This window comes from Kitasatospora sp. NPDC024654 (assembly GCF_055559155.1).
Genome location: NZ_JBVHLF010000023.1, coordinates 1 through 56,095 on the forward strand (window position 1 = coordinate 1; position 56,095 = coordinate 56,095).

A 56,095-nucleotide genomic window follows, 5' to 3' on the forward strand; every position below is an offset into this window, starting at 1 on the left:
TGCCGTTCGGGAGATGTGGTGGCGGGGTTTGGTTCCCGCTGCCGCATCTGGCGACCTGGCCATTGTTAGCGGGCCTCGGGGTGGGCTCCAAGGGGCGCTGAAACGATGGCCGGTCGTAGGTCGCGGGGTGCGGGGGTGGCGCGTGGGCACGCCGGTACCCGGGACAAAACGGGCGAAACCTCCACCGCGGAAAACTCGCCGGAACGCCGAAATGTGCCACCTGACCTGCAAGGATGGCAAAAGAGGGGGAAGGTGGCGGCCAGGGTGTCGCTCGCGCGGTACGAAGAGCTGACGCAGCGCCGGGGACGGTCCACTATCGGCGGTAGTGGGCCTGGAACGGCTGTGGGCACCGTCACTGGACACCCCGCCCCGATGTCCGTTTTCTGTGCGTTTGAGGTCGTTTGTGTGTGGTGTTGCGTGGGATCTTGAAGTGTCCCGCGGGTCAGCTCGGCGGCACGATCTCCGGCGCGCCCAGCCGGGCGGCGTCGGCGCTCGCGTCGTCGGGCTGGCTCTGGGCGGCCCACTCCGCCTCGACCCGCTTCACGTAGTGGCTCACCTCGCGCTCGGTCTGCTCCTCGTCCCAGCCGAGCGGGCCGGCCATCAGCCCGGCGACGGTGCGGGCGGCCTCCACCCCGCGGTCCCAGGACTCGATGGAGATCCGGGTGCGGCGGGCCAGCACGTCGTCCAGGTGCCGGGCGCCCTCGTGGGTGACCGCGTAGACGGCCTCGGCCCGCAGGTAGTCGTCCGCGCTGGGCAGCGGCTCGCCGAGCGTGGGGTCCCCGGCGATCAGGGCGAGCACCTCGTGCACCAGGGAGCCGTAGCGGCCCAGCAGGTGCTCCACCCGGGCCACGTGCAGGCCCGACTGCTCGGCCAGGCGGTGCCGGGCGTTCCACAGCGCCCGGTAGCCCTCGGCGCCGACCAGCGGCACGGTGTCGGTGGTGCAGCCGGGTACCTTCTCCGCCTCCAGGGCCTGCACCGCCTCGTCGACCGCGTCCTTGGCCATCACCCGGTAGGTGGTGTACTTGCCGCCGGCGACCACCACCAGCCCCGGCACGGTGTGCGCGACCAGGTGCTCGCGGGAGAGCTTGCTGGTCTCGGCGGCCTCGCCGGCCAGCAGCGGGCGCAGGCCCGCGTAGACGCCCTCGACGTCCTGCGCGGTGAGCGGGGTGACCAGCACCTTGTTGACGTGCTCCAGCAGGTACTCGACGTCCTTGGCGCTGACCGCCGGGTGGGCCTTGTCCAGGTTCCAGTCGGTGTCGGTGGTGCCGACGATCCAGTGCCGGCCCCAGGGGATCACGAAGAGCACGCTCTTCTCGGTGCGCAGGATCAGCCCGGTGCGGGAGTTGATCCGGTCGCGCGGCACCAGCAGGTGGACGCCCTTGGAGGCCCGCACGTGGAACTGGCCGCGGGCGTCCGCCATCGCCTGGGTGTCGTCCGTCCACACGCCGGTGGCGTTGATCACCTGCTTGGCGTGCACCTGCGTCTCGCGTCCGCTCTCCAGGTCCTTCACCAGCGCCCCCACCACCCGCCAGCCCTGCCGCAGGAAGCGGACCACCTGGGTGCGGTTGGCGACCAGGGCGCCGTAGCTGGCGGCGGTGCGCACCAGGGTCATGGTGTGCCGGGCGTCGTCCACCTGGGCGTCCCAGTACTGGACGGCGCCGATGAGGGCGTCGTCGCGCAGGCAGGGTGCCTCGCGCAGCGCCTGGCGCTTGAGCAGGTGGCGGTGGTGGGGCAGGCCGCGGGCGTTGCCGGAGGTGATGCCCATGGTGTCGTAGAGCAGCACGCCGGCCCCCACGTACGGGCGCTCCCACAGCCGGTGGGCGAGCGGGTAGAGGAACGGCACCGGGCGGACCAGGTGCGGGGCCAGGCGCTGGATCAGCAGGCCGCGTTCCTTGAGCGCCTCGGAGACCAGCCGGAAGTCGAGCATCTCCAGGTAGCGCAGGCCGCCGTGGATCAGCTTGCTGGAGCGGCTGGAGGTGCCCGAGGCCCAGTCCCGGGCCTCGACCAGGCCGACCGACAGGCCCCGGGTGACCGCGTCCAGCGCGGCGCCGGCGCCCACCACGCCGCCGCCGACCACCAGGACGTCCAGCTCCCCGGTGCCCATCCGCTCCAGCGCGTCCGTGCGGGCCTGGCTCGACAGCGGCATCGCCTTGACCACGATCAGCTCCTAGCTTCCCGGGGAGCGACTCCCCAACGATCACCGATGGTCGGGTCCTATGGGACGGGCACCCAGTCGAGCGTGCGGCCGATCGCCTTCCGCCAGCCCGCGACGCCGGCCGCCCGCCGCTCCTGGCTCCACCGCGGCTGCCAGCGCTTGGACTCCTGCCAGTGCGAGCGCAGCTCGTCGGTGTCGCGCCAGAAGCCGGTGGCCAGCCCCGCGGCGTAGGCGGCGCCCAGCGCGGTGGTCTCGGCGATGACCGGCCGGCTGACCGGCACGCCCAGGACGTCGGCCTGGATCTGCATGCACAGGTCGTTGGCGGTCACCCCGCCGTCCACCTTCAGCACGTCCAGGTGGACCCCGCAGTCGCGTTCCATCGCCTCCACCACGTCCCGGCTCTGGTAGCAGATCGCCTCCAGGGTGGCCCGGGCCAGGTGGCCGCCGGTGTGGTAGCGGGCCAGGCCGACGATGGCGCCGCGCGCGTCGGAGCGCCAGTGCGGGGCGAACAGGCCGGAGAAGGCCGGCACGAAGTAGATCCCGCCGCTGTCCTCCACGGTGCGGGCCAGGCGCTCGCTCTCGTCCGCGGAGGTGATGATCTTCAGCTGGTCGCGCAGCCACTGCACGGCCGAGCCGGTCACCGCGATCGAGCCCTCCAGCGCGTAGACGGCGGGTGCGCCCGCGAACTGGTAGGCGACCGTGGTCAGCAGGCCGTGCTGGGAGCGGACCGGTTCGGTGCCGGTGTTGAGGACCAGGAAGTTGCCGGTGCCGTAGGTGTTCTTGGCCTCGCCGGGGGCGAAGCAGACCTGCCCGACGGTCGCCGCCTGCTGGTCGCCCAGCACCCCGGTGATCGGGATCGCGGCCTGCAACGGGCGCGAGGAGCGGGCCGCGCCGAACGCCTCGGGGTGCGAGGAGGGGTTGATGACCGGCAGCATCCGGCGCGGGACGTCGAACAGGGCGAGCAGCTCGTCGTCCCAGTCCAGCGTCTCCAGGTTCATCAGCATGGTGCGGCTGGCGTTGGTCACGTCGGTGGCGTGCACGCCACCGGCCGGGCCGCCGGTCAGGTTCCACAGCACCCAGCAGTCGGTGTTGCCGAACAGCGCGTGGCCCTGCTCGGCCGCCTGCCGCACCCCCTCGACGTTCTCCAGGATCCACTGGATCTTGCCGCCGGAGAAGTAGGTGGCCGGCGGCAGCCCCGCCTTGCGGCGGATCACCTCGCCGTGGCCCTCACGCTCCAGCGCGGCGGCGATCGAGTCGGTGCGGGTGTCCTGCCAGACGATCGCGTTGTAGTAGGGCCGCCCGGTGCGCGGGTCCCACACCACGGTGGTCTCCCGCTGGTTGGTGATCCCGATCGCGGCCAGGTCGGCCGGGGTCAGGTCACCGGTGCGCAGCGCGGTCTGCATCACCGAGTTGGTGCGCTCCCAGATCTCCACCGGGTCGTGCTCCACCCAGCCCGGGCGCGGCAGGATCTGGGTGTGCTCCAGCTGGTGCCGGGCGACCTCGCTGCCCTCGTGGTCGAAGACCATGAAACGGGTGCTCGTGGTGCCCTGGTCCACCGCGCCGACGAATTCCGGCATCGCGCCGCCTCCTTCCGCGGATCACTCGGGGACCGGCACGATGGCCGCCTGCTGCTCCCCGCCCATCAGCAGGAAGCGGCCGACGAAGAACTTGTAGAGGAAGCCGCCGATCACGGCCCCCACCAGCGGGCCGACGATGGGCACCCAGAAGTAGTAGTTGCCGTACTGGTCCCGCCAGGCGTGGTGGTAGCCGGTGAGGTAGGACGCCAGCCGGGGGCCGAAGTCGCGGGCCGGGTTGATGGCGTACCCGGCGTCGGTGCCGAACGCCATGCCGATCGCGACCACGATCAACCCCACGATGAGCGGGCCGAGGTTGGCCCGCGGCGGATCGTTCAGCACGTCGGTGACCGCGAAGACCAGCAGCACCAGGATCGCGGTGCCGATCACCTGGTCGCGCAGCGCGCCCCACTCGCTGACCGGCAGCACGCCGTTGCCCGGCAGGGTGGAGAAGACGATCTGGCTCTTGAGGGTGTGGCCCGGGTCGAACCTGGCCAGCACCTCGGTGTAGTTCCACCGCACGATCAGCGCCGCGACGAAGGCGCCCGCGGTCTGGGCCAGCGAGTAGGGCAGCACCTTGCGCCACGGGAAGCCCTTGAAGGCCGCCAGCGCCAGGGTGACCGCCGGGTTGAGGTGCCCGCCGCTGAGCCGGGCCGCGAGGTAGACGCCGAAGGTCACCCCCAGACCCCAGGCCCAGGCGATGCTGTCGTGGGCGCCGAGCCCGCCGGCCAGCACCTGGGCCACCACGCCCGCGCCGATCAGCAGCAGCAGCAGGGTTCCGATGAACTCCCCGGACAGCTCGCCCACCAGCCCCCAGCCCTGGCCCTCTCCCGTCGTCTCAGCCTTCCCGGCTCTCTCCGCCACCGGCGACTCGCTCTCCAGGGTGCCCGGTAGGCCGGGGGGTCGGATGGGTCGCGTCCATCGTCCCCACACCCCGCCGCTTCCCGCCCGTCCCGCGCGGCTGTTCGAGGCATGACGGGTGAGCGCGGGGAAGCGGGGAAGGAGAACGACACCGGCCTGACCCATCGCCGCGCGCGCCGCGTACCCCCTGTTGAGCGCCGCCGGCCGTGAGGACGGGCCGAGGAGCCGGCCGGTCCGCGAGACCCGCGAGACCTGCGGGCGACCGTCGGGCGGCCCCACCCCCCGCGGCCGGCGGCCCGTGACCCCGCCGCACGCGACCCGCCCGCCCGCCCCTCACAAGCATCCGCACCGCCCCCCGGGCGCCGCCCGGGGGAGCCCGCACGCGCCAGGAGATCCGTTGAAAGCCATGACCGGCAAGCTCCTACCCGAGCGGCTGCGCGCCTCACCCGCGCCCGTGGCCGCCGCCCCGCCGCAGTCGTCGGTGTCCGCCGGCGACTGCGGCCTGCTCCTGCTCAGACTCACCGTCGGCCTGCTGATGGCCGGACACGGCGCCCAGAAACTCTTCGGGCTCTTCGGCGGCCTCGGACTCGCCGCCACCGGCAGGGCCTTCGCCGCGCTCGGCTACCACCCCGGCCCGCTCTACGCCGCCTTCGGCGGCGCCTCCGAAACCCTCGGCGGCCTGGGCCTGGCGCTCGGGCTGCTCACCCCGCTGGCCGCCGCCGCCCTGATCGGCGTGATGATCAACGCGATGGTCACCGTCACCGCCGCCCACGGACTGTGGGAGACCGGCGGCGGCGTCGAGTACAACGTGTGCATCGCCGTCGTCGCGCTCGCCGTCACCGCCACCGGCCCCGGCCGCCTCGCCCTGGACCGCCCCTTTCGCTGGGGAACCGGCGGCTGGCGCGCGGCCACCGTCGCCCTCCTGCTCGGCGGCCTCGGCGCCGCCGTCGTCCTGAGCATCTGAGCTTCCCCGGCGGCGGCTCACCCGCGCCGCCCGTCCTCCTCGCTGGGGTCGCGCAACGGGCCGACGAGGGCCTCGCGCACCGCGCGGCCCGCCACCGCCTCCTGCTCGGCGTGGTCGCGGCCCGCCTGCCGCAACGCCTCCAGGGCCGCCCGCGCCAGCGCGCCGCCGGCGACGGGGGCGGTGCGGTACAGCATGCGGGCGATCAGGTGCCCGGCGACCGGGACGGCGGTCACCCGCGCCCGCTCCAGCTGCGCCGCGAAGTAGGCGGGCATGATCGCGGCGCCGAGCTGCCCGGCCAGCAGGGCCTGGACGGTGAGCGGGTGCTCGGCGAGGTGCTCGAGGGAGGGGACGATGTGGTGCTCGGCGGCCAGGCGGGCGAAGGCGCGACCGCGCGCGGTGTGGGCGGGCGCGCTGATCCAGGGGCGGCCGGAGAGCTCGGCGGCACCGCGGGGCGTCTTCCACCCGTCCGGGACGACGAGACGGTACTCGTCCTCGATCAGCACCCGGGCCCGCACCGAGGGCGGCAGCGGCACCGCGGTGTCCCGGTCGTCCGAGATCACCAGGACGTCCAACTCGCCCAGCCGCAACCGGCGCAGGCCCTCCACCAGCCCGCTCTCGACGATCCTCGGGGCGATGCCCGGGTGCCGGCGGGTGAGCAGCTCCACCGCCCCGACCGCGATCCGGGCCAGCACCCAGGAGCTGGCACCGATCACCACCGGCCCCCGCAGCCGCCCACCAGCCGAACTCAACTGTTCTCTGGCGGCGGCGAGTTCACGGCTGATACGGTCGCCGGTCGAGGCCAGCAGCCGGCCGGGCGCGGTCAGTTGCAGCCGGCCGCCGGAGCGGTCCACCAGGGCCAGCCCCACCTCCCGCTCCAGGCGGGCCAGTTGCTGCGAGAGCGCGGAGCGGGTCTGCCCGAGCGCGCGCGCCGCCGGCGCCAAACCGCCGTGCCGCGCGATCGCGTGCAGCACGAGCAGCCGTCTGGGATCGAGTTCCACGGCGTTGTCCTCCCGGGACGCATCCTGCCACGCGGGCCGACAGCTCCACTGTCGAGGGGGGTTAAGCGTTGCTTGCGCAGCGGGCTGCCGCAGCCTCCCGCGACTGCCAGACTGCCGGCGTCCCCGGGTCCACGGCGTGCTCGTCCGGTCCCCGCCCCGCTCAAGAGGAGGCCGATCGTGGCCAGTTCCGCATCCGCGCGATCGACGAGGGCGGCGCTGGCCGCGTGCGTCGCCGGCGGCCTGCTCGCCCTGTCGGCCTGCGGCCCCACCGGTGGCGGCTCGAGCGGCGCCAAACAGGCCAACCCGGCCCCCGCGGCCACCAAGGGCGCGGGCACCGGCGCGGGCACCGGCCCCTCGTGGGTGCTGACCACGCCGGCGAGCGCCGCCGGCTACCAGCAGGGCCAGCCCGCGGCCGACCTGATCCAGCAGTACGACACGGACATGCAGCAGAGCACCAGGAAACTCGGCATCTCCGGCACCCCCGTCCACACCTACTACGACGACCAGGCGGATGGCGCCTGGATCTTCTACTCGGGCCTCAACGGCACCGGCTTCGACCCCGACAAGCTGCACGACGCCCTCGACCAGCTCCCCGCCACCCACGACGACGGCGCCGGCGACCGGATGACCACCAGCGCCCTGGACACCGACCCCGGCCCCCACGGCGGCCGCGCCATCTGCAACACCACCCTCGTCCAGGCCGGCCTGCTGACCACCGCGGCCACCACCTGCTCCTGGTTCACCACCACCACGGCGGCCGGCGTGACCCTGCTGCTGAAGGGCGACGGCACCAACACCAAACTCGGTTTCACCGCCACCGACGTCGCCCCGATCATGCGCGCCATCCGCGCCGACGTCGAGCAGCGGCACTGAGCCGAGGAGCCGACACCGAACAGCACGGCCCGGCGGCTCAGTCGGGCGCCACCCAGGTGCCCAGCGAGATCTCGGCGGTGATGCCGGGGCCGAAGCCGGCCAGCATGCCGCGATGCCCGTCCAACGCCGACTGCTCGTCGAAGAGCCGACCCAGGGCGTCGAGTACCACCGCGCTGGCGATGTTGCCGTACTCGGTGAGGGTGGCGCGGCTGAAGCGGAACGCCTCGGGCGGCACGTCCAGGAAACGGCACAGGTCGTCCAGGATGCGCGGCCCGCCCGCGTGGATGATGTAGAAGTCCAACTTGCCGGCGTTCCACTGGTGTTGCTCCGCGACCTCCTGCAGCGCCGGGCTGAGCGGTTCCATGGTCCCCGGCACCCGCTTGTCGAGCTGGAAGTGGAAGCCGGTGGGGCGGATCGCGTAGGAGATCCACTCCTCGGTGTTCGGTATGAGGTAGGAGCCGTTGCGTTCCAGGCGGATGCCGGTACCGCCCTCCCCGCGGACCACCGCCGCGGCGATCCCGTCCCCGAACAGGCCGTTGGACAGCAGCGATCCCACTCCGAGATCGGTCGGCTGGTAGCAGAGCGAACAGAACTCGCAGGCCACGATCAGCACGTTGGCCTCGGGATAGGCGGTGCAGAAGTCGTGGGCCCGGTTGACGGCCGCACCGCCCGCCGCGCAACCGAGTTGGGCGATCGGCATCTGCCGGGTCTGCGGCCGGAAGTCCATGCTGTTGATGAGCCAGGCGGTCAGCGAGGGCATCATGAAGCCGGTGCAGGAGACGTAGATGATCAAATCGATCTGCCGGGGCTCCAGTTGCGCGTGCTCTAACGCCTGCCGCACCACCGTGGGGACGCGGGCCTTGGACTCGGCCTCGTAGACGGTGCTGCGCGCGGCCAGTCCCGGATGCTCCAACACCACGTCGATGGGCTGGATCAGATGGCGCTTGCGCACGCCCGTGTGCTCGATCAGGCGCAGGGCCAGTTCCAGCTGCGGATGGTCCCCGTGCAGCCTACGAGCCAGTTCGAGGGTTTCCTCGTTGGTGATGACGTGATCGGGGACCGCGACCGCCGGTCTGCACAGGACCGCCATTGGGATCTCCTCCTAGTGGACGGTGGTCCACCGCGGGGCGCATGGCCGGATTCCCTCAAGGGGTGCGGACGGGCGGACCGTCGAGGATCGGATTCTCTCCGTGCGGGGCAGCTGCGATTCGATTCAATGTACGGCGAACGGGTCACGGGTGCACGTCGGCGTGCGCCCGGCCCGTCCGTGTGCGTGTCACCAGGTGACGGGCAGGGCGAGCGGGTAGCGCCAGATCGAGGTGGTGTTCCAGCGGATCTCCTCGGCGGCCTTGGCCAGGGTGAGCCCGGGGAAACGCGCCAGCAGGGTACCGAGGGCGATCTCGAGTTCGATGGCGGCCAGCGGCGCGCCCAGGCAGTGGTGGGCACCCCAGCCGAAGGTCATGTGGGAGGGGGTGGTGCGGTCCAGGTCCAGCTCGTCCGGTCGGTCGAACTTGCGGGCGTCCCGGTTGGCGGTCAGGTAGGAGACGTGCACGATGTCGCCGGCCCGGATGGTCACCCCGCTCAGCTCCACGTCCTCGGTGGCGACCCGGGGGATGCCGACCCCCTTGCGGAAGGGGATGAAACGCAGGAGCTCCTGGATGGCCTGCGGGAGCAGCCCGGGGTGCTCGCGCAGCCGGGCCAGCTCGGCGGGGTGGGTGAGCAGGGTGTAGGCGAGGTTCCCGATCTCGTACGTCGTGGTGTCCTGGCCCGTGATCAACAGGACCATCGCCATCACGGTCAGTTCCCGGGCGTCGAGGATCTCGTCGCCGTCCCGGGCGGTGGCCAGGGCGCTGATCAGGTCCTCGCCCGGGTGCTCACGGCGCCGGGCCGTCAGCGTGGCGAAGTAGGACCGCAGTTCGGCCTTGGCCCGCACGGCGGCGGGCTTGTTGTCGAGGCTGACGTCCATCATGGTCCGGGCGTGGCCGCGCAGCTGCGCGCGGTCGGCCTCGGGGATCTCCAGGACCTCGCAGATCGTGATCAGGGGCAGCGGGTGGGCCAGGTGTTCCATCAGGTCGGCGGGGGAGCCGTGCTCCACCATCTGGTCGAGCAGCTCGTCCACGACCAGCTGGGTGCGCGCCCGCATGCGCTCCAGGTGGTCGGCGGCGAAGCCCTTGGAGACCAGGCTGCGCAGCCGGCTGCTGGCCGGCGGGTCCATCACGTTGATCGCCTCGGCCTGCACGATCGGCTCCGGCGTCATCCGCGGGAAGTCCCGACCGATGACGGCGTGGCGGCTGAAACGCCGGTCGGTGGTGACCGTCCGCACGTCGTCGTAGCCGGTGACCAGCCAGGCGTCCCCCTCGCCGTAGGGCAGCCGGATCCGGGCGACGGGTTCGTTGGTCATCAGGTGCCGCAGCACCGGGTCGAACTCGAGGGCCTCGGCGAAGTCGAACGGGCAGTTGCGCGCGGCAGAGCCGGTGGACATGCGGATCTCCGGAGCTGGGGCCTGACGGGGGCGGTGACTGGACCAGACACCGGTACCCGAGCAGCCGCCCCGGCATGCCGCGGGGCACCCTGCCGGACCGGCAATTCATCCGTGCTGGTGAAGCGGGCCCCGCGGGACACGACGGGAGGGCCGGACCTCGCGGGGTGCGGGGGCCGGCCCTCCCGACGGACGGGTGTCGTGTGTTACCAGGGGTAGTGCCAGCCCTCGCCGGGCGCGGGCACCGGGGCCGGCGCCGGAGCGGGTGCGGGTGCCGGGGCCGGCGTGGGTGCGGGCGCCGGGGTGGGCGTGGTGGTGGCGCTGCCCGTGATCTTGTCGTAGCGCAGCGGCGTGTAGTAGCTGGTGGGCCAGCCGGCCAGCGAGCTGGCGTCCAGGCTGCCCTGGTACTCGCTGGTCAGCACGCTGGGGTTCTGCTCGGAGTAGTAGTCGAAGGTCCCGGCGGCCTGGTCGATCCAGTTGCCGAAGAGGATCACGTGGTCGGCGGTGTAGTCGAGCGCGTCCCCGGGCTGGAGCTGGGAGGTGGTGATCTGGCTGGAGACGCCGGGCAGGGTCTGGGTGACCAGGCTGGAGCTCAGATGCCAGGCCATGGAGACGAACCCGGAGCAGTCCTCGCGGTAACTCCCGTTGGCGTCCGTGTGGGTGGCGCCCTGGTTGTACGGCACGCCCTCGCTGACCCAGCTCTTGGCCCGCTGGATGACCTCGTCGGGGGAGATGCCGCCACTGACGGCGGAGACGGCGTGCGCCGGGACGGCGGCCAGCAGGGAGGTGGCGCCGGCGCCGAGCAGGCCGACGAGGCAACGACGGAGGGCAGGACCGTAGGAAGGCATGGATGTCTCCTGGGAGGGGCTGCTGGGGGAGCGGGAGGCAGGTGGCTAGGCGAGCTGGCGGGCGATCGAGGTGAGCAGGGCCCCGTCGGAGCGGGTGTCGTAGGCGGGGGCGTGGGTCGCGTCCCATTCGTCGAAGTGGACGACGGCCAGGGCACTGCCCTGCTGGACGGCGTAGAGGTGGTCGGTCTGCGGGCCGCCCGCGGACAGGCCCTCGACACCGGTCCACCGGCGCGACCAGGCGGTGCCCCCATCGGTGGTGGCGGTCGTGGTGACCTGGGCGTCCGCGCTGCCCAGGGACTTGGTCTGCAGGGCGCGGGAGGCGGCCTGGCAGCCGGCCATCTGCGTCAGCAGGCTCCGGTAGGCCGCCCCGGCGGCGGAACCGTCGGAGAAGGTGAACAGGTCCTGCTCGGCGGGCGTGCGGTGGACACTGACGTAGGCCTGCTGCTGCCAGTCGGCGGCGCCCTGGACGGACGCGCACTCGTTGAGCTGGATGGCGCTGGTCACGGCCTGGACGCGGGGGGCGGCGAGCGGCTGCCAGCCCTCGGCGGCGCCGTCGGGCAGCTGCGCCGCGGAGAGCTGTCCGGCCGCCCGTCCCGTCGCGGGCGCCGTCGTGGCCGCCGTCGCGTCGGTGCTCTTGGTGCCCGTGCCCGTGCCCGTGCCGGCGCAGCCGCTGACCGTGGCCAGGACCGTCACCACGCCGAGCGCGCCGAGGGCGGCCGCACGGACGGGCCGGGCAGAGGCTGCTGAGCGGGTGGAGCCGGGCATCGTGGTCTTCCTAGCGGCAGGAGCGACAGGGCGGCGGAGCAGGGTATGGGGGTGCCGGGGCAGAGGTCCTTCGGGCTGTTCGTGATGCGACGGACGGCACGCGCCCACACGGGCGATCAGGCGGTCCTGGTCTTTGGACCCGGCGGTCGTTCTCCGTGGAGGCGCCGCCGGGTGACGGGATTCTTGCCCGGTAGTTCGTGAACTGTCAATGAATCGCGCATGAGAGGTTTAAAGGAAGAAAGAGGTAGTTTGCCCGATTTGCCCTATTTGGTTTCGGGGTCCGCGCCGCCCACCCCGACCGCGCCCGGGCCAATCCCCGCGCACCACCCGGCGCCCCCCGAGACCCCGGCCGGCCCCGCCTCCTGACGACGGCTCACGTGCCGCCTCCCGGTCCCGGCAACCCCCGGATCGTCACGCTCCGCAATCGCCCCACCGCACACTGCGGCCGGTCGCCCCACCGTTCGTGAGCTGCGCCTCACCCGGCACCCCCGCCCCCGCGATGGCAGCGCGTATGCGTATGATCACGCAGACGGCGAAACGAGACGCGGCGGGGGCTGAACGACCATGGCGGACAAGCGAGTTTTCCTCGTCACCGGCGGCGGAACGGGCATCGGCGCCGCGACCGCCCACCTGCTGGCCCAGGCCGGCCACCAGGTGGTCGTCTCCGGCCGCCGCCCCGAACCGCTGCGCCGCATCGCACAGGAGACCGGCGCCCACGACCACCCCGCCGACATCGCCGACCCCGACGCCGTCCAGGCCCTGGTCCAGGCGACCGTGGCCGCCCACGGACGCCTGGACGGCCTGGTCCTCAACGCGGGCGTCGGACGCGGCGGGGGGGTCGGCGAACTGTCGGTCGAGGACTGGGAGCTGGTGATGCGCACCAACCTCACCGGCCCCTTCCTGCTGCTGCGCGCCGCGCTCCCGCACCTGCTGGAAGCCCGCGGCTCGGTGGTCGCGGTCGCCTCGGTCTCCGCGCTGCGCAACGGCGTGGGCAACGCCGCGTACGCGACGTCCAAGGCCGCCCTGCTCCAGCTCTGCCGCTCGTTGGCCGTCGACTACGGGTCCCGCGGACTGCGCGCCAACACCGTCTGCCCCAGCTGGGTGCGCACCGACATGGCCGACCGGCCGATGGCGCGCCTCGCCCAGGCGGCGGGCCTGGGCGAGGGCACGGGCGGCATCGAGGCCGCCTACCAGGAGGCCACCCGGCTGATCCCCACGCGTCGCCCCGGCGAGCCGCGCGAGGTCGCCGAGGCCATCACCTGGCTGCTCTCGCCCGCCGCCTCCTTCGTCAACGGCGCCGTCCTCACCGTCGACGGCGGCGTCAGCGCCCTCGACCCCGGCACCGTCGCCTTCGACTTCCACCTCGAACCCCGCTCCTCCCACCGGTAGGCTCAACCGCCATGCGGATCCTGGTACTTGGCGGCACCTCATTCGTCGGCCGCGCCATCGTCGAGGACGCCCTGCACGCCGGCGCCGAGGTCGCCCTGTTCGGCCGCGGCAGGACCGGCACCGACCTGTTCCCCGGCCTGCGCCGGCTCGTCGGCGATCGCGACACCGGCGACCACACCGCACTGCGCGACGGCAGCTGGGACGCCGTGGTGGACGTCAGCGGCTACCTGCCGCAGCAGGTCGGGCGGGCGATGGACGCGCTGGGGGAGCGGGTCGGCCGCTACCTGTTCATCTCCAGCCACGCCGTCTACCAACGCACGGGCGTGGCGCCGGGATCGGACGAGTCCACCCCGCGCCGCGCCCCCGTCCGGCACGTCCGACGCACCGCGGACCTCGACGACGACACCTACGGCCCGGCCAAGGTGGCCTGCGAGGACGACGTGCTGGCCCGCTACGGCTCGCGCGCCACGATCGTGCGCCCGGGAAAGGTGGCCGGCCCGCACGACCCCTCCGACATGTTCACCTACTGGGTGCGCCGGGCCGCGCGCGGCGGGCGGGTGGCACTGCCCGCCGACCCCGAGCAGCCGGTGCAGATCATCGACTCCCGTGACCTGGCCCGCCTGGTGGTGCAACTGCTCGTCGACGACCGGAGCGGCGCGTTCCACGCGGTGGGACCGGCCGAGCCGACCACGCTCGGGGACCTGATCGAGACCTGCGCGCGGGTGGCGGGCAGCCGGGTCGAGATCGTGCCGGTCTCGCCGCCACCCGGGCAACTGCCCCCGCTGTTCCCGCTGGTGCGCACCAACTGGCCTTCCCAGCAGCGCAGTTCGGCCCGCGCCCGGGCGGCGGGCCTGCCCGCCACCTCGCTGGAGGTGACGGCGGCCGACGTGCTGGCCTGGGACCGCGCCCGCGGTGAACCGCCCCTGACCAGGGGCTTCACCCCACAGCAGGAACAGGCCCTGCTCGCGCGGTGACACGCGGGTCGTCCACCACCCCCGCCGGGGGGATTCACCGCCCACGACGAGCGGGGCACCGAGGACGAGCGCCCGCCCACCGCGGGCACCGAGGCCGGGCCGCGCCGCTGACCTGGAGGACGGGGCCTCAGGCCGGCCCGGACACCCCCTCGCGCACCCGGATGACGAGCTTGCCGCGGACACGGCCCTCCCGCAGGTGGCGGACGGCTTCGGGGACGTCGGCCAGTGGGTAGGCGCGGTCGACGGCGGGGGTCACCGAGCCGGCCTCGATGAGCTCCGCGAGGAGCCGCAGGTCACCGTGGTGCTGCCGGGAGGCGAGCACACGCAGCCGCTGGCCGACGAACGGGGACAGCAGGAGCGCCCGCAGCTGCCGGTCGAGGCCGCCGATCCACCGGCCGCCGCCCTCGCCGCCGACGATGACCAGGGTCCCGCGCGGGGCGAGGACGCGGCGCAGCCGGGACAGCGGGCGGTTGCCGGCGATGTCGAGGATCAGGTCGTAGCGGCGCCGGCCGTCGGTGGGCTCCTCGCGGGTGTAGTCGAGGACGCGGTCCGCGCCGAGGGAGCGGACCAGGTCCACCTTGGCGGTGCCGCAGACGCCGGTGACGTGCGCGCCGTAGGCCTTGGCCAGCTGCACGGCGAAGCTGCCCACGCCGCCCGCCGCGCCGATGACCAGGACGCTCTGCCCGGCCCGCAGCCGCCCGCCGTCGCGCAGGGCCTGGAGCGCGGTCACCCCGGAGACCGGGACGGCGGCCGCCTGTTCGAAACCGAGGTTGCCCGGTTTCCGGGCCAGCCGGTCCTCCTGGGCGCACGCGTACTCGGCGAACGCCCCTTCGCAGCTGCCGTACACCTCCTCGCCCGGCCGGAAGCGGGTGGCCTGCGGGCCGACCGCCTCCACGACCCCCGCCACGTCCGCGCCCCGCACTCGGGCCCGGCGCCCGCGCAGGCCGTAGGGCGTGGCGCGGATCGGATACGGCAGACCCGCGGTGAGGTGCCAGACGCCCTGGTCGACGGCGGAGGCGTGGACCCGTACGAGCACCTCGCCACGGCCGGGCACCGGCTGCTCGACCTCCTCGAGGCGCAGCACCGAGGGCGGTCCGTAGCTGTCGTGGACGATGGCCTTCACGGGGTCTCTCCCTCGGGCTCGGGGTACTGGAACACGTCGTCGAGCGGAACGGCGAACACGCGGGCGATCTGGAAGGCCATCTCCAGCGAGGGCGAGTAACGGCCCTGCTCGATGGCGATGACGGTCTGACGGGTCACCCCGACCCGACGGGCGAGTTCGGCCTGGGTCATCTCGCCGTTGGCGAACCGCAGGGCGCGGATCGTGTTGGTGACCCTGGTCGGCCTCACCACGGGCAGAAGCCCAGCCGGTAGGCGACGATCTTCGCCGCGGAGCCGAGCAGCGCGGACAGGACGAACGCCAGGTAGATCGCGTTGGCGATCCAGAACTGACCGAGGCCGGCCATCGCCAGGACGAGCCCGGCCACGCCGCCGACCACCACGAACGACTGCCCGACGTACGTGCCGAACCGATGGATTTCCCGGTCGCGCTGGTCCTCGGCACCCGCGTCCTCGCCCGACAGCGCCGCCACCACGACGTGCAGCACGACCGCCGCGCCGACCGCCGCGCCGACCGTCCACACCAGCGCGGACGCGTAGGGCGCCCGGGCCAGCGGCACGCCCCCCGGCCGCCCCAGGACGACGGCCAGGTACACCGCGTACGACGTGACCGTGACCAGGACCATGATCCAGGCACGCTTCTCCGCGAAGGCCACTCCCACTCCCCATGTCAAGAAAACGTGACATCGGAAGTGTTGAGCAGACTCGACATCGTGTCAAGTTTTCTGTACTTCACCGGCCTTGCCGGCGGGAGCCGGGGGAGCGGTGAACCGGTCGAGCCCCACGGCGTCCCGACCGGCGGGGAAGGGGGAACGCGATCGTGCGCAGATGGGGAAGCGCGCGCCGCCGCACCGCGCCCGCCCTCGATGCCGGTGGCGCGCCGGCCGTCGCCGTCCGCGGGCCGGGCGCAGCTCATGGATGCATGCGTGCGCTCGTATGCACACAATGGTGAGGGGGACCGGCCGGCCCGAGCCCGAGAGGCGCGACGCACCGTGAGCGAGCAGACCCGCACCCACCACCGGCACGACCACGGCGACCACACCCGCGACCAGCACCGCCACCACGACCAGGGCCGGTGGGCGCGGCTGCGCCACCGGCTCGCGCACCTGGTCACCCCGCACGGCCACGAGGCCATGGACAAGGTCGACTCCGCGGTGGAGACCTCCCGTGAGGGCATGCGCACCCTGTGGCTGTCGCTGGGCGTCCTCGGGGCCACCACGGTGATCCAGGCGACGGTGGTCGCGCTGTCCGGTTCGGTCGCGCTGCTCGGCGACACCATCCACAACGCGGCCGACGCGCTGACCGCGGTGCCGCTGGGCATCGCGTTCGTCCTGGGCCGGCGGGCGGCCAACCGCCGTTACACCTACGGCTACGGCCGGGCCGAGGACCTGGCCGGCATCGCCATCGTGCTGACCATCGCCGCCTCCTGTGCGCTGGCCGCCCACCAGGCCGTCGACCGGCTGCTCGACCCGCGCGACATCACCCACCCGTGGGCGGTCGCGGTGGCCGCCGTCGCCGGGTTCGTCGGCAACGAGTGGGTGGCCCGCCGCCGCATCCGCACCGGCCGCCGGATCGGCTCCGCCGCCCTGGTGGCCGACGGCCTGCACGCCCGCACCGACGGCTTCACCTCCCTCGCCGTGCTGCTGGGCGCCGGCGGCGCGGCACTGGGCTGGCGGGCCGCCGACCCGATCGTGGGCCTGCTGATCACCGCCGCGATCCTGCGGGTGCTGGGGGGCGCCGCCCGCGAGGTCTACCGCCGGCTGATGGACTGCGTCGACCCGGTGCTGGTCGACAGGGCGGAGACCGCCCTGCGCGCCGTCGCGGGCGTCCGGCACATCGGCCGGGTACGGATGCGCTGGATCGGCCACGTGCTGCGCGCCGAGACCGACATCGTGGTCGACCCGCGGCTGACCGTCCTCCAGGCCCACGCCATCGCCGTCAACGCCGAGCACGCCCTCATCCACGCCGTGCCCCGCCTCACCGCCGCCACCGTCCACACCGACCCGCACGTCACCACCCCCGGCGGCCCCGACCCGCACGCCGTCCTCAGCCACCACGTCCACCGCTGAAGCCACCACGTCCACCGCTGACCGGGGAGCGCGGCAAAGGGGGGTGGTGGGGAAGAGCGGCCCGGGTGCGCGGGGATGCCCGCGGTCACGGACGGGCAGGACACGCGTGGCGTACTCCCTCGCCCATCCGGCCGGCGTTTCGACGGCTGAAGCCGGGGTCTCCTCGGAGGTGACCAGTTGACACCCGACGCCGACCGTATCCACCGGCTCCTGGCCGACGGCGCCCGCGACCACGTCTACCCCGGTGCCGTGTGGGCCGTCGGCGACGCCGCCGGCACCCGGGCAGGCGGCACCGTGGGCGTCCTCGACCCCACCGGGCCGCGGCTGCCGATGCCGACGGACGCCGTCTTCGACGTCGCCAGCCTCACCAAGATCGTGGCCGTCTGGTCGACCGTCGGCACCCTTTGGGAGACCGGCCGGCTCCCGCTCGACGAACCGCTCGGCGACTTCTGGCCCGAGGTGGCCGGCCACCCCCTGGGCCGGGTCACCGCACGGAACCTGCTCACCCACACCGCCGGCGTCCCACTGCGCGCCCAGCTGAAGGAGCTCTACGGCACCGACCCCGCCGCCATCCGGGCGGGTGTCCTGCGGGAGGCCCTGCACCGCCCGCCGGGTGAAGCCGTCGAGTACACCGACCGGGCCGCGCTCGTCCTCGGCTACCTCGCCGAACACCTCACCGGCCAACCACTCGACCGACTCGCCACCACGCGGATCTGGTCGCCGCTCGGCATGGACGCCACCCGCTTCGGTCCGCTGCCCGCCGACCTGGCCGCCCGCTGCGCGCCCACCGAACTCGACCAGGACACCGGCCGCCACCTCAAGGGCACCGTCCACGACGTCTCCGCCCGCCTGCTCGGCGGCGTCTGCGGCATCGCCGGCGTCTTCTCGACCGCCGACGACCTGGCCCGCTTCCTGCGCCACCTCCTCGCCCCCACCACCGCGGCCACCCGGGCCGCCTTCGGCCCCGCCTGGACCGAGGAGTCCCTGACCGTCCACACCGGCCAACTGGAGCCGGCCCGTGGCCTGTTCTGGCACCCGGCGCCCGGCACCGACCCCGCCGATGGCATCTGGGCGCACTACGGCTTCACCGGCACCGGCATGTGGGTCTCACCCGGGCAACGTCGTTGGGCGGTCCTGCTGACCAACAAGGTCTTCCACACCCGCGACCGCCAGCCCCTCACCGGCATCCGGAACGCCTTCCGGGGGCTGGCGTTCAGCGCGGCCACCTTGACCCGTGACCGGCCCGTGGGCCGGTGACGCGGATCGGCGGTTCAGGGTTCGGTGGTGATGGTGGCCGGGATGGGGCCGTCGGGGTGGACGGTGATGGCGAAGACGGCCCTGGCGGGGACGGTGGTTCGCAGGGCCGGTGTGAAGGCGGGCAGCAGGTGGTCGAGCAGGACGGTCATCTCCCGCAGGGCGAACTGCATGCCCAGGCAGGCGCGTGGGCCGATGCCGAAGGGGTAGTAGGCGCCGGGCTGGGTGGGGCGGTGGTCGGTGCCGAGGAAGCGCCGGGGGCGGAAGTGGTCGGGGTCGGGCCACAGCAGCGGGTCGCGGTGGGTCAGGTAGGGGCAGGTGAGGATGGAGCTGCCGGCCTCGACGCGGTGGCCGGCGAGGGTGTCGTCCTCGGTGGCGTAGCGGGGCATCAGCCAGGCCGCCGGGTAGAGCCGCAGGGTCTCGCTGATCAGTGCCCGCACGGCCTCGGCGCGCGCCGGTGAACCCGCCGGGCCGGCCGCCAGGGCCCAGGCGCGCTGCTCGGGGTGCTCGGCGAGCAGCAGGTACAGCCAGCTCAGGGTGGTCGCCGTGGTCTCGTAGCCGGCGACCAGCAGGGTGACCAGTTCGTCGCGGATCAGCCGCTCGGTGTACTCGGGGTGCTCGGCCGCGGCGGCCAGCAGGGTGCGCAGCAGGCCCGGGCCGTCCGGCCCCGGCGGGTTGTCACGGGCGTCGGCGACCGCACCCGCGGCGACCGCGTCGATCTCGGCCAGGCCGGCGGTCAGGTCGGGCTGCGGGCCGGCGTTCGCCGGGGGAAAGGGCGGCAGGGCGGCGAACACCGTGTCGGTGACCTGGAGTCGACGGTAGGTGTCCTCGTCCACCTGGTGCCCGGTCAGCGAGCGCCAGATGGTGTCGAGGGAGAAGAACCGCAGGTCCTCGCCGATGTCGCGGACCTGGCCGGTGCGCGCGGCGTGCGCCCAGCGCTCGGCGGTCCGCCGGGCCGCGTCCTGCATCTGCTGGTCGAAGCGGCGGATCCCCTGGCCGGTGAAGTGGGCCTGCAGAAAGCGGCGTTGCTTCTTCCAGGGCTCGCCGCTGGCGGACAGCACCCCGTCGCCGAGCAGGGCACGCAGCCGGTGCGAGCGCTTGACGTAGCGGTCCGCGTGCTGGGCGAGGACGTGCTGGATCGCGCCCGGGTCGGTGACCAGCACGGTCGGGGTGGGGCCGAGCCGCAGGGTACTGACCCCGCCGAGCGCCCGTGCCCGGGTGAGCAGGTCGATCAACTCGCCGCCCTCCTCGCGCCACCGCCGGATGGCGCAGGGGTCGAGCTCGGGCGGCGGGGGAGGGGTGGTGCGGGAGGTTGCCGTGGCCACGTGCGTACTCCTGGCGGAGGGTCAGTTCGCTGTCAACGGAGTGTATCGGGGCCGTGCCGCGGATCTTGCGGTGTGCTGTCCGCGGGGCCTCTATCACGTGAACGGCAGGGACGTGGGAAGTGTGCCGAGAATGGCTGAAAACGTTCTCAAGTCCCGTGGCTTCAAGGCTTGTTGTCATCAAGGGCGGCACTCATCCTGAAACCCCTTGGCATGGCCGGGGAAAGGCCGGGCTGAGGTCCCAACTCCCAGGAAAATCAGGAGAGTTAGATGAGAAAGACGCCCCTCCTCAGGCGTGCTCCGATCGTGCTGGCCGGCGGGCTGGCGATCGCGGCCGGGCTGTGCGCGACTCCCGCGTCGGCGGCCGACACGGCCGTCGACTTCTCGTGCCAGGCGACGCCGCCGATCGGCTCCGCGCAGACCTTCGACCTCAACGCCGGGGTCGACGCCACCGCGCCGGACTCGGTGGCGGCCGGCAGCCAGTTCTCCATCACGCTCGCCCCCGACGCGCTCACCGTCCCCACCACGGTGAGCGGGTACAGCATCCAGTCCATCAACGACATCCAACTCACCATCCCGATCCCCGCGAACGCCACCCTGCTCGGCGAGTCGGCCTCGGGCGGCTCCGGCATCGACCCCAGCGGCACGAGCGTCGCGGTCAACGGCAACGACGTCGTGATCACGGTGAACAGTTCGGTCGCCGGCGGCAGCACGTTCACGCTGCCCGCGCTCACCCTGAACCTGCAGGCCGGCGCGTCCGGCAGCACCGTGCAGACCACGCTCGGCGGCACCAGCTACACGGACCCCGGGCTGACCTTCACCGCGACCGTCCCCGTCGCGTTCTTCACCGTCAACGTCCCCACCACGTGCTACCCCGCCTCCAGCCAGACCCTCAGCACGACCACCGTCAGCTGACCGGGGCTTCGGCCCCCGGCGGCCCAGGGTGGTGGGCCGCCGAAGTGGTCGCGGTGACGGTGCGTTCGGCGACGGTGGTCAGCGCCCGAGGAAGCCGGTGAGTTCGGGGCCCAGGTAGGCGACCTTGGTCAGGTCGCCGACGTCGGTGATCGCCCCGACCGGAACGCTCTGATGGGCGGACGGGCCCGACGGGGCCGTGGAGATCGCCGGGAGCGAGGCGGCGGTGTTCGCCGCGACGGCCGCCGTGACGGCGGCCAGGGTGACCGCGCCGAGCAGGGCGCCGGTGACGGTGAGTCGGATGACGGTGCGCATCAGGTCTCCGCAGGTAGGAACGGTTGCCGGGCCGATTCAACTGCCGGCGCGAGCCGTGGTCACGTGGGCTCGCCGCAGCGGGCCGCGGGCCGCCCCCCGGCCGCCCCCCAGGCCGCACCCTAGGCCGCCCCCCCAGGCCGCGCCTCAGGGTGCCTCCGGCGCCGTCCCGCCGGGTTCTGGCGGCCAGACGCCCGGCGCGAGGACACCCGTCACGTACGCCCGCGCCACCAGGGCCGTGCGGTTCGCCGTTCCCCAGCGCCGCGACAGCCGCCCCAGGTGGTAGTTGACCCCGTCCACGGTCAGGCCCACCCCCGCCGCGATCCGCGCGGTCGTGGCGCCGCCCGCCGCCAGGGCCAGGATCCGCGCCTCCACCGCGCTCACCCGCACCCCGGCACCCTTCTGCGGTGCGGGCGCGGCGGGCTCCTCGTCCCGCACCCGCAGCAGCAGGAGCAGGTGGGGCAGGGCGTCCGGCGTGTCGCTGACCAGGTCGACGGTCATCTCCCCGTGCCGCTCCACGTCGCCGCCCGCGTGCCAGGACACCTCGATCGGATACCGCGACCTGCGGTGGTGCCGGACCGCGTCGGCGATCGGATCGAGCCGGGCGGCGGTCTTCGGGCGGAAGAGGTCCAGCGCCCTGCGACCGGCCAGCCGCCCGGGCAGAGTGCCCCACTCGGCGGCCATCGCCGGGTTGGCCAGCAGGATCGTCCCGTGGGCGTCGCACAGCGCGGTCGGTATCGGCAGCCGGTCGAACAGGAGCAGCGCCCAGTTGCGCCAGACCACCGCCTGATCACGATCCGGCGGGCCGCCGGCCACGCCGGAGGAGTCCATGCCACCAGAGTCCATGCCGTGCTCCCGTCCGCCTACACCCGCGCCATCGGCCCGCGCAAGATCGGCGCACCCGAGGTCACTACACAATCATGTAGGACCGGGCGCCCGTATGACCCGGTCGCCGCGCCAGGGTGGAGACAACCGCCCGCACCCGGGCGGCGGCACTGCCGAACCCGCCATCCGGAGGGCAACTCACCCATGACCGAGACCCTGCTCGTGCCGCGGCCCGACGCCGACCGTGTCACCCTCGCCGGCGACGTCCCCGTCATCGACCTCTCCACCGCCGGCCCGACCGCCACCCCCACCCTGCGCCACATGGAGCTGGCCCGCCGCCACGGCCCGGCCTTCGTGCAGCGCATGCACGGCCACGACACCCTCTTCGTCAGCAGCCTGGACCTGGTCACCGAGCTGGCCGACGAGCAGCGGTTCACCAAGGCGGTCGGCCCGGCGCTGGAGAACGTCCGGGAGTTCACCGGCGACGGCCTGTTCACCGCCTACAACGACGAACCCAACTGGGCCAGAGCCCACGACATCCTGATGCCGGCCTTCGCGCTCGGCTCGATGCGCACCTACCACCCCGTGATGCTGCGGGTCGCCCGCCGCCTGATCACCTCCTGGGACCACCGCGCCGCCACCGGCACCCCCGTCGAGGTGGCCGAGGACATGACCCGGATGACCCTGGACACCATCGGGCTGGCCGGCTTCGGCTTCGACTTCGGCTCCTTCGAACGCACCGAGCCGCACCCGTTCGTCAGCGCCATGGTCCGCTGCCTGGAGTGGGCGATGACCCGGCTGTCCCGCACCCCCGGCCTCGACCACACCGAACGCGACGAGGCGATGCGCGCGGACGCCGCCCACCTGGCCGCCGTGGTCGACGAGGTCATCGCCCGCCGCACCAGCGCCGGGGCCACCCGGACCGGGCAGCCGCAGGACCTGCTCGGCCTGATGCTCACCGCCAGGCACCCGGGCGACGGCAGCACCCTGGACCTGGAGAACATCCGCAACCAGGTGATCACCTTCCTGATCGCCGGCCACGAGACCACCTCCGGCACCCTCGCCTTCGCCCTGCACCACCTGACCGAGCACCCCACCGCCCTGCGCCTGCTCCAACGCGAGGTGGACCAGCTGTGGGGGGACGCCACCGACGTCGAACCCACCTTCGAGGACGTCGGCCAGCTGCGCTACACCCGCCAGGTCCTCAACGAGACCCTGCGCCTGTGGCCCACCGCCCCCGGCTTCGCCCGCCAGGCCCGCCAGGACACCCTGCTCGGCGGGCGCATCCCGCTACGCGCCGGCCAGAGCGTCGGCGTGCTGACCACGATGCTGCACCGCGACCCGGCCTGGGGCGACAACCCCGAGCTGTTCGACCCCGCCCGGTTCGCCCCCGAGGCGGAGGCGGCCCGCTCCCCGCACGCCTTCAAACCGTTCGGCACCGGCGAACGCGCCTGCATCGGCCGCCAGTTCGCGCTGCACGAGGCAACGATGCTGCTGGCCATGCTGGTCCAACGCTATCGGCTGATCGACCACGCCGACTACCGGTTGACGCTCAAGCAGTCGCTGACCATCAAGCCGGACGGCTTCACCCTCACCCTGCTCCCGCGCACCCCCCACGACCGCGCCGCGAACCGCGCCGCCCTGCCCGCCACCGCCGCGCCCACCCCGGCCACCGCCGGCACGACAGCCGCCGGCGCCGACGACGCCCGGCCCACCCGGGTCCACCAGGGCACCGCAGTCCTGCTGCTGCACGGCTCCAACTACGGCACCTGCCGCGCCTTCACCGCCGGGCTCGCCGACGCCACGGCCGACCTGGGCTGCGAGCCGGCCACCGCCCCGCTCAACGACCACCGCGCCGCCCTGCCCACCGACCGGCCCGTCGTCATCACCGCCGCCTCCTACAACGGCCGGCCCACCGACGACGCCGCCGCCTTCGTCCAGTGGCTCCAGGAAGCCGAGCCGGGTGCCGCCACCGGCGTGCGCTACGCCGTCCTCGGCGTCGGCGACCGCAACTGGTCCGCCACCTACCAGCGCGTCCCCACCCTGATCGACGAGCGCCTCGCCGCGCTCGGCGCCACCCGCCTGCTCCCGCGCGCCGAGGCGGACGCCTCCGGCGACCTGACCGGCGCCGTCAAGGACTTCACCGCCGCCCTGCGCACCGCCCTGCTGGCCCAGTACGGCGACCCCGCCAGCGCGGGAGCGCCCGCCGGGCAGGACGGCCCCGGCTACACCGTCACCGAGGTCACCGGCCAGCCGCTGGACGCCCTCGCCGCCCGGCACGGCATGACGGCCATGACCGTCACCCACACCGACACCCTCACCCGCCCCGACTATCCGCGCGTCAAGCGCCTGGTCCGTCTCGCCCTGCCCGAGGGCACCGGCTACCGCACCGGCGACCACCTCACCGTGCTCCCCGCCAACAGCCCCGCCCTGGTCGAGCGCGCCGCCCGCCTGCTGCGCGCCGACCTCGACACCGTCCTCAACATCGCCGCCACCCGCCCGCGCCCCGGCGCCCTCGCCGTCGACCGGCCCCTGACGATACGTCAACTCCTCACCCATCACGTCGAGTTGCAGGACCGTCCCACGGCCGGGCAGCTGCGCACGCTGGCCGCGCTCAACCCCTGCCCGCCCGAGCGAGCCGACCTGACCACCCTCGCCGAGCAAGCGCGCGAGGACGACCACCGCAGCCTGCTCGACGTCATCGAGGACCACCCCGCCCTGCGCGAGACCCTCACCTGGCCGGTCCTGCTGGACCTGCTGCCCGCGATCCGCCCCCGGCACTACTCCATCTCCTCCTCCCCGGCCACCGACCCCCACCACGTCGACCTCATGGTCTCCGTGCTCCAGGCCCCCGCCCGCTCCGGACGCGGCACCTTCCACGGCACCGGCTCCACCCACCTGAGCACCCTGAAGCCCGGCGACACCGTGCTCGCCCGGATCCAGCCCTGCCGCGAGGCCTTCCGCATCGACCACACCGCCGACACCCCCGTCATCATGATCGCCGCCGGCACCGGACTGGCCCCCTTCCGCGGCGCCATCGCGGACCGCCGCGCCCACCTCGCCACCGCGGCCACCCCGCTCGCCCCCGCGCTGTGCTACTTCGGCTGCGACGCCCCCGACGCCGACTTCCTGCACGCCCACGAACTGCACGCCGCCGAGCGGGCCGGCGCCGTCTCGCTGCGCCCGGCCTTCAGTCAGGCCCCCGAGGCCGGCCGACGCTTCGTCCAGGACCGCATCACCGCCGAGGCCGACACCGTCTGGCAGCTGCTGAACGCCGGCGCCCACGTCTACGTCTGCGGCGACGGCGCCCGGATGGCCCCGGGGGTGCGCGAGGCCTTCCAGGGCCTGTACCGCGAGCGCACCCCGGGCACCGACCACGCGGACGCCCAGGACTGGCTGCGGACCCTGATCGCCCAGGGCCGCTACGTCGAGGACGTCTACGGCGGCTGACCCCCCAACCCCCTTCGAGAACGCACGAGGTACCCCATGGACACCATGCTCGCCGGCCGTCTCCACCTCGACCCGCGGCGCTTCGCCGTCGAGGAGGTCCCGGTACCGGTCCCCGGACCGGGGGAGGTGCTCATCGAGGTCAAGGCCGCCGGAGTGTGCCTCTCCGACGTCCACCTGATCGACTCCAGCCTCACCCCCTCCCACGCCACCGGAGCCGCCGTCACCCTCGGGCACGAGGTCGCCGGCACCATCCACACCCTGGGCCCCGACCTGGCCGGGAGCTGGACGGTGGACACCCGGGTCGCCCTGCAGACCGGCCAGTCCTGCGGACGCTGCGCCAACTGCCTGCGCCGCCGCAGTCGACCAGCTCATCCGCCTGGCCTCCACCGGCCGCCTCGACCTCGCCCCCTCGATCACCGCCCACATCCCGCTGGCCGACGCCGCCGACGCGGTCGCCCAACTGGAACAGAAGAACGGCGACCCGATCCGCCTGATCCCCATCCCCCAGCGGCGCCGTGACGGGCGATCAGCGGCCGGCCGGATCCCGGGCGCGATAATGCCTTGCCGTCGCGACGGCGGGCCACGAAGCTTGGGCGGTGCCGGGCGGGGGAAGCGGCGACAGGGGGACGCCGGGGGGTCTTCGAGGCTCGGCAACTACCGATCGACCAAGCGCTCGCCGGCGACGCCGTCCGCTCTGACCTGGGCATACCGCACGTGACCCGAATACTCGTGCGAGTGATGCCCCGCCGTCAACGAACGGTCCGCGCGAGTGTATGAAAGTCGCACTACTCATCTGAGGGGGATTACCTGACATGCGCAATCGCATGCTCAAGCGTGCCGCCGTGTTCCTGATCGGCGCCACCGCGCTGGCCACCGCCGCACCCGCGGCCGTGGCCGCGCCGGCGCCGGCACCGGCGGCTGCCGCGGCACGGGCCGCGGCGGCGAAGGCCCCGACGCGGTCGACGCCGCGCCAGCACGCGCGCTCCAACGCGGCACCGGCCGCCTCCGGCGTCGCGGCGGCGCCCGTCTTCCTGAACCCGGGGCAGTCGCTGCAGCCGGGTCAGAACATGACCAGCGGTGACACCAGCCTGGTCATGCAGACGGACGGCAACCTGGTGCTCTACCTGGTCGGTCCCACCGGCCAGCACGTCCTTCCGCTGTGGGGCACCAACACCTACGGCAACAACGGCGCGTACGCCGTGATGCAGAACGACGGCAACTTCGTCCTGTACCGCCAGGGCGGCGGCGCCACCACGGGCGGCGCCCTGTGGAACAGCGGGACCTGGGGCCACTCCGGCGTGTACGCCGCGCTGGTCGACGGTGACCTGATGCTCGGCAACGACTCGGCCACCCAGCCGCTCTGGCAGACCAGGACCGGCTTCGTGCCGACCCAGGCCAACGGCCAGTACACCGACAACCCGTCGGACACCCTGGCCTCCAACACCGGCCTGCCGGGCGGAACCTGGGTGGAGTCGAACACGACCTGGCTGGTCATGCAGGCCGACGGCAACCTGGTGCTCTACCGCAAGAGCGACGGCGCCGCGCTGTGGAGCACCGGCACCTGGAACCACCCGGGCATGGTCGCCGTGATGGACAGCCAAGGCGGTCTGGACATCTACGGCAACAACCAGATCATCTGGTCCACCCGCACCTGGAACAGCCCCGGCGCCTACGCCAAGGCGCAGGACGACGGCAACGTCGTCGTCTACCAGCAGAACGGCGGGCCCAGCACGGGCGGCGCCCTGTGGCAGAGCGGGACCTGGGGCAAGGCGTAACACCCCCGGCCCCCGTCCCCGTGCCCCGCCCGGGCGAACCCGGACGGGGCACGGGGACGCGCCGGCACCGCGAGCGCCCCCCTCACAGGTGGCGGCGCTGGGTGCGTTTGGCCTGCTGGTAGCGCTCGCGGGCGCGACGGGCGGCCTCGCGGGTGGCGACCTCGGCGACCGGGACGTCCCACCAGGCGGTGGGGGCCGGAGCGGCCGGGTCCGGCGGGGCGGTCTCCACGTGCACGGCCGTGGGGCGCCTCGCCGCGCGGGCGGCGCGCAGGGCGTGGCGCAGCTCGTCGACGGTGTCGGCGCGCAGCACGTCCAGGCCCAGGCTGGCCATGTTCGCACCGAGGTCGACGGGCAGCGGCGCACCCGTGTACCGGCCGTCGGGGGCGCGGAAACGGTAGGCGGTGCCGTAGCCCTCGCCGCCCACGGCGGTGGACAGACCGCCGATGGAGGCGTAGCCGTGGTTCTGCACCAGCACCACGATGATCTTGATGCCTTCCTGGACGGCGGTGACCAGTTCACCCGACATCATCAGGTAGGTGCCGTCGCCGACCAGCGCGAACACCTCCCGCCCGGGGTCGGCCAGGCGCACGCCGAGCGCGGCGGGGATCTCGTAGCCCATGCAGGAGTAGCCGTACTCGACGTGGTACTGCCGCCGGTCGCGGGCGCGCCACAGCCGGTGCAGGTCGCCGGGGAGCGAGCCGGCCGCGTTCACCAGCACGTCCCGGTCGGTGAGGGTCTCGGCCAGCACGCCGAGCAGCTGGATCTGGGTCGGCCGCACCGCGCCGTCCGGTGCCCGCAGGGCCTCGTCGACGACCTGCCGCCAACGGCGGGCCGCCCGCGTGTAGGCGGCGCGGTGCTCGTCCGGTACCCGGTGCCCGGCCAGTGCCGTGGTGAGCTGGTCGAGGCCGCTGCGGGCGTCGGCGACCAGAGCGCTGCCGGCGAGCTTGTGGGCGTCGGGGGCGGCGATGTTGAGGCTGACGAACCGCACGTCGGGATCGGCGAACAGGGTGGCGGAGGCGGTGGTGAAGTCGGTCCAGCGGGTGCCGACACCGATCACCAGGTCGGCGCGCTCGGCCACGGCGTTGGCGGCGCCGGTGCCGGTGTGGCCGATGGCGCCCAGCTGCGCGGGATGGTCCCAGGGCAGCGAGCCCTTGCCGGACTGGGTCTCGGCGACCGGGATGCCGCTGGCCTCGGCGAGCGCGGCCAGCGCCGGCTCGGCGGCGCTGTGGTGGACGCCGCCGCCGGCCACCAGCAGCGGACGGCGCGCCGCGCGGATCAGGGCCACGGCGCGCGCCAGTTCGCCCTCGTCCGGCCCCGGCCGCCGGATCGGCCAGATCCGGTCGGCGAAGAAGGCCGTGGGCCAGTCGTACGCCTCCACCTGGACGTCCTGCGGCAGGGCGAGGGCCACGGCGCCGGTGTCCACGGGGTCGGTCAGCACCCGCACCGCCCGGAGCGCCGCGTCGATGAGCATCTCGGGCCGCCAGATCCGGTCGAAGTAGCGGCAGACCGGGCGCAGCGCGTCGTTCACCGTCAGATCGCCCGCCCACGGCGCCTCCAGCTGTTGCAGCACGGGCTCGGCGGGACGGGTCGCGAAGACGTCGCCGGGCAGCAGCAGCACGGGCAGGTGGTTGACGGTGGCCAGGGCCGCGCCGGTGACCAGGTTGGTGGCTCCGGGCCCGATCGAGGTGGTGACCGCGTGCGTGCTGAGCCGGCCGCTGTGGCGGGCGTGGCCGGCGGCGGCGTGCACCATCGCCTGCTCGTTGCGGCCCTGCAGGAAGGGCATGCCGTCGGGGCCGTCCGGGCCGGCCTGCAGGAGCGCCTGGCCGAGGCCGGCGACGTTGCCGTGACCGAAGATGCCCCAGCAGGCGGTGATCAGGCGCCGGCGCTCACCGTCGCGTTCGGTGAACTGGTGGGCCAGGAACCGCACCAGGGCCTGGGCGCAGGTCAGCCGTACGGTGGTCAACGGGATCCCTCCGAGGGGGCCGGGGCGGTGCACAACGGCAGCCTGGGGTCGGGCGGTTGCCCGGCCCAGGTGTCGCGGATCCAGGCGTGGGCGGGGTCCTCGCGGACCAGCCAGGCGCGGTCGGGGCCGCGCAGCGGGCCGGCCATGGCGTTGAGGTAGTACATGTCGTAGCCGGGGGAGGCCATCGAGGGGCCGTGGTAGCCGTCGGGGACGAGCACGGCGTCCCCGGTGCGGACCTCGGCCAGCACCCGCGAGCGGGAGGCGGCGGAGGAGGGGTAGCCGTGGTGGTAACCCGAGCCGGGGGTGCCGTCCGGTGCGTCCGCGATGGTGAACCAGTAGATCTCCTCCAGCCGCACCTCCCGGCCCGCCCGCTGCCGGTCGTGCTTGTGGGGTGGGAAGGAGGACCAGTTCCCGGCCGGGGTGAGGACCTCGACCGCGATCAGCCGGTCGGTCTCGAACACGCCGGCGCCCGCGAAGTTGTTGACCTGACGGGTGGCGTGGCCCGCGCCGCGGATCTCCACCGGCACCTCGCTCGCGGGGCCGTAGCGCAGCGGCAGCCGGGCCTGGCAGCGGGCCCCGGCCAGGGCGAACCGGCCGCCGGCCGCACTGCGCACGGTGGCGGTGGCATCGCGCGGCAGGTAGGCGAAGTCGCTGATGGCGCTGAACACGTCGGGCCGGCCGTGCAGGGCGAGCCGCCGGCCGTCGCAGTCGAGGGTGGCGGCGCCGGCCAGCGGCAGCAGGACCCACTCGCTCTCCCCGGTGGCGAAGGTGCGCTCGCCGCCGGGCGGCAGGTCCAGGATCCGCAGCGAGGTGTACTGCCAGCCCGCGCTCTCGGGGTCGATCCAGCAGCGGTGGCCCGCACGGGCCGTGCTGCCGTCGGGCAGGTGCAACCCGGCCTGGTCTGGTGCGGCGGTCAAGACGACTCCTCGAGGTTTCAGCGGACCAGCAGCGAGGCGGCGGCATCGACGGCCGCGGCGACGTCGTCGCCCGGCGGGAAGAGCAGCGTGCGGCCGATCACCAGACCGCGGATCTGCGGGATCCGCAGCGCCCGCCGCCACGACTCGTACCTCGCCTCCACGTCGCCGCCGCCCTCGCCGCCGAGCAGCAGGGCGGGCAGGGTGGTGGAGGACATCATGCGTTCCATCTCCGCCACCACCGGGACCTTGAGCCAGGTGTGGGCCGTGGTCCGGCCCAGGCCCTGGGCGATGTTGTTGGCCCACATCTGCTCGTCCGCGCTCAGCCGGTTGACGACCCGTCCGCCCTCGCGCCGCGAGCTGAACGGCTCGACCAGGGCGAGCAGACCGCGCTCGCTCAGGGCGTCGACGGCGCGGGCCGCGCCCTCCAAGGTGGCGGCCGTGCCGGCGTCGGAGGGATCCAGCCGCAGCAGCAGCTTGCCGCCGTCCAGCCCGGCGGCGGCGATGCCGGCGGCGTCGTAGCCGGTGAAGCGGTCGTCCAGTTCGAAGGCGGCCCCGGGCAGGCCACCGCGGTTCATCGAACCGAGCACCAGCTTGTCGTCCAGGGCGCCGAGCAGGGTGAGGTCCTCGACCAGGTCGGCGGTGCCGAGGAACCCGTCGACACCGGGACGGGCGAGGGCCTCGACGCAGCGGGCGAGCAGTTCGTGCCGGTCGCCCATCGCACCACCCCGCCCGCCCGCCGCCAACGCCCCGCGGGCGGGGTGGTCGGCGGCCAGCACGAACAGCGGCCGGGCCAACCCCGCGCGGTCGAAGGGCAGGCGGCGCAGCAGCGCCTGGCGCACGGCGCCGGGGTCGGTGGCCCGCAGCTCGGTGAGCCGGTCGAGATCCGGGCGTGGCCGGGAGGTGAGGCTCAATCGGGCTCCTCCCAGATCCGTGGGATGCCGGCGGTACGGCCGCGCGGGGGCACGGTGAGCGGCGGGTCCTGGGGGCGGCGGCGGAAGTGACGCCACAGCAGTTCCCTGATCTCGTGCGGTTCGGGCATGTCGTCGGCGCAGGCCAGGCGCCCGGCGACGAACGCGCCGGCGGCGTTGGCGGTCTCGACGACCTCCCGCAGCGCCCGCCCGGCCAGCAGCCCCGCCGCCAGCGCCCCGCCGAAGGCGTCGCCGGCCCCCAGGCCGTTGACCACCCGGACCGGGATCGGCTCGATGACGACCTCCTCGCCCGGGCTGCGGGCGAGCACGCCGCGCGGCCCCTGTTTGATCACCGCGAGCCGCACCCCGCGCTCCAGCAGCAGGTCGGCGGCCCGGTCCGGGTCGTCGGTGCCGACCGCGACCTTGGCCTCGGCACGGTTGCCGACCGCGATGGTGGCCAGCTCCAGCGCGCGGGCGTACCAACCGGTGGCCTCCTCGGGCCGTTGCCAGAACGAGGGCCGCCAGTCCAGGTCGAGGACGGTGTCGGCGTCCGGGCCGCGCTGACCGGCGGCCAGCAGGGTGGTGGCGCGGGAGGGTTCGACGGCCAGGCCACCGCCGGTGATCCAGATCATCCGAGCCCGGGCGAACGCCGCCAGGTCCAGGTCCTGGCCGGTCAGGCACTGGTCGGGGGCGACGGGGGAGCGGTAGAAGAGGATCGGGAAGTCGTCCGGCGGGTGGATCTCGCAGAACACCACGGGGGTCAGCCGCCCGGGCACGGTGACCACCTGGCTGTCGTCGACCCCGAAGCCGCGCAGCGCCGAGCGGACGTACGTGGCGAACGGGTCGTCGCCCACGCCGGTGACCACCGCGGTGCGCAGGCCGTGCCGGGCGGCGGCGACCGCGACGTTGGTGGCCGTGCCGCCCAGCGACCTGGCGAACTCGCCGACCTCGGCGAGCGGCACCCCGCTCCGCTTGGGGTAGAGGTCGACGCCGACCCGGCCCAGGGCGATCAGGTCGTGGGGCGCGCTCACGGCCGCCCCAGGGCGCGCAGGAAGTCCAGGCCGGCCCGCACGTCGCCGATCGGCCCCTGGCCCGGAGCGGGCTCCGCGCTCAGAACGGTGTCCTGCTCCAGCACGTACCAGCCGCCGTAGCCGTGGCCCTGCAGGGCGCGGACCAGGGCGGCGATGTCGACGTCACCCCGCCCCAGCGGCCGGTACAGCCCCGCCGCCACCGCCTGCGCGTACCGCAGCCGGCCGGCCCGCACCAGGGCGGCGAGGCCGGCGTCGACGTCCTTGAGGTGGACGTGGGCGATCCGCCCGGGATGCCGCCGGGCCACCTCGAGCGGATCGGTGCCGCCGGCCAGCAGGTGGCCGGTGTCCAGGCAGAGCGGGACACCGCCGCCCTCCAGCACCCGTCCCACCTCCGCGGGACCCTCGACCAGGGTCCCCAGGTGCGGGTGCAGCGCCGCGGTGACGCCGTGCGCGGCGGCCAGCTCGCAGACCGCGCCGAGGTTGGCCAGCAGGGTGCGCCAGCCGGGCGCGTCCAGCTCGGGCCGCCGGTCGTAGCCGCCCCGGCCGGTGGCGGCGGCGACCACCAGCGTGTGGGCGCCGCAGGCACCCAGCGCCGCCAGCGCGGTACGCGCGGCGGGCAGCGGGTCATGGCCCGCCTCGTGCAGCACGAGCGGCACGAAGGCGCCGACCGCCACCAGGCCGTGCGCGCGCAGGGTCGCCGCGCGCCCGGCCGGATCCAGGGGCAGGAAACCGTCCGGGCCGAACTCGGTCGCGGTGAACCCGAGCTGCGCCATCTCGGCGAGCACCCGGGCAGGAGCGAGCTGGTGACCCCAGCCGGGGACCTCGCACACGCCCCAGGAGATCGGCGCGGCCGCGACCCGCAGCGCGCCCGCGCTCAACAACTCGCCTCCCGACCACGGCCGCTGGTGGCGAGGGCGGCGGCGCGCACGCTCTCCACCGACACCGGGCCACCGAGCGCGCGGGAGCGCTCGCAGGCCTCGGCCACCAGCAGCGCCTCCAGGGCGTCCTGCCCGGTACACGGGCTGGGAGCGCGCCCGCGGGCGACGTCGAGGAAGGCGGCGAGCTCGGCCCGGTAGGCGTCGTGGAAACGGTCGAGGAAGTTCGGCCACGGCCGCCGCGGACCCACTCGCGCGCCGGGTTCGGCCGAGCTGAGCGGGGTGCGCTCGTCCAGACCGACGGTGATCTGCGCCCGGCTGCCGCCGAGCTCCATCCGCACGTCGTAGCCGGCGCCGTTGTAGCGGGTGCCGGTGCAGTTGACCAGCGTGTCGTCGTCCAGGGTGAGCACCACCGCGGCGGTGTCCACGTCCCCGGCGGCGGCGAACGAGGCGTCCCCGCGGTTGGCCCCGGCCGCGTACACCCGCACCACCTCACGCCCGGTCACCCAGCGCACCGCGTCGAAGTCGTGGACCAGGCAGTCCCTGAACAGGCCACCGGAGCCGGGCAGGTAGTCGGGTGGCGGGGGCTCGGCATCGGCGGTGATGGTCCGGATGGTGTGCACGAAGCCCAGCTCACCCGAACGGTAGGCCCGCCGAGCGGCGACATGGCCGGCGTCGAAGCGCCGCTGGAAACCCACTTGGAGCACGGTGTCGCCCTTCTCGACCTCGCGCAGGGCACCCAGGGTGCCGGGCAGGTCGATGGCGATCGGCTTCTCACAGTAGGTGGGCAGGCCCAACCGCGCCGCCCGGCCGATCAGTTCGGCGTGCGCGTCGGAGGCGGCCGCGATGACCACCGCGTCCGGACCGGCGGCCAGCACCTGCGCCACCGTGTCGTACGCACGCACCGCGGCCGGTCCGCCGAGCCGCTGGGCGGCGGCGTGGGCCCGGGCCGGATCCGCGTCGGCGATCAGCAGGTCACCAACCGCGGGATGCTGGGCGAGAGTTGAGGCGTGGAAGAGGCCGATTCGGCCTGCTCCGAGGAGACCGACACGCATGGCGGGCCTTTCGTCGGGTGGCTCGGCAAAACGGGATCACGGACTTCCGGGGCCGGCATCGGTGCGTAACTCGTGCTCCAGCACGTCGAGCTCGACCCCACCGGCCATCTGACGGGTGAGTTCGGCCAGCGAGATGTCGCCCTTCGCGTAGCAGCCCAGGCTCCGCCCCCGCTTCAACAGCAGGAAACGGTCACCCACCGGGTGGGCGTGGTGCGGATTGTGGGTGATCAGCACCACCCCCAGCCCCCGGTCCCGGGCCCGCGCGACGTGACGCAGCACCATTCCGGCCTGCTTGACCCCCAGCGCCGCCGTCGGCTCGTCCAGGATCAGCACCCGGGCCCCGAAGTGCACGGCCCGGGCGATCGCCACGCACTGCCGCTGCCCACCCGACAACGTGCCGACCGGCTGCTCCACGTCACGCAGCTCGATGCCCAGCTCGGCCAGCGCCGCCCGCGCCCCCTCCCGCCCCAGCCGCCGATCCAGCAGCCGCACCGGACCGAAGCGGCGGGTGGGCTCCGAACCGAGGAAGAAGTTGCGCCACACGCTCATCAGCGGCACCACCGCCAGGTCCTGGTAGACCGTGGAGATCCCCCAATCCAGCGCCTGGCGCGGGGAGGCGAAGCGGACCGGCACCCCCTCCAGCAGCAGCTCACCGCTGGTGTGCTGGTGCGCCCCCGAAAGGATCTTGATCAGGGTGGACTTGCCGGCGCCGTTGTCCCCCAGCACACAGGTCACCTCACCCGCCGTCACCCGCACGCTGACCTCGTGCAGCGCGCTGACGCTCCCGTACCTCTTGCCGATCGCCCGGGCCTCCAACAGCGGCGGCGCGCCCACGCCGCCCGCGGCGCTGACGGTGTTCAACGGCGGACCCTCTCGGCTCGGCGACGGAAGGTGTTGTTGACCAGGACCGCGCAGATCAGCATCAGACCCAGGAACAGCATGAACCAGTCACTGTCCCACCGCGCGAAGACGATCCCCTGCCGCGCCATCCCGAAGATCAGCGCGCCGATCGCCGCGCCGACCGCGGACCCGAAACCGCCGGTCAGCAGGGACCCCCCGATCACCGCGGCGACGATGTACTGGAACTCCAACCCGACCCCCTGGTCGGCCTGCACGGTGGTGTAGCGCAGCAGGTTGACGCTGCCCACCAGCCAGGCCGCCGCCGAGGTGCCCATGAAGAGCAGGACCTTGGTGCGCCGCACCGGCACGCCGACCTGCCGCGCACTGGCCGCCGAACCGCCCACCGCGAAGATCCAGTTACCGAAGCGGGTCCGCAGCAGGACCACCGAGGCGAGCGCGGTCACCCCGATCCACCACGCGATCGAGACCGGGAAGGCGGTGTGGCCGACGTCCATGGTGGAGGCGAACACCCAGCCGGCCGACAGGTAGCCGCCGGTCGCCCGCATCCCGCTGACCTGCACGGTCCCGGTGACAGCCCGGGTCACCCCGAGGTCGAGCCCCTGCAACGCCAGGAACGAGCCCAGCGTGACGATGAAGCTCGGCAGCCCGGTGCGCACCACCAGCCACCCGTTCAGCCCCCCGACGGCCAGCGCGAACAGCAACGCGACCAGCAGCGCCGGCCACACGTTCCACCCGGCGCGGACCGACAGCAGCGAGGTCACCAACGCGCTCGAGGCGGTCATCACCCCCGCCGAGAGGTCGAACTCCCCACCGATCATCAGCAGCGCCACCGCGACCGCCGTGATCCCCAGCGTGGCGGAGTCGTCCAACCAGGTCGCCGCCCCCAGCGGGCTGAGGAACTCACCCGTGATCGCCGAGAAGAACAGGAAGACCAGCAGCGCGCCGAGCAGCGCGCCCAGTTCGGGCCGCAACAGCAACCGGTGCGACAGCGCGGGGCGCTCCTCGACCTGGCCCACCCCCGGGCCGGCGGCGCTCATCGGGTCCCCCGCGCGGCGAACGCGGCGACCTGGTCCACGTTCGACCGGTCGACGAACGCCGGCCCGGTCAGCACCGGCAGCCCACCACCCACCGTGTTGCCGTTGCCCCGGTAGAGCTTGAGCATCACGATCGGCAGATAGCCCTGCTCGTACTGCTGCTGGTCCACGGCGAACGAGATGCTCCCACCCCGGATCGCCGCCAGCACGTCGGGGTTGACGTCGAAGGTGGCCACCTCCGCCTTCGAGCCGACCGCCTTGACGGCCTGCACGGCCTCGGCGGCGACCTGGGCGTTCAGGGCGAGCACACCGTCCAGCGCCGGATCGGCCTGCAGCGCGCCACGGATCCGCGCCAGCGTGTCGGTGGGATCGTCGCCGTTCACCTGGAGATCCACCACGTCCCCGCCGAAGCCCTGCCCGGCGCCGTCACAACGCTGGGTGAGGCCGATGTTCCCGGCCTCGTGGATCACGCAGAGGATCCTGTGCAGGCCCTGCCCCTTGAGTCTGGCGCCCGCGCCCCGGCCGGCCACCGACTCCTCCTGCCCCACATGGCCGATCGCCCCGAACGCCGCGCTGTCCGCCGAACCGGAGTTGACGGTCACCACCGGGATGCCCGCCGCCACCGCCGCCCTGACCGAGGCCCGCAACGCGTCCGGATCGGCCATCGAGACCACCAGCCCGCCCACGTGCTGCGCCACCGCGTTGTCGACCAGCCGGGACTGCGCGGCCGGATCCGGATCGGAGTCGTAGGCGACCTGCACGCCCAGCTGCCGGCCCGCGTCCAGCGCACCGTTCTTGACGACGCTCCAGAACGCGTCACCCGCACCACCATGGGTGATCACCGCGACCCGCAGGGCACCACCGCCCACCGGCGCGACGGAACCGACCGGCGCGCCGACGGCGCCCTGCGCACCGGGACCGCTGCACGCCGAGCCGAGCAGCAGCGCCGCCACCCCCGCACAGGCCACCGCCAGCGGACGTAACCGCCGTCGCCGGGCGCCGGGTTGCCGGCCTTCGGGAATCCACGAGAGGGTCATGGCACTGCCTCCAGGGGCGGGGTACGACCCGCGTACGGAACGCGGGGAACCGTGACGGTGGAGAGGCGACATGCAAGGAGCCTGGGGCTGCCCTCGGTGCTGCTCGGTGAGGCTCGCCGAGGTGCCACACAGACTGGTATCAGGAAGTCCGTATGTCAAGACATAATGACCAATTGGCATTGACCACCACCCCACGGCCAACACCGGCCAGCGCCAGCGCGGTTCAGCGCGTCGGCAGCGTCAACTCGAAGGAGTACCGCGACGACCGGTACAGGTGCTCGCCGTGCTCCACCGGCCGCCCGTCGACGTCGAAGGCGGTACGGCGCATCGTCAACAGCGGCGCGCCGCGCCCCTCCCGCAGCAGCCGCGCCTCGCTCGCCGAGGCACGCTTGGCCCCGATCGACTGCTCGGCCGCCCCCAACCGCACCCCGGCCCCGCGCAGCCGCTCGTACAGCCCGCCACCGGCCAGCAGCCGCTCGCTCATCGGACACAGGCCCACCGGCAGGTGGTTGCGCAGCAGCGCCAACGGCTCCCCGTCCGCGAACCGCAGCCGCTCAACGGCCCACACCTCCACACCCACCGCGAGCTGCAGCGCCGCCGCGACCTGCTCGGGCGCCGCCACCCGCGCCAGCCGCAGCACCTGGGTGTGCGGTCTGCGCCGGGCCCGCACCAGGTCGTCGTACAGGCTGGTCAGCTCCACCTGCCGGCGCACCCGACCGTGCACCACCTGCGTCCCCACCCCGCGCTTGCGGCTCAGCAACCCCTTGTCCACCAGGTGCTGGATCGCCTGACGCATCGTCGGCCGGGACAGTCCCAACTCCCCGGCCAGTGCCACCTCGTTCTCCAGCCGCGCCCCGGCCGCCAGCTCCCCGGAGGAGATCAGCTGCTCCAGCCGCTCGGCGACCTGGAAGTACAGCGGAATCGGGCTCGACCGGTCGACTCTGATCAGCTCGGCGAGGGTCGTCATCGAGACTCCGCGGCAGCAGGAACGGGAGGGCGCCAGCCATTATCACGCATCCGAACGCGCATATGGTCCGTATGTCAGGTTGACGTGTTGACAGCGCCGGTCACCCGATCCGCCGTCACCTCACGACGACCGCGGCCCGCCAGGCGAGGACCAGACGCGGGCAGAGGCGCCCGGGGGCGGGACGGCAGCTCCTGCCCGAGGTGAGGTCACTCGTGCCGGCGCCGACGGCGCGGAAGGACCCGAACGCGTCGCCGCCCGGCGAGGTCCCGCCGCCGGTCCGCTCCAGGACACCGGGGTCGGTGGCCTGCGGCGCGCTCCACGCCCAGGTGTTCCCGTCGCCGTCGCGGACCCCGGCCAGCTGGACCCTCACCACGTCGTCGCGCGCCACGCTCACCGTCCGCCCCTCGTCCGCGCCGCTCAGTGTGACGGTCCGGCTGGACGGCAGCGCGGGAGCGGGCGCGGCGCCGCAGAGCGCCGTCGCGGCCAGCAGCACACCCAGCGCCATGGAAGCGGTCTTCAACGTGCACCCTCTCGACTGGACGGACCCCCGCCGACCGTCCTACGCCCGCCCGGCACCCGGCGGGGCGCCTTCCCCACCGGTTCACCGCCTCGGGGAAGTCAGCCGAACTCCTTGACGACGTGCTCGGCCGCCTGGTGCTCGGCGGTGTGCGGGTCGAGTTCGTCCAGCGACAGCAGGTCGGTGTCGTCGGTGAGGTACTTCTCCCAGGCCGCGGCCATCTTCTGCTGCGTCTCGTTCGGCAGTTGCCGCACGCCCTCCCGGCTGGCCGGAGTGAGGGCGTTGAGGAACCTCGTCAAGCTGTCGGTCTGCATGCCTCTTCCTCTTCCAACCGCACCCGGCCGTATCAACACGAAGGCGGCCCGGATCACTCGATCGATGCATTGCGTTCGGTGTACGGACGGGCGGCACCGGCGGCTGGGCGGTGCGCGGTGCTTACCGGACTCTCCCGGCTGATCCACCGTGGTGACCCGCGACAACAGCCTCTCCGGGCTGGCCGGTCCCACCGCCTCCGAGCTCGCTCCGCTGACCGGTTGTCACCCATCCGGCCACCTGCGGACACCTCGGCCGCCCTCGCCGCCGGCAGCGCCCCGCTGCGGCCCGGACCCGGGCCGGCCGCCGCCGACGGCGACCGGCCCCACCGAGGACCGGCCGCGGGCCGCCCTGGTCCGGTCAACTCCTCTGTCAGTGGCCGGGCTTGGCCAGCAGCAGCTCGGTGTTGTGGTCCAGTGCGGTGCCGAGCTTGACGGCCGGGGTGGCGTAGGGGTCGTTGAAGGACAGTTCGCGGTAGAGCGCGGCCAGGCCGGCGTCGGAGGTGTCGGCGAAGTCGGTGGCGTAGCGGGCGGCGGACTCGATCAGGGTGGTGAACAGCGAGAGGGTGCCGTCGCCGTTGTCGACGATTTCGATGATCCTGGCGTGCTGCGGGTAGTCGATGTGCGAGGCGGTGTTGATCTCCCAGAACGCGCGCTCGGCGACGGCGTGGCCGTGCGCGGTGATCCGGTTCTGGTGGCTGTGGCCGTTCACCCAGGCCACCACGTTGGGGTAGCGCTGGAGCAGGGTCACCAGCTCGGTGCCGTTGTGCCGCTTCTCGAAGAGGTGACGCGGGTCGGGCAGCAAGTTGCCCATGGTGGTGCTGGTGTGGTGGCTGAACAGCACGATCAGGTCGTTGCCCGCCCCACCGCGCACCAGGTGCCCGTCGGGGTCGTACCAGTGGTCGCTGTGGGACTGCAACTGCTGTTCCAACCAGCCAAGTTGGGCGGTTCCGATGGATCCGTCCGCCCAGCCGGCCGCGTTGGTGGTGTCCAGGCTGACGCCGAGCACCCCGTCCGCGATCCGGAAGGTGTAGTAGAGGGTGCCGCTGGCGGCGGCGTCCGCGGTGAACCCGTGGCCGACCGGGCCCGGGCCGGTGTAGGCCGGGTTGAGGTGGGCCTTGGCGAACTCCTTGACGGTGAAGGGCTTGCGGCGCTCGTCGGGGGTGACGTGGCGCACCGCGTCGGCGTCCGAGAGCAGTCGGCCCAGCAGCAGCACGGCGGAGGCCGGGTCGTGTTGCAGCAGGGCGGCCAGCTTCGCCGCGTCCGCGTCGTCGCAGCCCTCCAGCTTGCGATCGCCCGTGTAGACGGAGCCCAGCAGGCCGAGGTCGGGCAGGGTGCCCTCGATGCTGTCGTCGTGGTTGCCGACGGTGGTGTACCAGGGCACCCGCAGGCCCGGCGCGTTGAACGGGCGTCCGGCGGCGGTCAGGAAGCCGGGTATCTCGGGGAAGCCCACCGCCTTGTAGGAGTCCTGGTAGGACAGTTCGGGGTTCCAGTAGGCGGCGCCGCCGCTGTTCTGCACGCCCTCGTAGCGGCTCGGGTCGCCACTGTTGGGGGTCAGCTGACCGCCGCTCATCACCGAGAGGTACCAGTCGAGTTCGATCTGCTCGTGGTTGTCGGTGTTGTCACCGGTGGCCATCACCAGGCTGAACGGCAGCCCGGTGTACGGGCCGGTGGCCAGCGAGTTGACCCGCTCGATGAGCGAGGAGGCGCCGCGCACGGTGAGCGTCTCCTGCGGGCGGTACGCGCCGTCGAGCCAGCGGGCCAGGTACTCGAAGCGGGTCGGCGACTCGCTGTCGACCAGGTGCAGGTCGGTGAACTGGACGAAGCTGGCCAGCGCGGTGCGGCGGTCGTCGCGCCCGGGCGCCGCGGCGGCGAGGTCGGGGCGGACCACCAGCGGCCAGCCCGGTCCGGCCAGCAGCCGCCGGTAGCCGGTGGCGCCGGTGGGGGTGGCCACCTGCTCCAGGGTCGTCCCACCGATCCGCACGGCACGGGCCGCGCCCGCCGCCAGGGCGCGATCCCGCTCGGTCGCCGAGGCGAAGGTTCCGCCGGCCAGGGACAGCGCGGCCGTGGCGGCCACGGCGGAGGCGCCGCCGATGAAGCGGCGCCGGCTGATCGCGGACATCTGGGATCCCCCTCCTGACGCTCCGACCGGCCCCCTGCCGGCCGAGAGCGCACGTTACCCGCAGGTAGCCGCCAGGGAACCGGCCCTGCGGGCAAACACTTCACCAACAGCGGGCGACAGTTCATCGTCGCCACCGCTGCGGGGCGCGCGGGTGGGGGAGCGGGTCAGTAGCGCTGGGCCTGGACCACCTTGGCCACCAGGGCCGCGTCGGGGTCCTTCGGGGTGTAGGCGATCGCCGAGCCGCTGGCGCCGGGCGCGACGTCCCTGGAGCCGACCACGGTGCTGTCGACGGCGTGGCCCGAGGGGTCGAGGAACTCCACCTTCACGGCGTAGGAGGCGGTGGCGTTCGTGCGGTTCATGACGGTCACCACGGCCGCGTTGACGCCGCCGGAGCGGTCCTTCGGCAGGCCGGTGAGGGTCACGTCCCCCACCGCGTTGCCGCTGCCGCTGGCCGAGGCCAGCGCGTTCTCGGCCTCGCTGCGGTTGGCCGAGGCCTGGGCCGACACGGACGCCTCGAAGGAGGCCGCCGCCGCCGAGGCCGAGGCCGCCGCGGCCGAGGTGGACGCCTTGGCCGCGGAGGCGAGGGAGGCGACGGGAGCCGGGGGCGAGCCGGAGAAGCTGCTGGGGTTCGGCGAGAAGCTGCCGCCGCTGGCGGCGGGCTTCGCCGTCGTGTGGGAGGAGCCGCAGGCGGTCAGTGCCAGCATCCCGGCGGCACAGGCCACCGCGATCACCGCCACGCCGTCCGGGCGCCCGCCCGGCACCCACTCGCTGATTCGTCGCACGCCATCCGCCTGAGGTCGCGGTCGGGCCCGGCCGGCCCGGCTTCGGGCACCACCTTCACCCGGCCCGGTGAGCGGCGGCCACTCGTGCTGACCCGTTCGGGTCCGTACCGTCAGGGGCGGCGGGCCAGGTGCACCACGTCCGGCGCGCCGGTGGCCACCGCGACCTCGAGGGTGCGCACGTCGGCGTAGCCGGCGGCCCGCAGCGCCTGCTCGAAGGCGGCCGAGGGCCGGGCACTCCAGATGGCCAGGACCCCGCCCGCCTTGAGCCGGCGCTGGGCGGCGGCCAGCCCGGCCGGGCCGTAGAGGGCCGAGTTCGCGTCGGTGACCGTCCAGTCGGGGCCGTTGTCGATGTCGAGGCAGAGCGCGTCATAGCCCTCCCCGTCGGCCTCCAGACAGGCCAGCAGGTCGGTGTGCAGGACGGTGACCCGCGGATCGTCGAGGGCGCCGGCGGAGAAGGCGGCCAGCGGGCCGCCACGGTGCCAGTCGATGATGGCGTCCTCGCGTTCCACCACGGCGATGCGCCCCCAGCGCGGCTCGGCGGCCGCGTACGCCAGCGAGAAGCCCACCCCCAGGCCGCCGATCAGCACCGAGGGGCGGGGCGTGCCGAGTTCGTCGAGCGCGGCCTGGACCAGCAGCCGCTCGGAGCGGCCGTCGGCGGTGTCCATCAGGAAGCAGCCGTTGGCGATGATCTCGAAGTGTTCGCCGCGCCGGCGCAGCACCACCTCCCCGTACGGTCCCTCGCGTCGCTCCAGCGTGACGGCGCTCTCTTCCTGGTCGCGGGGTTCCTGGTCGCGGGCGGGCGGTGCGGACATGGCGGGCGGGTCCCTCTGGTCTGACTGGCTCGTGATGACCCGTCAGACCCTAGTCGCACACCGCCCGCCCCGGCGCCCGGATGACAGCGCGCTCAGGACTGCTCGCCAGGCTCCTCTCCGGGCTCCTCGACGATGCTGATCACCGCGTTGGGGCACAGCGCCGCGGCCAGCCGGGCGGCGCCGTGCTGCTCGGGCGGGGGCTGGGCGTCGAGCAGCACGACGGTGCCGTCCTCGTCGGACTGGTCGAAGAGTTCGGGCGCGTTGAGGGCGCACTGCCCGGCGCCGCGACAGCGGTCGTGGTCGATCTCGATCCGGATCTTCACCGCGCTCACCCCCAGGTGAGGGGAAGCGCGTGGACGCCGTAGATGGCCATGTCGTCGCGCATCGGGACCTGCTCGGGCGGCACGGCCAGGCGCAGCGTGGGGAAGCGCTCGAAGAGCGCGGGGAAGGCGATCGACATCTCCACCCGGGCCAGCTGCTGGCCCAGGCACTGGTGGATGCCGTGCCCGAAGGAGACGTGCTGGGAGGGTTCGCGGGTGAGATCGAGCTCCCCGGGGCGCTCGAAGTGCTCGGGGTCCCGGTTGGCCGCGGGCAGCGAGGCGAGCACGGTCTCCCCGGCGCGGATCCGGCGCCCGGCGATCTCGACGTCCTCGCGGGCCACCCGCACGGTGCCGAACTGCACGATGGTCAGGTAGCGCAGCAGCTCCTCGACGGCCCGGTCGATGTCCTGCGGGTGCTCGAGCAGCCGGCGCAGCTGCTCGGGGTGGGTCAGCAGGGTGAAGGTGCCCAGCGCCAGCATGTTCGCCGTGGTCTCGTGGCCGGCCACCAGCAGCAGCCGCCCGATCCCCGCCACCTCCCGGTCGTTCAGCCGGCCCTCCGGGCCGTCGTCGGCGATCAGGGTGCTGAGCAGGGCGTCGTCGGGGTGCTTCCGCTTGTCGGCCACCAGGCCGAGCATGTAGTCGCGCAGCTCGTCCCGGGCCACCAGCGCGGTCTCCTCCGGCACCTCCAGGTTCAGCAGGGTCGAGGTCCAGTGCTGGAACCGCTCGCGGTCGGCGTAGGGCACGCCGAGCAGCTCGCAGATGACCAGGGAGGGGATCGGCAGGGAGAACGTCTTCACCAGGTCCACCGGCGGCCCGGTGCGCTCCATCGCGTCCAGGTGCTCCGCGGTGATCTGCTCGATCCGCGGCGCCAGCGCGCGCATCCGGCGCACCGTGAAGTAACGGGTGAGCATCCGCCGGTAGTGGGTGTGCTCGGGGGGATCCAGCGACAGGAGCATGCCGGAGCGGGGCCCCACGTCCTCCGGGCGGAACGGGATCCGCCGCACCGGGGAGGAGGCCCGCAGCCGGTCGGAGCTGAACCGGTCGTCCGCCAGCAGGGCGCGGACGTCCTCGTGCCGGGTCAGCAGCCAGCCGGTCTTCCCGTCGGGGAAGGCCAGCCGGGCGACCGGGTCCTGCGCGCGCAGGCGCTCGTACTCCTGCGGCGGGTCGAACGGGCAGCCGCGGTGGGTCGGCATGGTCACCGCGGCAGGCTGGGTGGTGGTCATGGGAGGTGGTCCCTTCGTCCAGCCGTGCTCTTCGGGGCCCTCGCTTCCGGGCCCTCCAATCGCAGGGTAGTACGACATCGTTCTATCCGGGAGGTGTACGCGTCCGATCCGGCGGCGGGTCCGCCCCCCGCCCCCCGCGCCCGCCACCCGACTGACCCAGCAGCGGGGCCAGCGCTCCGTCCACGATCCGGTCGATCAGCTCGGGACCGGGTTCCTCCTCCTGGACCAGCACGTGCATCAGCACGAGCGCGAACGGCATCTCCAGAAGCAGCTCCCCATCGACGCCCGCCGGGATCTCCCCCCGCCGGCGCGCCCTGGCCAGGGCCGACTCGGCGGCCGCCCGCACCGGACGCCGCAGCCGCTCGCGGCGCAGACCGGCGAGCTCGGCGTCCGTCCGGCTGCCCTCGAGTAGGGCGATCAGCAGCCCGCGGTCGTACCGCGTCCAGCCGGCCAGCCACGAGCGCAGCAGCCGTCGGACGTCCTCGACCAGACAGCCCGTGTCCTGGTCGGCCAGCACCGGCTCGTGCTCCTGCAGCGCGTCCACCACCAGCTGCGCCTTGGAGGGCCAGCGCTGGTACAGGGTGGCCTTGCTGGCCCGGGCGCGCTGGGCGACCAGGTCCATGGTCAGCCGCTCGTAGCCCACCTCGGCGAGCAGCGTGAGCACCGCGTCCAGCACCTCCCGGCGCCGGCCCGGGTTGCTCAGCGGCACCTTGCGCAGCCTCCCCGCGCTCTGCCCGCCCGGACCCCCAGCTCCACTCGCCACCCGATCCATCTCCCTCGCCCGCGCGGCCACCCGCGTCGGCCCGCGGTGTATGCACGGTACCCACCGGGCCCTCGAGGCGGCCACGACCGCCAGGCCCAGGGGCCGCCGGGGTGTCGCCGGTCCGGGCCCGCCGCGGCGTGGCAACATGACCCGAATCCCACCCCGGGCCGGTGCCGGCCCAGGCCGCACGGACGTGCTGGAGGAGTGGATGCCCGTCGACCGCCGCCAGGTCCTGGCCGCCGTCGCCGGCGGCGTGCTGGCGGGGTGCACCGCGTCCAACGGTCCACGGGCCGACTGGGCCACCCCCGGCACACCGGGCCCACCCAGCCCGTCCGCCCCGTCCGCCGCGCCGAGCGCATCCGCGACACCCGCCGCGCCCGCCGCGCCGACCATGCCGGGCCGCGCGGACGTGGTGGCCCGCTACGCCGACGCCATACCGACCAGCTGGGGCACCGGCGTTCCGGGCGTGCTCGACCAACTCCCGCCGGGGCACGGGCAGATCGAGCTGACCTTCGACGCGTGCGGCGGACCCGGCGGCGCCGGCTACGACCAGGCGCTGATCGACTTCCTGCGCGAACGCGCCGTCCCCGCCACGCTGTTCCTCAACTCCCGCTGGATCGACGCCAATCCCGAGGCCTTCCGCGCGCTCGCCGCGCAGCCGCTGTTCGAGATCGGCAACCACGGGACCCGACACCGCCCACTGTCGGTCTCCGGCCGCTCCGCCTACGGCATCGCGGGCACCCGCAACGCCGGGGAGGTCTTCGACGAGGTCGCCGGCAACCACGACCGGCTCACCGAACTGCTCGGCACCCCACCACGGTTCTTCCGCTCGGGCACCGCCCACTACGACGACGTGGCCGCCCGCATCGTGGCCGAGCTGGGGGAGCGGGCCGTGGGCCTCACCGTCAACGGTGACGCCGGCGCGACCTACCCCACGGCCGAGATCGACAGCGAGGTCGGCGCCGCCCCACCGGGCGCGATCGTGCTCGCCCACATGAACCAGCCCGCCGGCCACACCGCCGCCGGCATCGCCGCCGCCGTCCCACGACTCCTGGCGGCCGGCCACACCTTCACCCGGCTCGGCGACGTCCTGCGCTGAACCGCCCGCCTCACCGGCTGGTCCCGCGGGCCTCCTCCAGCGCCCGGAGCCGCTCGGCCGCACGCTTCTTCGCGGCTTCGGCCACTCGTGCCGCCGTGCCCGCTCGGCGCGCCCTCTCGGCATCGCGCGGTTCGAGCACGTGGAAGCACCTCCCGCGGACCTGGCCGCCCCGGAGTCCTCAGCCGTGCGGCGGACAGTCGTGCGGCGGGCAGTTCGCCGTCACTCGGCGAGCACTCCCGACATCATGAGAGCGGCGGACGACCTGGTGTCGAACCAGCGGACCGCTTCGGCGACTTGTCGCACGTGGTGCCCCTCACAGACGTCGGGGAGGTCTGCGGGCCTCACCCAGTCGAAGCCGCGCAGGTCGGGCCCGGCGGCTTGGAGGGGTCGCGCCATGGCGGCCTGTACCCGGGTGAGGCGGCGCAGGAAGACGAAGTCGTACCCCTCGCGCTCGTCCCTCTCGGGCCTGGCGCGCGAGTAGTCGACCAGTGCGAGGTCGGCCCTGGTGAACGGCAGGTCAATGCCGAGCTGTGCGACCACCAGCCGACGCGCGGTCATATGCGGGGGCTCGTTCGGCTCGGCGTGGCCACCGGGAATCCACGGGCACGGGCGGTGTGCCATGTCGAGCATGACGACCGTGTCGCCGCTCGGGTGGACGAGCACGGCCTGTGCGGTGATCCGGCGGGCGGGCGGGTTCCTGAAGTGCGTGCGATCCCAGACCACTTGGTGCTCCGTTCGTTCTGCGCGGCGGTAACACCCGCCCCGATCGGCTGCCGCGCGGTTGTCCGCGATCGGGGTGGGTGGCCCGTGCCGACTGGGGTTCCCTCCCCAGGGAATCGGCGCGGGGGTCTACTGGTGGTCCCGCCGCCACTGGCGGCGAGGGGGCGGCGGAACGGTTTCGCCGGCCGGGGCCGTCACGGGACCTCGGGGAGGGTGACGCACTCGGCACGCCGGGAGGTGCTCGGCCGCACGGCGGAAATCAACTTCGGTGTGCTGTCGACTGGTTGAATGAGGTGAGGTTTCGTTGTCCACTCGACACCTCCCCCTTCCGGGCGAAGGTAGATCAGCCCGGACGCCTCCGCCATGAAGACGCCCCGCCGTTCTGGATTGACCAACTCACTTACCAATTCGCCAACTTGGGGATGGTAGATCGTTGCCGGGGTCTCGGCCCGTCTCCGCACGGCGTCGCTCCTCTCCGTAGCGGGGTCGCTACAAGGCGAGATCAGATTCGCCTGGCATCGGAAGCTGTGCAACTTGCCGAACCGAGGAAGTGGAATTGGGGGTAATGCGCTTGAACCGCAAAGATCTTGATCTGACATCAAGTCCACTGGCGTCCTTTGGGACGCAACTTCGCAGATCACGCACTGCCAAGGGCTGAACGCAGGGGCAGCTTGCCGACCGCGTCGGCTGCTCGGACAGCTACGTGTCCGCCCTGGAAACTGCACTCAAATCCCCCTCGCGAAAGTTCGCGGTCAAGGCGGATGCAGAGCTGGAGACAGGCGGGACGCTCGAGCTGATGTGGTGGAACCTCAAGCACCCTGCGATGGTCGAGGGGTTCCCCGAATTCGCCGGCCACGAGGCCAGAGCCGACGAGATAAGAATGTTCGAGTTGAACCTGATCCCGGGGCTCTTCCAGACCGAGGGGTACGCGACGGCGCTGGCCTCGGCAGCCGTGAAGCGCGGGGACATCACTCAAGCCCGGGCGGACGAACGAGTGGCCTTCCTGCTCACTCGCCAACGGGCACTGGATCGAACTCCACCGCCCCTCGTACACGCCGTGTTGGACGAGAGCTGTCTCCGTCGGCCCATCGGAGGCAGTGCAGTGATGGCCCCTCAGCTTGTCCACCTGGAGGACATGTCTGAGCGACCGAACGTGATCATCCAGGTCGCCCCCTATGACTTGGGCGAGCGGGCTCCGTTCATGCTCGGGGTGACGCTCCTGCTGCCGGACCGCACCACTCTCGCTTACTCGGAGGCCCAGCAACGCGGGCTGCTGGAACGCGATCTCGTGATCACCCGTGCGTGGGACAGGAACTACGATTGGCTCCAGGTGGAAGCGCTGCCCCAGGCTGCATCCCTGGCAATGATCCGCAAGGTACGAGAGGAAATGCACACATGATCACCGCTGCTGACCTGACGGGCGCTCCCTGGGTCAAGTCGTCCTACAGCCAGTCCGGCGGACAGTGCGTCGAGGTAGCGGCCAACATCCCCGGTGTCGTCCCCGTCCGAGACTCGAAGGACCCCGAGGGGCCCGCACTGATCTTCGCTGCCGACGCGTGGCGGGCGTTCGTCGCCGAGGTGGGAGCGGGGGCCTTCTCCTCGACTTCCTGACCTGCGCGTGATCCTCCGACAGCCCCCGGCCGCTGCCCTTCCTGGCACGGGGGCTGACGTGCTGTGCCAACTCGATCCGCTGGCGTGTCTGTTGCGCGAGGACGCCGCGGGCCGTCAACGCGAGACGGTGCCGACCGGCGCCGGGATCGCGCCGGCCGCCGGGTCGAGGGCCACCGCCGCGCCCCCGTGGCCGCCCAGCACGGCCGGCGGGTCGGGCAGGCGCAGCCGGTGACCGGGGCGTACGGCGGGCCGTTGGTGGAACCGGTCCGGTACATGAAGGGGTAACCATCGACGTAGTCCGAACGGGTGATGCGCTGTCCGCCGACGACGGTGTCCCCGCGCGGGTAGGCGTACCGATCGGACAGCTCGCGCTCCTCGTACGCGCCGTCGGCGTACGAGGCGGCCGTGACGCCCCCCATCCGGTCGACCCGTACCAGCGGCGCCAGGACCGGCGCCGAGCACGGGACGGATATCCGCCTGATGGGCCTGTCCGCGAAAACGTTCCTCCTCAGTCCGGCAAGGGTGGTTCGAGTGCGGTGAAAGCCGTCCCCGCGCCCTTCGCATCGCGAACGCCCGTTCCGGTTCCCGCTCCCCAGGGGGGACGAGGGGGCAGGACGACGTGCGGGCCGCTGCCGATGCTCATAATCTCGCGGCATGGAGATCGACCGGCGCCGGATCCTGCGTCGCGTGGCGCAGGGGGCCGCGGTGGGCGCGGCGGGCGCCCTGGCTGCGGCGGGGCGCCCGCGGCGGGTGAGCGCGTCACCCGCCGGACCGGCCTCGTCCGCGTCCGCCGGCCCCGCCCCCGCGGCGTTCGGCGCGGACCCGCTGCCCGCGCCGTGGAAGCCGCCCCCGCCCCCCATCGTGCCGCGCACGCTGTGGCAGAACGACCAGCTGCCGCGCCCGTCCCAGGCGCAGTACGACCACGTGGTACGGGCGATCTTCGTCCATCACACCGCCAGTGGCGACTCCTACCGCCCGCAGGACGTGCCCGAGATCATCCGCTCGATCTACACCGACCACCGGGAGAGCCGGGGCTGGGACGACATCGGCTACCAGTTCCTGGTCGACCGCTACGGCACGATCTACGAGGGGCGCCTGGGCGGCGTCGACCAGGCGGTGGTCGGCGCGCAGGCGCAGGGCTTCAACCACGAGACGGTCGGCGTCGCGGTGATCGGCACCTACAAGCCCGGCGTCCAGGTGCCCGCGCCGGTGGTGGAGGCGATAGCCCAGCTGGCCGCCTGGAAACTGGGCTCCTACGGCGTCGACCCGCACGGCCGCTCCGAGTTGACGTCCACCAGCAACGAGAGCCGCTACCCCAGCGGCACCAGCCATCTGTTCAACGCCGTCTCCGGGCACCGCGACGCGTGCTTCACCCAGTGCCCGGGCGACGCGCTCTACGCCGTGCTGCCGCAGATCATCGACCGCGCCGCCAGCCTGCTGCGCGCCGCACCGCCGGCCCGACCCGTCCTGCCGATCGACGCCTTCCGCGCCATCGCGCCGGGCTCGGTCAAGTCCCCCGACACCCAGGGGCACTGATCCTCCCGGTGCCGCCCCGGTGGTTGGACGACGGCGCGGTGCCGTGAGCGCGATCCCACCCGCGGCGGCGGGACCCGCCTGCCGGTCGCATCCCGACGGGGGCGAAGGATTCCCGCCGCTGCTCGGCCGTCGGCCGACAGCGCGGCAGGACCCCAAGAGCGGTCGGGGCCATGGGGCGTGGGCGGTCCCGGTGCGGCGCGTCCGGCGCCGGCCGCCGAACGAGCCACTCGAACACCCGTGATAAGTTCGCCGGCGAACACTTATCGCACGAATACGCACAAAGGGGGGCGATCATGCGGCGACGTGTGATCCGCGATGTCGCGGTCGTACTGCTGACCGCGACCGGTCTGCTGGGGGTTCCGTCGGCCGCACAGGCCGCGGAGTCGGCCGCACCGAATCCCAACTGCCAGCTGTCGCACGACCCGTACCCGGGTACCGCGACGTTGGACCGGGGCCACGTGCTCGCCCCGGGGCAGAGCCTCACCGCGAAGGACAACGCGTCCACGCTGGTGATGCAGCCGGACGGCAACCTGGTGCTCTCCCTGGTGAACTCGACCGGTGGCCCCAACCACGTGATCTGGAACAGCGGCACCTGGGGCAATCCACGGGCCTACGCGGTGATGCAGTGGGACGGCAACTTCGTGATCTACCGTGAGGGTGGCGGACCGTCCGACGGCGGCGCGCTGTGGAGCACCGGAACCTGGGGACAGACCGGCGCCTCGGCCAACCTCTTCCCGGGCGGTTCGTTCGGCGTCATGACGTACCAGGCCGGCTGGAGCACGGGCACCTTCCAGTCCCCGTCCGCGTTCTGCCCGAGCGCCCCCCACTCGCCGGGGCTGCTGACCTCCGGCAGTTGGGCGCAGTCCGCCTCGGTCTGGCTGATCGTCCAGCCGGACGGGGACGTCGTGCTCTACCGCAAGCGCGACAACGCGCCGATCTGGCGCAGCGGAACCGCGGGGCACCCGGGCGCCGTGCTGGTGATGCAGGAGGACGGCAACCTGGTGGTCTACCCGGCGCCGCACGGCACCAGCTGGGGCCAGCCGCTCGCCGCCACCGGCACCTGGAACAACCCCGGTGCGTACGCCCTGCTCCAGGACGACGGAAACCTCGTGATCTACCGTCACGACGGCGGCCCCAGCACCGGTGGTGCCCTGTGGGCCAGCGGCACCTGGCAGAACGCCTGAGCGCCGCCGCCCTTTCCCGGCCCCGCTCCCTCCGCGGCGCACCCGGCATCCTGACGGCACGACGGACGGCACGACGGACGGCACGACGGACGGCACGACGGACGGGACGGACGAGCGAGATGGGGAGGCGGTCGACAGGCATCAGTTTCAGCCGCCTCGATCCTTCGGTCCGCCCCGCCGTCGAACGCCTGATTCACTTGGCCTGTCAGTGTCAACTACTGGACCCTGGAGCTGGGATGAAGCGGATCACCGCCATGGCGGCCGGCGTGGCCCGTGGCCTCTCGATCGCACCGGTGGGCGTCGCCCAGGCAACCCCGCCCGCCTCGACCCAGCAGCCGATGGTGGCCGCCACGGCGCCGTGCTGCTGAGCTGATCACACGCCGCCGCGGTCGGACGGGTGTCGCGATCCGACCGCGGCGGCCTGGCCGTGCCTAACCCTCCCGCGCCGGGGCGGGCGGTGTGCCGACCACGACCTGGGCCGGGCGCAGCAGGTGTTGCCCGACCCGGTAGCCGGGGCGCAGCACGGTGGTGCAGGTCGGCTCCTCGACCTCGGCCGAGGGCTCGTGGGCGAGTGCTTCGTGGCGGGTGGGGTCGAAGGGCTCGCCCGGGTTCCCGAAGGACTGCAGCCCCAGGGCGGCGAGCTGGGATTCCAGCGCGTCGGCGACCGCCCGCAGCCCGTCGGTGAGTTCGCCGTGCTCGCGGGCCCGGTCGATGGCGTCCAGGACCGGCAGCAGCCCGGTCAGGACGTTGACGACGGCGATCTCGCGGACCGCGAGCCGGTCGCGCCGCACCCGCTTGCGGTAGTTGTCGTACTCCGCCTTGAGGCGTTGCAGGTCGGCGGTGCGCTCGGCGAGCCGCGCCTCGAGCGCGCCGAGCCGGTCCACCGCGCCGAGCAGCCGCTCGCTCCCGGCCTCCTCCCCGCCGCCCGCTCCCTCCTTCCCGGCCCGGTCGGGATCCCGCAACTTCAGGGTCACCGGGTCGATGCGCCGCTTGTCCCGGATCACGACCGCGGGCACCTGCTCCTGCGGTCCACAAGGCCCGGAACCGTCCGGCCGGCTCATCCAGCGCCTCCCTTCGGACTGTCCTCGTCCACGATCTCGGCGTCGACGACGTCCTGTTCCTCACCACCCGCGGCATCCGAACCGCCCGCCGCCGGGCCGCCGCCGGAGCCCGCCGCCTGGGCCTGGGCGTAGAGGGCGGTGCCGATCCTCTGCGCGGCCGTGGTCGCCCGCTCCGTCGCCTCGCGGATGGCCGCGGTGTCCTCGCCCTCGAGCTTCTCCCGGAGGTCCGCGATCGCCGTCTCCACCTCGCTCCTGACGTCGCCGGGCACCTTGTCCTGGTTCTCCCGGAGCAGCTTCTCGGTGCCGTAGACCAGTTGTTCGGCGTTGTTGCGGGTCTCCGCGGCCTCCTTGCGCCGCCGGTCCTCCTCGGCGTGCTGCTCGGCCTCGCGGACCATCCGCTCGATGTCGTCCTTGGGGAGGGCGGAGCCGCCGGTGACGGTCATCCGCTGCTCCTTGCCGGTGCCGAGGTCCTTCGCGCCGACGTGCATGATGCCGTTGGCGTCGATGTCGAAGGTGACCTCGATCTGCGGCAGGCCGCGCGGGGCCGGCGGGAGGCCGGTCAGCTCGAACATCCCGAGCTTCTTGTTGTAGGCCGCGATCTCGCGCTCGCCCTGGAAGACCTGGATCTGCACGGAGGGCTGGTTGTCCTCGGCGGTGGTGAAGATCTCCGAGCGTTTGGTGGGGATCGTGGTGTTGCGCTCGATCAGCCTGGTCATGATGCCGCCCTTGGTCTCGATGCCCAGGGACAGCGGGGTGACGTCCAGCAGCAGGACGTCCTTGACCTCGCCCTTCAGCACACCGGCCTGCAGCGCGGCGCCGATCGCGACGACCTCGTCCGGGTTGACGCCCTTGTGCGGTTCCCGGCCGGTGAGGGACTTGACCAGGTCGGTCACCGCGGGCATCCGGGTCGAACCGCCGACCAGGATCACGTGGTCGATGTCGGAGACGTTGATCCCGGCGTCCTTCACCGCCTGGTGGAACGGGGTCTTGCAGCGCTCCAGCAGGTCCGCGGTCAGCTGCTGGAACTGGGCCCGGGTGAGCTTCTCGTCCAGGTGCAGCGGGCCCTCGGCGGAGGCCGTGATGTAGGGCAGGTTGACGCTGGTCTCGGCGGCGGAGGACAGCTCGATCTTGGCTTTCTCGGCCGCCTCGCGCAGCCGCTGCAGCGCCATCTTGTCCTTGGACAGGTCGACGCCGTAACCGTTCTTGAACTGCTTGACCAGGTGGTCGACGACCCGCTGGTCCCAGTCGTCACCGCCCAGGTGGGTGTCGCCGTTGGTGGACTTCACCTCCACCACGCCCTCGCCGATCTCCAGCAGCGAGACGTCGAAGGTGCCACCGCCCAGGTCGAAGACCAGGATGGTCTGCTCGTTCTCCTTGTCGAGGCCGTAGGCCAGCGCGGCGGCGGTCGGCTCGTTGACGATCCGCAGCACGTTCAGGCCCGCGATCTCGCCGGCCTCCTTGGTCGCGGTGCGCTGGGAGTCGTTGAAGTACGCGGGCACCGTGACCACCGCGTCGGTCACGTCCTCGCCCAGGTACGCCTCCGCGTCACGCTTCAGCTTCTGCAGCACCCGCGCCGAGATCTCCTGTGCGGTGTACTGCTTGCCGTCGATGCTGCCCTGCTCCGGGAACCGCCAGCCGGCCTCACCCATGTGCCGCTTCACCGACCGCGCGGTGCGCTCCACGTTGGTGACCGCCTGCCGCTTGGCGATCTCGCCGACCAGCACGTCGCCGCCCTTGGCGAAGGCCACCACGGACGGTGTGGTCCGGGCGCCCTCCGCGTTCGGGATGACGGTCGGCTCACCGCCCTCCAAGACGCAGACCACCGAGTTCGTGGTCCCCAGATCGATACCGACTGAGCGAGCCATCTCAAGATCTCCCTCCTCCAGTCCGGTGTACCACCGGGCTTGGGCGGACGGCACACCCCTGGTGGCACCCGCCGCCCTCCGCCGAGGGGCGGCCCACAGCCTCCAGGAGTCCTCATGAAACTTGAGTCCAATGCTATCAAGTTTGCCCGCGAACGCCTGCGGGCGGCCCCGCGGGCACCTGTCCCGTCAGGCGTGCCGGTCGGCCTGGAGGCTGCTCAGCGTCTGTTCGAAACCGCGGATCAGCGTGGACAGGCCGGTCTCGAAGGCCAGTTCACTGAAGTCGGACGGGGCGTTCAGCAGGGGATCCAGGCCGGGTGGAAGTCCGGTGGCCGGCAGCGACGCCGCGCGCGGCAGGCCGAAGTCGAGGGCCGCGCCGGCGAGGAAGTACTCGACGCACTGCACGATCGGCACCAGGTGCTCCTGCGGCCAGCCGGCCTCGCGCAGCACGGCGAAGGCGTTGGCGTAGCCCCGGAGCGCCGCGAGGGACTGGGTGGGACGTGTCACCAGCAGCGGCACCATGTGGGGATGGGCGGCGAACGCGGCGCGGTAGGAGCGCGCCCAGCTGTCCAGCGCGGCCGTCCACGGACGGATGCCCGGATCGAGCTCCATCTCGGCGACGATCAGGTCGCAGATCCCGTCGATGATCTCCTCGCGGCTCGCGACGTAGTTGTAGAGGGACGGCCCCTTGACGCCCAGTCGGGCCGCGATCCGGGTGGTCGACAGGGCCTCCGCCCCCTCCTCGTCGACCAGTGCGAGAGCGGCCCGCATGATCCCCTCCCGGGTCAGCAACGGCCGTGGCGGTCTGCCCATCGCGCTCTCGTCTCGCCTTCTCACCTCGTCGGACCCGGAGTTGGGCCGTGAACGCGGACTAGTGTACGTTCTCGCCCAGGCAAAACTACTGGCTCTAGTTTTAGGGGGGCGCCAGGGGGTTCGCGTCCGGTGTCGCACATCTGACACCGGGTCGGGCCGTGCGGCGCGATGCGCCCCGCGCGGTCCTGGCCGACGGCGGAACCCGGCCACCTCCAGCGCTCTCCCGCGACGTGCCGGAAGCCACTCGGGTCCTCCCCGCGGTGGGCCTTGCCGACGCCATATCTGGCATGCCCCTGACACGTCGTGGGGTGGCCAACCTCCCTGCCCGCCTTACGCCGAAGGTGACCCTCCGCATGTCCACGCGCACCCTCGCGCTGCCCGCGCTCGCCGCGTCCGTCGTCCTCTCGCTCAGCGCCTGCGACCCGACGACGCCGGCCGCCCAGTCCACCGCCGCCGCCCCGGCCGCCTCCGCCCCGACCGACGCGACCTGGCCGGACACGGCGGCCCCCACCGGAAACCCGCGGGTGACCCTGGTGACCCCGGCCGCCGACCAGGCGTCAGCGGCACCGTCGGTGGAGCCCGCCGCCCACCCGAGCGCCTCCGGAGCATCGAAGCCGGCACCGGCCGATCCGTCCCCGTCCAAGGCGCCCACCGTGGCCGGCACCCCCGACCTCAAGCTGGACTCCTACAACCAGCAGACCGGCAAGGCCGTCCTGGCCGTCGCCGGCACCGGCAAGGGGGCCACCCCCAGCCCGGCCGCCTCGGCCGCGGCCACCGCCGCGCTCCAGGCCGGCCAGCTGATCGACAGTCCGCCGTCGGCCGCCGCCCCGCACGGCGCGCTGCTCGCGATCACCGGCGTCCAGCCGGCCGGCGACGGGAAGGTGGCGGTCAGCACCCGCCCGGCCACCATCTCCGAACTGCTCGGCCAGACCTGGGCCAACGTCAGGAGCGCCCTCGACCCGCACCGGATCCAGCTCACCCCGAAACTCAAGGACCTCAAGGTCTCCTACGTCCCCAACCCCGACGGCGGCAACGGCTCCGCCTCGGCCGCGCTGGAACTGGACGCGAACGACAGCATCCCGCTGCCCGGCGGCACCAAGGCCACGCTCTCCGGCTCGCTCGAACTCGACCCCAGCGTCCTCTTCTCCTACCAGGGCGCCCACGGAATCCTCGGCGCCGAGCAGGCCGCGGTCGGCTTCGACCTCGGCGCGCACGCCAACTGGCACCTGACCGCGAGCCTGGCGGGCTCCACCGGCCAGGTGAAGATCCCGATCGCCACCCTCACCGCCACCCCCACGGTGATGGTCGGCTCGCTGCCCGTCGTGATCACCCTGAACCTCACCGTCTACGCCGAGGTCAGCGCCGACGGCACGGTCACCGTCGACACCACGCAGAAGGTCGACGGGGACTGGGCCATCCACGCCGACTACACCAAGGCGGCCGGCTGGACCTCCGCGACCGAACCCGTCACCACCACGATCTCCCCGGTCCGGGCCCGCTTCTCCGGCAACGCCAACGTCCGCAGCGGCCTGGTCGCCGACGGGTCCGTCGCGCTCTACGACAGCCTGGGCGTGAAGGCCACCGTCGAGCCGTACCTGCGGGCGGCGGTGAACGGCGAGGTCAGCGTCGAGAGCACCGGTACCAAGCCGACCGTCACCGGCCGGGCCGGCCTCTACGGCGGCCTCGACGTGAACGGATCCGTGCTGGCGCGCATCGCCGTCCTGGGCACCCCGCTGCTCGAGAAGGACCTGCCCTTCACGCTCTACCGCAACGAATGGCCGATAGTCGCCGCC

The 56,095-nt window shown here is 73.3% G+C and carries 53 protein-coding genes and 1 pseudogene (1 of these 54 cut by a window edge); 17 read left to right on the forward strand and 37 right to left on the reverse strand.

The features are described from left to right. Window positions 1–442: 442 nt before the first annotated feature. From ACZ38L_RS16145 to ACZ38L_RS16155, 3 genes are all read right to left on the reverse strand, one after another. Window positions 443–2,146, reverse strand: coding sequence for a glycerol-3-phosphate dehydrogenase/oxidase (locus ACZ38L_RS16145; RefSeq protein ID WP_465693623.1), 1,704 nt, complete (start codon window positions 2,144–2,146; stop codon window positions 443–445). Window positions 2,147–2,214: 68 nt separating this feature from the next. Beyond that, window positions 2,215–3,732: a glycerol kinase GlpK gene (gene glpK / locus ACZ38L_RS16150; RefSeq protein WP_465693370.1), complete on the reverse strand. Its 1,518-nt coding sequence runs from the start codon at window positions 3,730–3,732 to the stop codon at window positions 2,215–2,217. A gap of 21 nt (window positions 3,733–3,753) precedes the next feature. After that, window positions 3,754–4,593, reverse strand: coding sequence for an MIP/aquaporin family protein (locus ACZ38L_RS16155; protein WP_465693371.1), 840 nt, complete (start codon window positions 4,591–4,593; stop codon window positions 3,754–3,756). Between the two features lie 403 nt (window positions 4,594–4,996). Here ACZ38L_RS16155 and ACZ38L_RS16160 point away from each other — a divergent pair, with 403 nt between their 5' ends. Next, a complete protein-coding gene (locus ACZ38L_RS16160; RefSeq protein WP_465693372.1) occupies window positions 4,997–5,554 on the forward strand; it encodes a DoxX family protein in 558 nt (185 codons plus the stop codon). 17 nt (window positions 5,555–5,571) lie between these two features. On the opposite strand, the gene ACZ38L_RS16165 is transcribed toward ACZ38L_RS16160, so the two are convergent. Continuing rightward, window positions 5,572–6,552, reverse strand: coding sequence for a LysR family transcriptional regulator (locus ACZ38L_RS16165; protein WP_465693375.1), 981 nt, complete (start codon window positions 6,550–6,552; stop codon window positions 5,572–5,574). A gap of 177 nt (window positions 6,553–6,729) precedes the next feature. Here ACZ38L_RS16165 and ACZ38L_RS16170 point away from each other — a divergent pair, with 177 nt between their 5' ends. Then, window positions 6,730–7,425 carry a hypothetical protein gene (locus tag ACZ38L_RS16170; RefSeq protein WP_465693378.1) on the forward strand — a complete coding sequence of 232 codons (696 nt, stop codon included), beginning with the start codon at window positions 6,730–6,732 and terminating at the stop codon, window positions 7,423–7,425. Between the two features lie 37 nt (window positions 7,426–7,462). Here ACZ38L_RS16170 and ACZ38L_RS16175 read toward each other — a convergent pair whose 3' ends face one another. From ACZ38L_RS16175 to ACZ38L_RS16190, 4 genes are all read right to left on the reverse strand, one after another. After that, a complete protein-coding gene (locus tag ACZ38L_RS16175) occupies window positions 7,463–8,515 on the reverse strand; it encodes a type III polyketide synthase (protein ID WP_465693382.1) in 1,053 nt (350 codons plus the stop codon). Between the two features lie 186 nt (window positions 8,516–8,701). Further along, window positions 8,702–9,907, reverse strand: a complete 1,206-nt coding sequence (locus ACZ38L_RS16180; RefSeq protein WP_465693385.1) for a cytochrome P450 — start codon at window positions 9,905–9,907, stop codon at window positions 8,702–8,704. A 203-nt stretch (window positions 9,908–10,110) separates the two neighbouring features. Beyond that, window positions 10,111–10,752 carry an NlpC/P60 family protein gene (locus ACZ38L_RS16185; protein WP_465693389.1) on the reverse strand — a complete coding sequence of 214 codons (642 nt, stop codon included), beginning with the start codon at window positions 10,750–10,752 and terminating at the stop codon, window positions 10,111–10,113. Between the two features lie 45 nt (window positions 10,753–10,797). Further along, complete coding sequence (locus ACZ38L_RS16190) at window positions 10,798–11,517, reverse strand: hypothetical protein (protein WP_465693393.1); 720 nt, start codon at window positions 11,515–11,517, stop codon at window positions 10,798–10,800. 564 nt (window positions 11,518–12,081) lie between these two features. On the opposite strand from ACZ38L_RS16190, the gene ACZ38L_RS16195 reads away from it, so the two are divergent. Further along, a complete protein-coding gene (locus ACZ38L_RS16195) occupies window positions 12,082–12,906 on the forward strand; it encodes an SDR family NAD(P)-dependent oxidoreductase (protein WP_465693397.1) in 825 nt (274 codons plus the stop codon). Between the two features lie 11 nt (window positions 12,907–12,917). Next, window positions 12,918–13,880 carry an NAD-dependent epimerase/dehydratase family protein gene (locus tag ACZ38L_RS16200; protein WP_465693399.1) on the forward strand — a complete coding sequence of 321 codons (963 nt, stop codon included), beginning with the start codon at window positions 12,918–12,920 and terminating at the stop codon, window positions 13,878–13,880. Between the two features lie 127 nt (window positions 13,881–14,007). Here the strand turns inward: ACZ38L_RS16200 and ACZ38L_RS16205 are convergent, their stop codons facing one another. From ACZ38L_RS16205 to ACZ38L_RS16215, 3 genes are read right to left on the reverse strand one after another with little or no spacing between them, the layout of a single operon-like run. Then, window positions 14,008–15,003 carry an NAD(P)-dependent alcohol dehydrogenase gene (locus ACZ38L_RS16205; RefSeq protein WP_465693401.1) on the reverse strand — a complete coding sequence of 332 codons (996 nt, stop codon included), beginning with the start codon at window positions 15,001–15,003 and terminating at the stop codon, window positions 14,008–14,010. Further along, window positions 15,000–15,230 carry a helix-turn-helix transcriptional regulator gene (locus ACZ38L_RS16210; RefSeq protein ID WP_465693404.1) on the reverse strand — a complete coding sequence of 77 codons (231 nt, stop codon included), beginning with the start codon at window positions 15,228–15,230 and terminating at the stop codon, window positions 15,000–15,002. Before ACZ38L_RS16210 ends, ACZ38L_RS16205 begins: the two co-directional genes overlap by 4 nt. Continuing rightward, window positions 15,227–15,655, reverse strand: coding sequence for a hypothetical protein (locus ACZ38L_RS16215; RefSeq protein WP_465693406.1), 429 nt, complete (start codon window positions 15,653–15,655; stop codon window positions 15,227–15,229). Before ACZ38L_RS16215 ends, ACZ38L_RS16210 begins: the two co-directional genes overlap by 4 nt. 336 nt (window positions 15,656–15,991) lie before the next feature. On the opposite strand from ACZ38L_RS16215, the gene ACZ38L_RS16220 reads away from it, so the two are divergent. Continuing rightward, entirely contained in the window at window positions 15,992–17,068 is a 1,077-nt protein-coding gene (locus ACZ38L_RS16220; protein ID WP_465693409.1) for a cation diffusion facilitator family transporter, read from the forward strand. A gap of 177 nt (window positions 17,069–17,245) precedes the next feature. After that, window positions 17,246–18,325: a serine hydrolase domain-containing protein gene (locus ACZ38L_RS16225; RefSeq protein WP_465693411.1), complete on the forward strand. Its 1,080-nt coding sequence runs from the start codon at window positions 17,246–17,248 to the stop codon at window positions 18,323–18,325. A 14-nt stretch (window positions 18,326–18,339) separates the two neighbouring features. Here the strand turns inward: ACZ38L_RS16225 and ACZ38L_RS16230 are convergent, their stop codons facing one another. Continuing rightward, window positions 18,340–19,647, reverse strand: a complete 1,308-nt coding sequence (locus tag ACZ38L_RS16230; protein WP_465693413.1) for a cytochrome P450 — start codon at window positions 19,645–19,647, stop codon at window positions 18,340–18,342. Between the two features lie 267 nt (window positions 19,648–19,914). Between ACZ38L_RS16230 and ACZ38L_RS16235 the strand changes: the two genes are divergently transcribed. Further along, window positions 19,915–20,559, forward strand: coding sequence for a cyclase (locus tag ACZ38L_RS16235; RefSeq protein WP_465693416.1), 645 nt, complete (start codon window positions 19,915–19,917; stop codon window positions 20,557–20,559). 78 nt (window positions 20,560–20,637) lie between these two features. On the opposite strand, the gene ACZ38L_RS16240 is transcribed toward ACZ38L_RS16235, so the two are convergent. After that, window positions 20,638–20,871, reverse strand: coding sequence for a hypothetical protein (locus tag ACZ38L_RS16240; protein WP_465693418.1), 234 nt, complete (start codon window positions 20,869–20,871; stop codon window positions 20,638–20,640). Between the two features lie 144 nt (window positions 20,872–21,015). Further along, entirely contained in the window at window positions 21,016–21,714 is a 699-nt protein-coding gene (locus ACZ38L_RS16245; protein WP_465693420.1) for a PAS domain-containing protein, read from the reverse strand. A gap of 183 nt (window positions 21,715–21,897) precedes the next feature. On the opposite strand from ACZ38L_RS16245, the gene ACZ38L_RS16250 reads away from it, so the two are divergent. The 3 genes and pseudogenes from ACZ38L_RS16250 to ACZ38L_RS16260 all read left to right on the forward strand — a co-directional run bounded on the left by ACZ38L_RS16250 (window position 21,898) and on the right by ACZ38L_RS16260 (window position 26,918). Then, window positions 21,898–25,143, forward strand: coding sequence for a bifunctional cytochrome P450/NADPH--P450 reductase (locus tag ACZ38L_RS16250; RefSeq protein ID WP_465693423.1), 3,246 nt, complete (start codon window positions 21,898–21,900; stop codon window positions 25,141–25,143). Between the two features lie 36 nt (window positions 25,144–25,179). Further along, a pseudogene (locus ACZ38L_RS16255) lies at window positions 25,180–25,491 on the forward strand (alcohol dehydrogenase catalytic domain-containing protein); the annotation flags it as partial. 464 nt (window positions 25,492–25,955) lie between these two features. Then, window positions 25,956–26,918: a hypothetical protein gene (locus ACZ38L_RS16260; RefSeq protein ID WP_465693426.1), complete on the forward strand. Its 963-nt coding sequence runs from the start codon at window positions 25,956–25,958 to the stop codon at window positions 26,916–26,918. Between the two features lie 82 nt (window positions 26,919–27,000). On the opposite strand, the gene iolD is transcribed toward ACZ38L_RS16260, so the two are convergent. The 18 genes from iolD to ACZ38L_RS16350 all read right to left on the reverse strand — a co-directional run bounded on the left by iolD (window position 27,001) and on the right by ACZ38L_RS16350 (window position 44,362). Beyond that, the gene (gene iolD, locus ACZ38L_RS16265) at window positions 27,001–28,881 is read right to left on the reverse strand and encodes a 3D-(3,5/4)-trihydroxycyclohexane-1,2-dione acylhydrolase (decyclizing) (protein ID WP_465693431.1); all 1,881 of its coding nucleotides are present in this window, start codon (window positions 28,879–28,881) and stop codon (window positions 27,001–27,003) included. Then, window positions 28,878–29,798: a 5-deoxy-glucuronate isomerase gene (gene iolB, locus ACZ38L_RS16270; RefSeq protein ID WP_465693433.1), complete on the reverse strand. Its 921-nt coding sequence runs from the start codon at window positions 29,796–29,798 to the stop codon at window positions 28,878–28,880. Before iolB ends, iolD begins: the two co-directional genes overlap by 4 nt. Before the next feature lie 17 nt (window positions 29,799–29,815). Then, the gene (locus ACZ38L_RS16275; protein WP_465693435.1) at window positions 29,816–30,709 is read right to left on the reverse strand and encodes a Cgl0159 family (beta/alpha)8-fold protein; all 894 of its coding nucleotides are present in this window, start codon (window positions 30,707–30,709) and stop codon (window positions 29,816–29,818) included. Continuing rightward, window positions 30,706–31,737, reverse strand: coding sequence for a 5-dehydro-2-deoxygluconokinase (iolC, locus tag ACZ38L_RS16280; protein ID WP_465693437.1), 1,032 nt, complete (start codon window positions 31,735–31,737; stop codon window positions 30,706–30,708). The genes ACZ38L_RS16275 and iolC overlap by 4 nt, the downstream gene beginning before the upstream one ends. Then, window positions 31,734–32,615, reverse strand: coding sequence for a TIM barrel protein (locus ACZ38L_RS16285; RefSeq protein ID WP_465693440.1), 882 nt, complete (start codon window positions 32,613–32,615; stop codon window positions 31,734–31,736). The genes iolC and ACZ38L_RS16285 overlap by 4 nt, the downstream gene beginning before the upstream one ends. Then, window positions 32,612–33,667 carry a Gfo/Idh/MocA family protein gene (locus ACZ38L_RS16290; protein WP_465693443.1) on the reverse strand — a complete coding sequence of 352 codons (1,056 nt, stop codon included), beginning with the start codon at window positions 33,665–33,667 and terminating at the stop codon, window positions 32,612–32,614. Before ACZ38L_RS16290 ends, ACZ38L_RS16285 begins: the two co-directional genes overlap by 4 nt. A 36-nt stretch (window positions 33,668–33,703) precedes the next feature. After that, the gene (locus tag ACZ38L_RS16295) at window positions 33,704–34,528 is read right to left on the reverse strand and encodes an ATP-binding cassette domain-containing protein (protein ID WP_465693447.1); all 825 of its coding nucleotides are present in this window, start codon (window positions 34,526–34,528) and stop codon (window positions 33,704–33,706) included. Further along, entirely contained in the window at window positions 34,525–35,565 is a 1,041-nt protein-coding gene (locus tag ACZ38L_RS16300) for an ABC transporter permease (RefSeq protein ID WP_465693449.1), read from the reverse strand. Before ACZ38L_RS16300 ends, ACZ38L_RS16295 begins: the two co-directional genes overlap by 4 nt. Beyond that, on the reverse strand, window positions 35,562–36,599 hold the full coding sequence (locus tag ACZ38L_RS16305) for a substrate-binding domain-containing protein (protein WP_465693452.1): 1,038 nt from the start codon (window positions 36,597–36,599) through the stop codon (window positions 35,562–35,564). Before ACZ38L_RS16305 ends, ACZ38L_RS16300 begins: the two co-directional genes overlap by 4 nt. Before the next feature lie 223 nt (window positions 36,600–36,822). Beyond that, the gene (locus tag ACZ38L_RS16310; protein WP_465693455.1) at window positions 36,823–37,566 is read right to left on the reverse strand and encodes a GntR family transcriptional regulator; all 744 of its coding nucleotides are present in this window, start codon (window positions 37,564–37,566) and stop codon (window positions 36,823–36,825) included. 115 nt (window positions 37,567–37,681) lie between these two features. After that, window positions 37,682–38,086 (reverse strand): hypothetical protein, encoded by a 405-nt coding sequence (locus tag ACZ38L_RS16315; protein ID WP_465693457.1) that lies wholly within the window; start codon window positions 38,084–38,086, stop codon window positions 37,682–37,684. Between the two features lie 98 nt (window positions 38,087–38,184). After that, entirely contained in the window at window positions 38,185–38,397 is a 213-nt protein-coding gene (locus tag ACZ38L_RS16320; protein ID WP_465693459.1) for a hypothetical protein, read from the reverse strand. A gap of 370 nt (window positions 38,398–38,767) precedes the next feature. Further along, window positions 38,768–40,516 (reverse strand): TIGR03767 family metallophosphoesterase, encoded by a 1,749-nt coding sequence (locus ACZ38L_RS16325; protein WP_465693460.1) that lies wholly within the window; start codon window positions 40,514–40,516, stop codon window positions 38,768–38,770. A gap of 164 nt (window positions 40,517–40,680) precedes the next feature. Then, on the reverse strand, window positions 40,681–41,298 hold the full coding sequence (locus ACZ38L_RS16330; protein WP_465693464.1) for a hypothetical protein: 618 nt from the start codon (window positions 41,296–41,298) through the stop codon (window positions 40,681–40,683). Between the two features lie 110 nt (window positions 41,299–41,408). Next, the gene (locus ACZ38L_RS16335) at window positions 41,409–42,110 is read right to left on the reverse strand and encodes a spermidine synthase family protein (protein WP_465693467.1); all 702 of its coding nucleotides are present in this window, start codon (window positions 42,108–42,110) and stop codon (window positions 41,409–41,411) included. Between the two features lie 92 nt (window positions 42,111–42,202). Continuing rightward, window positions 42,203–42,427, reverse strand: a complete 225-nt coding sequence (locus ACZ38L_RS16340; protein WP_465693626.1) for a ferredoxin — start codon at window positions 42,425–42,427, stop codon at window positions 42,203–42,205. A gap of 11 nt (window positions 42,428–42,438) precedes the next feature. Beyond that, entirely contained in the window at window positions 42,439–43,653 is a 1,215-nt protein-coding gene (locus ACZ38L_RS16345; protein WP_465693469.1) for a cytochrome P450, read from the reverse strand. 82 nt (window positions 43,654–43,735) lie between these two features. Next, the gene (locus ACZ38L_RS16350; RefSeq protein WP_465693472.1) at window positions 43,736–44,362 is read right to left on the reverse strand and encodes a TetR/AcrR family transcriptional regulator; all 627 of its coding nucleotides are present in this window, start codon (window positions 44,360–44,362) and stop codon (window positions 43,736–43,738) included. A gap of 262 nt (window positions 44,363–44,624) precedes the next feature. Here ACZ38L_RS16350 and ACZ38L_RS16355 point away from each other — a divergent pair, with 262 nt between their 5' ends. Continuing rightward, window positions 44,625–45,515, forward strand: a complete 891-nt coding sequence (locus ACZ38L_RS16355) for a polysaccharide deacetylase family protein (protein WP_465693475.1) — start codon at window positions 44,625–44,627, stop codon at window positions 45,513–45,515. A 10-nt stretch (window positions 45,516–45,525) separates the two neighbouring features. On the opposite strand, the gene ACZ38L_RS16360 is transcribed toward ACZ38L_RS16355, so the two are convergent. Both ACZ38L_RS16360 and ACZ38L_RS16365 read right to left on the reverse strand, forming a co-directional pair. After that, complete coding sequence (locus ACZ38L_RS16360) at window positions 45,526–45,654, reverse strand: hypothetical protein (protein WP_465693477.1); 129 nt, start codon at window positions 45,652–45,654, stop codon at window positions 45,526–45,528. Between the two features lie 80 nt (window positions 45,655–45,734). Continuing rightward, entirely contained in the window at window positions 45,735–46,238 is a 504-nt protein-coding gene (locus ACZ38L_RS16365) for an NUDIX domain-containing protein (RefSeq protein ID WP_465693479.1), read from the reverse strand. Window positions 46,239–46,938: 700 nt separating this feature from the next. On the opposite strand from ACZ38L_RS16365, the gene ACZ38L_RS16370 reads away from it, so the two are divergent. From ACZ38L_RS16370 to ACZ38L_RS16390, 5 genes are all read left to right on the forward strand, one after another. Further along, entirely contained in the window at window positions 46,939–47,634 is a 696-nt protein-coding gene (locus ACZ38L_RS16370) for a DUF5753 domain-containing protein (protein ID WP_465693481.1), read from the forward strand. Then, complete coding sequence (locus tag ACZ38L_RS16375; protein WP_465693483.1) at window positions 47,631–47,846, forward strand: DUF397 domain-containing protein; 216 nt, start codon at window positions 47,631–47,633, stop codon at window positions 47,844–47,846. Before ACZ38L_RS16370 ends, ACZ38L_RS16375 begins: the two co-directional genes overlap by 4 nt. A 654-nt stretch (window positions 47,847–48,500) precedes the next feature. Continuing rightward, complete coding sequence (locus tag ACZ38L_RS16380) at window positions 48,501–49,382, forward strand: N-acetylmuramoyl-L-alanine amidase (protein ID WP_465693486.1); 882 nt, start codon at window positions 48,501–48,503, stop codon at window positions 49,380–49,382. Between the two features lie 293 nt (window positions 49,383–49,675). Further along, on the forward strand, window positions 49,676–50,566 hold the full coding sequence (locus ACZ38L_RS16385; RefSeq protein WP_465693490.1) for a hypothetical protein: 891 nt from the start codon (window positions 49,676–49,678) through the stop codon (window positions 50,564–50,566). A 236-nt stretch (window positions 50,567–50,802) separates the two neighbouring features. Further along, window positions 50,803–50,934 (forward strand): hypothetical protein, encoded by a 132-nt coding sequence (locus ACZ38L_RS16390; protein WP_465693494.1) that lies wholly within the window; start codon window positions 50,803–50,805, stop codon window positions 50,932–50,934. A 63-nt stretch (window positions 50,935–50,997) separates the two neighbouring features. Here the strand turns inward: ACZ38L_RS16390 and grpE are convergent, their stop codons facing one another. The 3 genes from grpE to ACZ38L_RS16405 form a co-directional block, all read right to left on the reverse strand. Then, window positions 50,998–51,627 carry a nucleotide exchange factor GrpE gene (gene grpE / locus ACZ38L_RS16395; protein ID WP_465693496.1) on the reverse strand — a complete coding sequence of 210 codons (630 nt, stop codon included), beginning with the start codon at window positions 51,625–51,627 and terminating at the stop codon, window positions 50,998–51,000. Then, window positions 51,624–53,492, reverse strand: coding sequence for a molecular chaperone DnaK (gene dnaK, locus ACZ38L_RS16400; protein WP_465693499.1), 1,869 nt, complete (start codon window positions 53,490–53,492; stop codon window positions 51,624–51,626). Before dnaK ends, grpE begins: the two co-directional genes overlap by 4 nt. Before the next feature lie 186 nt (window positions 53,493–53,678). After that, window positions 53,679–54,260: a TetR/AcrR family transcriptional regulator C-terminal domain-containing protein gene (locus tag ACZ38L_RS16405; protein WP_465693502.1), complete on the reverse strand. Its 582-nt coding sequence runs from the start codon at window positions 54,258–54,260 to the stop codon at window positions 53,679–53,681. Between the two features lie 395 nt (window positions 54,261–54,655). Between ACZ38L_RS16405 and ACZ38L_RS16410 the strand changes: the two genes are divergently transcribed. After that, window positions 54,656–56,095, forward strand: the 5' portion of a protein-coding gene (locus tag ACZ38L_RS16410; RefSeq protein ID WP_465693505.1) for a hypothetical protein. The gene runs 42 nt beyond the window's last position; only the first 1,440 of its 1,482 coding nucleotides appear in the window; the start codon lies at window positions 54,656–54,658; its stop codon lies beyond the right edge, outside the window.

What these genes read in the sequence shown, in the direction of transcription:
- ACZ38L_RS16195 (WP_465693397.1), top strand. Translation starts at nt 12,082, where the DNA reads ATGGCGGACAAGCGAGTTTTCCTCGTCACCGGCGGCGGAACGGGCATC.
- ACZ38L_RS16390 (WP_465693494.1), top strand. Translation starts at nt 50,803, where the DNA reads ATGAAGCGGATCACCGCCATGGCGGCCGGCGTGGCCCGTGGCCTCTCG.
- ACZ38L_RS16380 (WP_465693486.1), top strand. Translation starts at nt 48,501, where the DNA reads ATGGAGATCGACCGGCGCCGGATCCTGCGTCGCGTGGCGCAGGGGGCC.
- ACZ38L_RS16325 (WP_465693460.1), bottom strand. Translation starts at nt 40,516, where the DNA reads ATGTCCGCGATCAGCCGGCGCCGCTTCATCGGCGGCGCCTCCGCCGTG.
- ACZ38L_RS16245 (WP_465693420.1), bottom strand. Translation starts at nt 21,714, where the DNA reads ATGGACTCTGGTGGCATGGACTCCTCCGGCGTGGCCGGCGGCCCGCCG.
- ACZ38L_RS16355 (WP_465693475.1), top strand. Translation starts at nt 44,625, where the DNA reads ATGCCCGTCGACCGCCGCCAGGTCCTGGCCGCCGTCGCCGGCGGCGTG.
- ACZ38L_RS16345 (WP_465693469.1), bottom strand. Translation starts at nt 43,653, where the DNA reads ATGACCACCACCCAGCCTGCCGCGGTGACCATGCCGACCCACCGCGGC.
- ACZ38L_RS16190 (WP_465693393.1), bottom strand. Translation starts at nt 11,517, where the DNA reads ATGCCCGGCTCCACCCGCTCAGCAGCCTCTGCCCGGCCCGTCCGTGCG.
- ACZ38L_RS16335 (WP_465693467.1), bottom strand. Translation starts at nt 42,110, where the DNA reads ATGTCCGCACCGCCCGCCCGCGACCAGGAACCCCGCGACCAGGAAGAG.
- ACZ38L_RS16300 (WP_465693449.1), bottom strand. Translation starts at nt 35,565, where the DNA reads ATGAGCGCCGCCGGCCCGGGGGTGGGCCAGGTCGAGGAGCGCCCCGCG.
- ACZ38L_RS16200 (WP_465693399.1), top strand. Translation starts at nt 12,918, where the DNA reads ATGCGGATCCTGGTACTTGGCGGCACCTCATTCGTCGGCCGCGCCATC.
- ACZ38L_RS16375 (WP_465693483.1), top strand. Translation starts at nt 47,631, where the DNA reads ATGATCACCGCTGCTGACCTGACGGGCGCTCCCTGGGTCAAGTCGTCC.
- ACZ38L_RS16290 (WP_465693443.1), bottom strand. Translation starts at nt 33,667, where the DNA reads ATGCGTGTCGGTCTCCTCGGAGCAGGCCGAATCGGCCTCTTCCACGCC.
- ACZ38L_RS16250 (WP_465693423.1), top strand. Translation starts at nt 21,898, where the DNA reads ATGACCGAGACCCTGCTCGTGCCGCGGCCCGACGCCGACCGTGTCACC.
- ACZ38L_RS16385 (WP_465693490.1), top strand. Translation starts at nt 49,676, where the DNA reads ATGCGGCGACGTGTGATCCGCGATGTCGCGGTCGTACTGCTGACCGCG.
- ACZ38L_RS16160 (WP_465693372.1), top strand. Translation starts at nt 4,997, where the DNA reads ATGACCGGCAAGCTCCTACCCGAGCGGCTGCGCGCCTCACCCGCGCCC.
- grpE (WP_465693496.1), bottom strand. Translation starts at nt 51,627, where the DNA reads ATGAGCCGGCCGGACGGTTCCGGGCCTTGTGGACCGCAGGAGCAGGTG.
- ACZ38L_RS16320 (WP_465693459.1), bottom strand. Translation starts at nt 38,397, where the DNA reads ATGCAGACCGACAGCTTGACGAGGTTCCTCAACGCCCTCACTCCGGCC.
- ACZ38L_RS16310 (WP_465693455.1), bottom strand. Translation starts at nt 37,566, where the DNA reads ATGACGACCCTCGCCGAGCTGATCAGAGTCGACCGGTCGAGCCCGATT.
- ACZ38L_RS16405 (WP_465693502.1), bottom strand. Translation starts at nt 54,260, where the DNA reads ATGCGGGCCGCTCTCGCACTGGTCGACGAGGAGGGGGCGGAGGCCCTG.
- dnaK (WP_465693499.1), bottom strand. Translation starts at nt 53,492, where the DNA reads ATGGCTCGCTCAGTCGGTATCGATCTGGGGACCACGAACTCGGTGGTC.
- ACZ38L_RS16145 (WP_465693623.1), bottom strand. Translation starts at nt 2,146, where the DNA reads ATGCCGCTGTCGAGCCAGGCCCGCACGGACGCGCTGGAGCGGATGGGC.
- ACZ38L_RS16260 (WP_465693426.1), top strand. Translation starts at nt 25,956, where the DNA reads ATGCGCAATCGCATGCTCAAGCGTGCCGCCGTGTTCCTGATCGGCGCC.
- ACZ38L_RS16185 (WP_465693389.1), bottom strand. Translation starts at nt 10,752, where the DNA reads ATGCCTTCCTACGGTCCTGCCCTCCGTCGTTGCCTCGTCGGCCTGCTC.
- ACZ38L_RS16240 (WP_465693418.1), bottom strand. Translation starts at nt 20,871, where the DNA reads ATGCGCACCGTCATCCGACTCACCGTCACCGGCGCCCTGCTCGGCGCG.
- ACZ38L_RS16235 (WP_465693416.1), top strand. Translation starts at nt 19,915, where the DNA reads ATGAGAAAGACGCCCCTCCTCAGGCGTGCTCCGATCGTGCTGGCCGGC.
- ACZ38L_RS16175 (WP_465693382.1), bottom strand. Translation starts at nt 8,515, where the DNA reads ATGGCGGTCCTGTGCAGACCGGCGGTCGCGGTCCCCGATCACGTCATC.
- glpK (WP_465693370.1), bottom strand. Translation starts at nt 3,732, where the DNA reads ATGCCGGAATTCGTCGGCGCGGTGGACCAGGGCACCACGAGCACCCGT.
- ACZ38L_RS16180 (WP_465693385.1), bottom strand. Translation starts at nt 9,907, where the DNA reads ATGTCCACCGGCTCTGCCGCGCGCAACTGCCCGTTCGACTTCGCCGAG.
- ACZ38L_RS16305 (WP_465693452.1), bottom strand. Translation starts at nt 36,599, where the DNA reads ATGACCCTCTCGTGGATTCCCGAAGGCCGGCAACCCGGCGCCCGGCGA.